Below are 57671 nucleotides of genomic sequence, written 5' to 3' on the forward strand. Positions count from 1 at the left end.
AAATGGCCGCCCAGCGCGAGGATACAAAATATGCTTTGGGCAGTGTGCTGAACCATGTGAAACTGCACCAAACGATTATTGGGCAAGAAGCTATTAAGCAAATGGAAAAGGCAGGTGACATGCCCGACATAGTTATTGCTCCTTTTGGAGGGGGATCGAATTTTGCGGGACTGGCATTTCCGTTTTTGCGATTGAATTTTGAAGAGGGTCGAAATATACGCTGTATTGCCAGTGAGCCTACCTCTTGCCCCAAATTGACACGCGGTGTATTTCGTTATGATTTTGGGGATACTGGTGGTATGACGCCCTTATTGCCAATGTACACCCTAGGGCATGATTTTGTTCCTGCACCAATACATGCAGGCGGATTGCGCTACCATGGGGCTGGGGTCATCGTTAGCCAATTGTTGAAGGATAATTTGATAGAAGCCGTTGCCCACAATAATTTAGAAGTTTTTGAGGCCGGTGTACTCTTTGCTAAGACTGAAGGCATTATTCCTGCTCCCGAAGCTACCCACGGTATTGCAACAGTGATCGCAGAAGCAGAAAAATGTAAAAAAGAAGGAAAGAGCAAAACTATTTTGTTCAATCTATGTGGCCATGGAAATTTTGATATGAAGGCCTATGACGATTATTTTGATGGTAAAATTGTTAAGCATGAACTTTCACAGGAAGAAATCAATGCCTCTATTGCAAAATTGAATACGCCGGAGATACCATCGGATTAGGGATTTGAAGGATATATTTTGAATTTCTGAAGATTTCGGTTAAAAAAACAGCTACTTTAAGTAGCTGTTTTTCAATCGTATTAAGCTTATTAATATGTTTACATAAATGCATCTTCATGCTTATAGGCATCAATGACTGCTTGCTCGCCGGCCTTGCCTCCTTTTGAATTACCATGTTCCATGCCTAAGACACCATCAAAACCTTTTTCGTGAATCCATTTAAAAACATTCTTATAGTTGATCTCTCCGGTAGTGGGTTCTTTACGCCCTGGATTATCGCCGATTTGAATGTATGCTACTTCATCCCAGGTGAGTCCCATATTGTGAATGAGATGCCCTTCGGTTTTTTGCATGTGATAGATATCGAACAATATTTTGCATGATGGGCTATCAACACCTTTACATATCATGTAAGTCTGATCTGAATTCTGCAGATACAAATCGGGAGAATCTGATAACGGCTCAAGTACCATTACCAACCCATGTGGCTCCAAAATCTCGGCACCTCTTTTCAATGCCTCGATGACATTACCGTCCTGAACGCCAATCGGTAGCTTTCTTTCGAATCCACCAGGCACAACGGTCATCCATTTGGCGTTGACGCGTTTAGCGACTTCGACCGCTCTTTTACATCCATCCAAAAATATATCGATATATTCTTGTTTGCCAGCTGCCAGGGTATTTGCCATATTGCCCCCTTTGTCGATTACGAATACACCCATGGTCATGCCTCGCTTTGCCAAGGTTTCACCCATTTTGGTCTGCAAAGCGACGTCGCGCTTCATCATGCCGTTATCTTCAAAGGCTGTAAAACCTTGGTCGGCCATGAAATTTATCTGGTCAATGGGGTCATCCCCGGCAAGATTCTTGAACATGCCCAAATGAGGGGCATATTTTAAATTGAATTGATGTTTTTGTGCATTGATGCTTACAGGGCTAGATGCAGCCAAGCTTATTCCTCCGAGGGAAAGTGCACCCCCGGTAATGGCTGTTTTTTGTATAAAATTTCTTCTCTTCAAAATTGTTTATTTAGTTATAGCGACCAAGCTTTACCTTCGGTCAGTTCATTTAAATCGGTACACCCTATGTATTCTCCAGGAATTGGCAAATAGGCCATTAAATTTTCGCCCACGTATTCTGAAGTTTTGTATCCCATAATGGTCAACCCTCTTAAGTTATTGGCAAATGCAAAACGCGATATCCCTTCATCCAAGGTTGCGGGTTCACCATTGGCTACTGCCTTTTGGTACGCATTGATTAGTTTAAAATATTTTGCTTCATCTTCTTTGGTCACCCTTAATGAGCTGGCCAACACCGGCTCTAGGTCTTCCGTTGAAAGATCTGCTATTTTTTCCTTGCCTGCGTCTTTTTGTGCCTTGCTTAAAAAGTTGCCCATCGACATTTTAACAAAGTCTTGCTGCTCTTTATCCATAACCTGGTCTGCAAATCGATCTATAAATAGATTTACTTGGACTTCGGAAGCGGATGGGGTGTCGGTCTTGGGTAATATAATGTCAACTAACTTAGTCAGGGCGGCTCCTTCGTCTTTAGAAAAGAAATCCGGGGTCCATTCGAGAACAGTTTCACTTTTGCAGCTCTGAACTATGCTGATCAAGGTAGGGGTGGCGACCGTGTATCCGAGCGCCAAACCCATATTTTTGAGTGCTTTTCTTCTATCCATTATATATTTCCTTTTTTTAGTTCTTTGACCGCATGGTCGGCGGCCCTGGCCGTAAATGCCATATAGGTCAATGAAGGGTTCACACAACTGGCAGAGGTCATAAATGCTCCGTCAGTGACATAAACATTTGGTACGTCGTGCAGTTGGTTGTTTCCATTCAGCACAGAGGTTTTTCTGCTGCGTCCCATTCTAGCGGTACCCATTTCGTGAATGCCAAGACCCAAACCGGTAGGTCCATCATGTCCTTTGACATCGCGCAAGCCTGCTTTTTCGAGCATTTCTACTGCAGATTCCTGCATATCTTTACGCATGCTGAATTCGTTTTCCTGTAAATCGGCATCAAAGGTGACCGTGGGTAACCCCCAGCCATCTAGTTTATCGTAATCCAAGGTCATTCGGTTATCTTCATAAGGGAGCACTTCGCCAAAACCACCAATGCCCATTCTCCAACCTCCTGGCTTAAGTATGCTCTCTTTGAGGTCTTTTCCGTAAGAGAGTTCTGCAACCGTTTCTTCCCAATTGCCTCGGCTGGCTCCGCCTTGATATCCAAACCCACGTTTGTAGTCCTTTCTATCTGAAGCGCCTCCTAAATTCCTAAATCTGGGAATATATACGCCATTAGGTCTTCTCCCTTTGTAATATTTGTCTTCGAAGCCATCGAATTTCCCTGATGCCCCCACACCAAGGTGGTGGTCCATAATATTTCGGCCCAACTGATCGGAGTCGTTGCCCATACCGTTGGGAAAACGATCGGATTTTGATTGCATTAAAATGGAAGTCGATGCAATGGCCGATGCGCAAAGAAAAATAACTTTCGCCTTGAATTCATGGGTTTCCTTTGTGACACGATCGATAACTTTTACACCCGTAGCTCTTTTGGTGTCGGGATCGTACATTACTTCATGAACAATGGAGTCGGGCCGCAAGGTCATATTTCCTGTTGCTTCTGCTGCCGGTAGGGTCGATGATAAGCTGCTGAAATAACCTCCAAAAGGACATCCCCTGATACACCTGTTCCTGAATTGACATTTGGTGCGTCCGTCGAATTCTTTGCTGCCCGTAATGTGTGCTACCCTACCGATGGTGACGGCACGATCGTCAAAGCCTTCCATTACTTTGTTCTTGAAATGGTCTTCGACGCAATTCATTTCCATAGGCGGCAAAAAATTACTATCAGGTAATTGGGGCAAGTTAAGCGCTTCACCGCTAACGCCAATGTAATCTTCTACTTTTGCGTACCACGGTGCAATATCTTTATACCGAACGGGCCAATCTACCCCAATACCGTCTTTTTGGTTGGCGGTAAAATCAATATCGCTCCAGCGATAACTCTGGCGTCCCCATTGCAGCGAACGACCACCTACGTGGTAACCACGCATCCAATCGAAACGCCTAATTTCGTTGTATGGGTGTTCCAAGTCGTTTACGAACCACATTTTACTCGCAGCGTTCGTAGTGTAACCTGTTCTATTCTGTTTCTTCTGTTTTGCGATATCTTCTTGGGTGGGTTTCCCGGCATTGGGGAAATCCCAGGGATCCATATTGGCCGTTTCATAGTCTTCGATGTGTTTGACCATTCTGCCGCGTTCAAGTACCAAAGTTTTCAATCCTTTTTCACAGAGCTCTTTAGCGGCCCAGCCTCCACTGATGCCCGTTCCAACGACAATTGCGTCATAGGAACCTTGCTCTTGGTTATAATAAAATTTACTCATTTGTAATATTGTTTATTCGCTAAATTTATTAAATATAAAATTAATTCTTTACATTTAAACGCCCTATTTTCTTAGGAAGTCACGCCTATGGGCGTTAAAAATCTATTTAATTTAAATTCAATCAACTAATACGTAAAATGAAGAGAAGAAATTTTATCCGAAATAGTTCACGTGCAGGTATAGCAGTTTCCCTTTTGGGTGTATATGCCTGCAAAGAAGCAAAAAAAGAGAATGCAAAAGAGCAGACAGGAGAGGGTCTCGATACTCAATCTAACATGGAAGATGCATCACCGTTTTTTGAACTCTCTTTGGCGCAATGGTCTATACATAAGATGATTAAAAACGATGGGGTAGACCCCTACACTTTTGCTGAAAAGGCAAAAAAATGGGGTTTTACAGGTTTGGAATATGTAAGTCAATTATATAACCCTGAACTATCAGATGCGGGGTATTCGGAGGAAGCGATGGCTGCTTTTGTCGAAAAATCCAATGCAGAGGCTAAAAAACATGGTTTAAAGAACGTGCTTATTATGATCGATGGCCAAGGTAATTTGGCGGTCGACGATGCACAGGAAAGAAAGGAGGCCATTGAAAAACATCATAAATGGGTCGACGCCGCCGCTGCTATGGGATGTCATTCTATTCGAGTTAATCTGGCGGGAACCAACGATCCAGTCAAGTGGAAAAATAATTCAGTAGCATCGCTTAAGGAACTAGGTGCCTACGCCAAGGGTAAAAATATCAATATTATCGTGGAAAATCATGGTGGACTCTCCTCCAACGGAGCTATGTTGGCAGACGTAATGGCTACCGCGAATATGGATAATTGCGGCACTTTACCAGATTTCGGAAACTTCTGTATTAAAAGAAAGAAAGGTAGTTACGAATGCGAAGAGCAATATGATTTTTACAAGGGTGTCGAAGAATTGATGCCTTATGCAAAAGGGGTAAGTGCCAAATCACATGACTTCGATGCTTCGGGAGATGAAACTGAAATTGATTATGTTAAAATGCTTCAAATTGTAAAAGAAGCTGGTTATACCGGCTTTGTAGGTGTTGAGTATGAAGGAAGCGAGTTAGGTGAAGAGGCCGGTATCTTGGCTACAAAGGACTTACTTCTCAAAGCGGCCAAAGAATTAAGCTGATTTTGTTTTAGTAATAAATTTGACTCAGGAAGGCATTTTTCGACGAACTCTTTGATTACTATATGTAATAAAGAATCATTGACGAATGTTTAAAAATCGATGAGAATTCAAAAGGTATGTCGTTCACAAATACGATGGGCGACATACTTTCTCATGTTATTGACCGTGCTATATGCCGTAGGAATCAATTGTATATAGGTACTCAGGCCCTTGGCCCTTTCTTTTAATTATTTTTACGAACAATAAATACGATAGAGGATGAATACAAAGGTACGGACGCAATTGTCGGTGATGATGTTCCTGGAATTTTTTATATGGGGCAGTTGGTTCGTTACTATGGGAACTTTTCTGGGCAACAATATAGGGGCTAGTTCTGGACAAACAGCGATGGCCTTTTCTACTCAATCCTGGGGAGCAATTTTGGCCCCCTTTATTATAGGGCTTATTGCGGATCGTTATTTTAATGCGGAACGAATTTTAGGAATATTACATTTACTAGGTGCTGTCTTACTCTATTTAATGTACTGTAGCACAAGTTTTGATGGTTTTTATCCGTATGTTTTGGGCTATATGATTTTATTTATGCCAACACTGGCATTGGTAAATTCCGTTTCTTTCAATCAAATGAAAGATCCGGCAAAAGAGTTTTCGTTCGTTAGGGTTTTTGGTACCTTGGGCTGGATCGTTGCCGGATTGATTATTAGTTATGCTTTTCATTGGGATTCGCCGTCGGGAATTTCTGAAGGAATGCTGAAGAACACCTATTTAATGGCGGCCATTTCATCGGCAATTCTAGGTGCTTTCTGTTTTACATTGCCAAAGAATCCGCCGAAAGCTGATATTTCAAAAAAAGTATCCTTCTCGCAAATGTTGGGTTTAGATGCCCTAAAATTATTGGGTGATAAGAACTTTCTTATCTTTTTTCTTTCCTCTATTCTAATTTGTATTCCATTGGCTTTTTATTACCAGAATGCAAATCCTTTCTTGGTAGAGGTCGGACTAAAAAACCCAACGGGAATGATGACAATTGGCCAGATTTCCGAAATTCTATTTATGCTCTTATTGCCATACTTCTTTAAAAAGTTCGGCTTTAAGAATACCATCTTGATTGCTATGTTGGCTTGGACCCTGCGATATCTACTCTTTGCCTATGGCAACGCCGGCGAGCTCACCTTTCTGTTGATTTTAGGAATAGGATTACACGGTATTTGTTATGATTTTTTCTTTGTTTCCGGTCAAATCTATACCGACTCGAAAGCAGGGGAAACGTACAAGAGTGCCGCTCAAGGTCTTATTACGCTCGCAACATATGGTATAGGTATGTTGATTGGTTTCTGGGTTGCCGGAAGAATCACCGATATGTATTTGAATACCGATGGTTCCCATGGTTGGGACACCATTTGGATTTATCCTGCAGGATTTGCATTTTTGGTTTTTCTACTCTTTGCGGTTTTATTCAAAAACGAGAAAATTGCCTATAAATCTTAGAAAATTTTATAAATTGACAACCTTAAAATATAAATCGATCTTTAAAGAATAAATTAAATAGGATATGCCAAAAAAAATTAGATTAGGAATATTAGGCGGTGGTGGTGACTCCCTCATAGGGGTGCTTCATCGAGTAGCTTCACACATCAACGACAACTATCAAATTACGGGTGCGGTGTTTAATCCCGATTTTAAGGAGAACATCGGATTTGCTGAGGAAATCGATGTGCCGACCAATAGAATCTATAAAGACTTCGATACTTTTATTGAGGAAGAAATGAAGCTTCCGGAGGAAGAAAGAATTCAGGTCTGTTCTGTGCTAACTCCCAATTTTTTGCATTTTCCAATGGCCAAAAAATTGTTGGACAATGGGTTTCATGTCATTTGCGAAAAGCCTATGACCACCTCTTTGGAAGAGGCTAAAATTCTTCAAGAGGCTCATCAAAAGGCCGGAACTATATTTGCGCTTACCCATACCTATACGGGCTATCCCATGGTGCGTCAAATGCGTGAAATGATTAAAGCGGGAGCCTTGGGGAAAATTCATAAAATTGATGCACGGTATTATCAAGGATGGATCAATCCTATTATTCACGATAAGGCACAGCGCTCCACGGTTTGGCGTTTAGACCCCAAAAAGGCTGGTATTAGCTCATGCATGGGCGATATCGGGGTGCATGCTTTTAATCTTGTTGAATATACTACCGGACTTGAAGTAGAATCATTGTTATGCGATTTCAATTACTTGTATGAAGACAACCAAATGGATGTCGACGGCACTGTACTTATTCGTATGAGCGATTATGTAAAAGGAGTTATTCGCGGAAGCCAAGTTGCCACCGGCGAAGAAAATGGCCTGGCCATCTCGATTTATGGGGAAAAGGCGGCCTTCCGTTGGGAGCAGGAACGCCCTAATTTTCTTTATAAAATGAGCGATACCGAACCAACACAAATTTATAAGCCAGGACATGCCTATAACAGTGAACTTTCATTGGATGGCACCAAATTGCCGGCAGGCCACCCAGAAGGAATTTTCGATTCTATGGCCAATATTTATTTGGGAGTTGCCAAAGCCATACGGGGTGAAGCCTATAACGATGGCGAATACCCTACCATGCATGATGGCGTTCGAGGTATGAACTTTATCGAAGCCACGGTAGCATCACATAAAGGCGGTAATGTCTGGGTAGACATGGAATAGTATTAAAAAAATAAATAATGAAAAACCCGACAGTTTAAGAAGTTGTCGGGTTTTTTCTTATCTAAAAAGTGTGTCTTGAATATTTCGTAATGGCTTTAACGTTCAAAAACTTTCACGAATTCTTGACAGACAACAATCATACTTTCACGGGGCATACGCCCAAAAGGTTTGAGTTCCCGCTCATAGTAATCCCAGTGCACACGTTTCCAATATTCAAGACTTTGGTCTCCTTCCCCTTCAAGTCGGGCATAAGCCGCATCGATACTAAAATAGGGTTTGAGTCTTGCCGATGTTGTTCTGACGATACATTGTGCCATACCGTCCCAATCGGTAATTACCATAAAATCACCGATTTTTGGTAAGGGCTCATTGCGGTACTGCAATCCAAGCAGTGATGGTGTAGTGGCCTTTTTGATGCCTTTTTTAACAAGTTTTACGCAATCATTGGCATCCTTCTCATTATCACAAAAGTGAATCACTTTGGGTGCATCTACAAAAGCATACTCAAGATGGGCATCTAAAAAATCGCCCCACATATTTCTGGCCGAAGCGTTCTCCATTATTAGTTTTCTAATCTATTACTTTTGCCTAATTTTTTCTTTGATTTATTCAAAGCAATGGTAAATTAGGCTATAACCCTTAAATTAAAGCGAATGATCGATTAATACCATCAACTTGACGTTCTCTAGCTTCTTTTTATGAAAATTTGCCGGCTTTAAATTGTTTCGCCGCATGGCTTGCGGCTCTTGCTGTGAATGCCATATAGGTTAATGAGGGGTTTACACAGCTCGAAGAAGACATAAAAGCGCCATCTGTGACATATACGTTCGGTACCAAATGAATTTGATTGTTTTTGTTTACAATCGAAGTTTTCGAATTATGGCCCATTCTGGCCCCTCCCATTTCGTGTATTCCCAATCCCGGTCCAGTGGCATTGTCATAAACCGATATGTCTTTGAAACCTGCCGCCTTGAATGTAGCAGCTATTTCTTTTTTTATGTCTTCACGCATGTTGTATTCATTCTCTTTGAATTCCACATCAAAGTCCAATTGAGGTAAACCCCATTGGTCTTTTTCTGTAGTGCTCAAAGTCACTCTATTGTCATCATAGGGTAGAAATTCCCCAAAACCTGTTGCCCCGATACTCCAATTTCCAGGTTTTAAAATTTCCTTTTTCAAATCCGCTCCATAACCCAGTTCTGCAACCGACTCTGACCAATCGCCTCTGCTCGCACCTCCCTGAAACCCAAAACCACGGATGTAATCTTTGCGTTTGGTTTTTTCGTCAAGATTGACAAAACGGGGAATATAGAAGCCGTTGGGCCTTCTGCCTTTGTAATACTTGTCTAAATGACCAGCTACTTTTGCACTCGCTCCCAATTGGTAGTGGTGGTCCATGATACCTCTTCCCAAGGCATCGGAATCATTACCTAATCCGTTGGGGAATCGTTTCGATTTTGATTGTAATAAAATGCCGACCGAGGCCATCGAGGAGGCACATAAAAAAATGACTTTGGCTTTAAATTCAAGTTTTTCATGTGTTTCGGCATCTATTACCCGAACCCCGGTGGCTTTTTTAGTAGTATCATCATAAATGACTTCATGTACGATGGAGTTCGGTCTAAGTGTCATATTTCCGGTGCGTTCGGCAGCTGGTAGCGTAGAAGAGTTGCTGCTGAAGTATCCGCCGAAGGGGCAACCTCTTGAACATCTATTTCTGTACTGGCAGGGCTGTCGGCCTTCAAAATCTGCTTTCCGGTCTGTAATATGGGCAACCCGGCCGATGGTTAGTAATCTTCCATCGTCAAATTGCTTTTCCATTGAAGATTGCAGGTCTTTCTCCACACAGTTTAGGTCCATCGGTGGTTGGAATTTTCCATCAGGAAGATGTTTTAACCCCAGGTTTTGACCGCTTACCCCAATGTATTCTTCTACTTTGTCATACCATGGTGCGATATCATTGTAACGTACGGGCCAATCAACGCCAACCCCGTCTTTTTTATTTGCTTCAAAATCTACGTCGCTCCATCTATAGCATTGTTTCCCCCAAGTAAGTGATCGACCGCCAACATGATATCCCCTTATCCAATCAAAACGCTTCGTTTCTACATATGGGTGGTCGAGGTCATTAACAAAAAAATGCTTGTTATCTTCTTTTGGAGCCCAGCCGATTCGGGCTTGTACATGTTGTTTTCTCTTGTCTTCCTTTGAAAGTTCCCCTTTGAGCTCATAATCCCAAGGGTCATCGTTCATGGTCTTGTAATCTTTGATATGTTCTACCATCGGCCCCCGTTCCAAGACCAAGGTTTTTAGTCCTTGTTCGCAGAGTTCTTTAGCCGCCCAGCCCCCACTAATTCCAGTACCCACAACGATGGCATCATATTCTACTTCTTGATTCATATTGTTTTTTTTTGTTTTAATTCTGATGGTTTTCCTATATTTATGACTTCCCGAGGAAAAAGGTAGAAAGGGCATTTTTCAAGAAATAAATATAGGATTTATTCTTAATAACACCTCATTTTTAAAAAACATAGAAACATAATAGAACACTATATAAATGAAAACAATTAAAGGACCAGCCGTTTTTTTGGCACAATTTGTAGATAGCAAGGCACCGTTCAATTCTTTGGACGGTATGTGTAAATGGGCATCTGATCTGGGATACAAAGGAATTCAAATACCTACTTGGGAAAGTTTTTTGATCGATATCGATAAGGCTGCCGAGAGTCAAACATATTGTGATGAGCTCAAAGGAAAAGTGAATTCATACGGTCTGGAAATCACAGAGCTGTCAACACATTTGCAAGGGCAGTTAGTTGCCGTAAACCCGGCCTATGACCTTATGTTCGATAATTTTGCGCCCGATAAGGTCAAGAATAACCCAAAGGCCCGCACGGAATGGGCAGTTGATGTGGTTAAAAAGGCTGCAACCGCTAGCCGAAGATTAGGACTAAAGGCCCACGCTACTTTTTCAGGGGCATTATTGTGGCATACTTGGCACCCTTGGCCACAGCGGCCAGCGGGATTGGTGGAAATGGGGTTTGAAGAGCTGGCTAAGCGATGGATGCCTATTTTAAATCATTTTGATGAAGAAGGCGTTGATGTTTGTTATGAGATACACCCTGGCGAAGACCTTCATGATGGTGATACTTTTGAACGCTTTCTCAAGGCAACGGGTAATCACAAAAGGGTGAATATACTGTACGATCCAAGTCATTTTGTATTACAGCAACTCGATTATGTCGAGTACATCGACCACTATCACGAATTCATACGTTCGTTTCATGTGAAAGATTCAGAGTTTAACCCTACAGGAAAGAAAGGGGCTTTTGGAGGATACAATGATTGGGGCGACCGGGCAGGCAGGTACCGTTCTTTGGGAGATGGTCAGATTGATTTTAAAACTATTTTCTCAAAGCTAACACAATATGGTTGTGATGTTTGGGCGGTTATGGAATGGGAATGCTGTATTAAAAGTCCGGAGCAGGGTGCACGGGAAGGTGCAATTTTTATTCAAGACCACATTATTGAAGCGACCGAGAAGACTTTTGATGATTTTGCGGGAGCAGCAATCGACAAATCTGTTTTGAAGAAAATACTAGGAATTTAAAAATTATAAACTGAAAGAAATGAGAAAACTAGGAATGGTTTTACTAATGGCGATATGTATTGCTAGTTGTAAAGACAAGGCGGAAAAAGAATCAGGCGATGTTTCAACAGAGCCGGCTACGGAGTCTTTGAGCCAAACGAATTCAACGGATGAATGGGTTACACTTTTCGATGGAACCTCTTTAGATGCGTGGGAACTTTACCAAGGGGGCGATCCGGGAGCTTACTGGAAAATTGAAGATGGCGCTCTCGTCTTTAATCCACCCACAAAGAAGGAAAAAGGTCAGATTTTAGATATCGTGAGCAAGAAAGAGTATACCAACTTTGTCCTGTCGCTGGAATGGAAGATTTCAGAAGGAGGGAATAGTGGTATTTTCTGGGGCATCAACGATGATGAAAAGTTTGTAAAACCGTATCACACAGGAATGGAAATTCAAGTGCTTGACAATGAAAAGCATCCCGATGCTAAAAACGGAACTACCCATCAGGCCGGTGCGCTTTACGATTTGGTCGAACCATCAAAAGATGCGACAAAGCCAGTCGGGGAATGGAACACTTGTGTTATTACCATCGATCATAATACCAATAAAGGGAGCTCTGTACTCAATGGGGTAGAAGTAGCTGCTTTTCCAGTTGGAGGCGAAGAATTGGAAGCCTTGTTGAAGGGAAGTAAATTTGAGAAATGGGAAGGCTTTGCAAAGTTTAAGACGGGAAAAGTTGGGCTTCAAGATCACGGTGATGTGGTTGCTTTTCGAAATATAAAAATAAAGGAGCTGTAAAAAAATTAGGCAGCCGGTGATTAAGGGTATAAGTGCCACCTTTAAATGCCGGCGGTCTCTTTTTATTAAGGGCGCTTATTTCTTTAACACAGGATACTCTAAAAATGAAAAATTTCTTTTTGTTCGCAATATGTTCAATGTTCGTAACGATTTCTTGCCAAGAAAAAGTAAAGATAGATCCACTGGAGCCCAAAGAAAAGGAAGATCAAGTTATTGTACACGAAGAATATACCGGAACCGAACCAACGAAACCGGAAGAAACAGAGTTTTACGAACCTACCGTGCCAAGGGTAGAGCCTTCTCGCGAAGGTAGCCCGCCCAGTGATGCCATAGTTCTCTTTGATGGCACCAGTCTAGACGGATGGGTAAGTTCAAAAGATGATTCGGCTGCTGATTGGATTTTAAACGATGATGGCAGTATGACGGTGAAAGATAAGGCCGGTGATATAGAAACCAAACAGCATTTTGGTGATATTCAATTACATATTGAATGGCGCTCTCCTAAGGAAGTGAATGACGAAGGACAACATAGGGGAAATAGCGGTATTTTTTTAAACGGCCTTTATGAGTTACAGGTATTGGATCAAAATAACAACCCCACCTATGTAAACGGACAAGTAGGGTCAATTTATAAACAACACGTTCCTTTGGCAATGGCTTCAGTGCAAAGTGGGGAATGGAATACCTACGATGTTATTTACCACGCCCCGGCATTCAATGCAGATGGGGCAAAGATAAAATCTGGCACTATAACCGTTTTGCATAATGGGGTTTTAATTCAAGACCATGTGGAAATTAAGGGTACGACGCCTTACATCGGCTGGCCTAAGAACCCTTCGCATGGCAAGGGCCCCCTTAAACTTCAAGATCACGGAGACAATAGTCGGGTTAGCTACCGAAATATTTGGGTAAGAGAATTGTGATATTATGGATTGGGTGCCGTTGCTTGAAATCATCGTTTATGGTGCAATTTTTATTGCGACAGGATTACTGATGAAATGGTATCCTCCAAAAAAGATAAATAGCTTTTACGGTTATCGCATCAAGCGGAGCATGTCAAGCCTTCAAGCATGGGTATTTGCTAATAAAACGAGTGCCTCCATATTTTTAAATTCAGGGGTCTTACTATTGGTTTTTGGAATTTTGGTCTATGTCGTTTTTCCAGAAAAGGCACATCTTATTACCCTTATTGTCATGCTGCTATGCGCAGGTGGCGGGATATATTTTTGTGAAAGATTGCTCAAAAAGCGATTCGATAAGAACGGGAAGCCAAAAAACTAACAATCTCAGTATCTTTGCCAAAATTTAAAGTCAATTTATGATTCAATCCATGACCGGTTTCGGGAAGCATGTAATACAACTTCCTTCCAAAAAAATCACCGTAGAATTAAAATCACTGAACAGTAAAAGTCTGGATTTGAATGCGCGAATGCCATCGGCCTATCGCGAAAAAGAGCTTGATTTGCGTAAAATTATTGCAAGTTCGTTGGTGCGGGGCAAGGTTGATTTTGGTTTGTATGTAGAGTTTACCGGTGATGAGACCTCTGCCGAGGTAAATGAGGCCGCTATTCGTAATTATATGAAACAATTTGGGAGTATTGCCGATGGCGATGATCTGCGTTTGTTGGAAATGGCCTTGCGTATGCCCGATGCCATGAAAACAGAACGGGAAGATATTGATGAGGAGGAATACAAAGCGATACAATTGGCACTTAAAGAGGCCTTGACGGAAATCAATATCTTCCGGTCTGAGGAGGGCAATGTTCTTGAGAAAGATTTTTTAGATCGTATTGCAAACTTGAAGGTCTTGCTTGAAAAAGTAACGGAAATGGATCCTGAGCGACAAGCAGATGTACGGGCCCGATTGGAGAAGGCCGTTGCAGATCTAAAAACGGATGTCGACGCGAATCGTTTCGAGCAGGAGCTGATATACTATTTGGAAAAATATGATATAACCGAGGAAAAGGTACGACTCAATAATCACTTAGAATATTTTGGAACAACCCTACGATCAGACGATTCAAACGGAAAGAAATTGGGTTTTATTTCACAGGAAATCGGTAGGGAAATCAATACGATCGGGTCTAAGGCCAATTATGCCCCTATGCAACAATTGGTCGTTCAGATGAAAGATGAACTAGAAAAGATCAAAGAACAAATGTTGAATGTACTATGAGCAAAGGAGGAAAACTTATTATATTTTCAGCACCATCGGGCAGTGGTAAAACGACTATAGTGCGTCACCTTTTGGAACAGCCCGATCTGAATCTGGCCTTCTCGGTCTCGGCCACTTCGCGACCTCGAAGAATGAAGGAGAAAAACGGTGAACACTATTATTTTATGTCCGTTTCGGAATTCAAGAATCATATTAAAAATGATGATTTTTTAGAATGGGAAGAGGTTTATCGCGATAATTTTTATGGAACGCTGAAGAGTGAGGTTGAGCGTCTTTGGGCAGAAGGAAAAAATGTGATTTTTGATATTGATGTTGTGGGTGGCCTTCGAATCAAGAAAAAATTCCCTGAAGAAACCTTGGCAGTTTTCGTAAAGCCGCCGAGTGTCGATGAACTGAAAATACGATTAAAGAAACGTAGTACTGAGAGTGAAGATAAGATAAACATGCGTGTCGCCAAAGCCTCAGTTGAAATGGCGACCGCACCGCAGTTCGATACTATTATTAAAAATTATGATTTAGACACAGCACTGAAAGAGGCCCATCAGCTTGTTGCAAAATTTGTTGGTGTCGAAGTAAATGTAAAGTAGTAGTGAAGCAAGTAGGACTCTATTTCGGTACTTTTAATCCTATTCATGTTGGGCATCTGATTATTGCGAACCATATGGTCGAATTTTCCGATTTAGACGAAGTTTGGTTTGTAATTACACCCCAGAGCCCCTTTAAGACCAAACAATCTTTGTTACATAATAATCATCGCTATCAAATGGTCTATGAAGCTACTGCCGCTTACGCTAAATTGAAGCCATCTAAGATAGAATTTGACTTGCCGCAGCCCAATTACACGGCTCACACTTTGGTGCATCTGACCGAGCAATATGGAACGGAATATAGGTTTTGCCTTATTATGGGGGAAGACAACTTAAAAGGCTTTCACAAATGGAAGAATTACGAAGTTATCTTGGAGAATCATGATCTTTATGTCTATCCCCGAATTTCAAAAGGTGAGGTAGAACATCGTTTTAACGGTCACCCGAAAATTCATAGGGTTGATGCACCCATTATGGAAATTTCTTCTACGTTCATCCGTAAAAGCCATGAGGAAGGCAAAAATATTAGACCATTATTGCCTGATGCCGTTTGGAAATATATGGACGAAATGAATTTTTATCGGTGATTATAGAAATTTTTTTATATCATGGAAAGGGGTATTAAAGTATGCTCAAAACTTTAAACATACGGGCATGGAAAGCGATGTTTGTTGCCCCGTATAACTGGGTATTCCGGTTTTAGTATCGATTTTGAATACCGTTATGTTATTTGATTTTTGGTTGGCCACTAGCATGTATTCTCCATTAGGAGATAAGGCGAAGTTACGGGGCCAGTCACCTTCAACCGAGACGGTATCTATTAAGTCGAGTTTACCTTCATCGGAAACGGAAAAAACGGCAATACTATTATGTCCACGATTAGAGCCATAAAGAAATTTACCATCCGCGCTTAGATGTATATCGGCGCAGAAACTGGGTTCGGTAAAATTTTCGGGGAGGGTGCTCTTTTTGTCAATACGTGTAAACGTGCCGGTTTCATGGTTTGGGGAGACCGATACCACGCTATTGGAGTGCTCGTTGATAATAAATGCTAAATCTTTTGAAGGATGAAAGGCCATATGACGAGGACCATCTCCAGGATCCATTTGTAATGCGGTTTTTTCATTCCCGAATTCACCTTTAGCGTTAATAGGGTACGAGAGCACTTTATCGATTCCTAAATCTACCACATATACATATTTGTCATTGGCGTCAAAAGCGGCATAATGTGCATGAGCCGATTTTTGTGCGGGTAATACGGGGCCGCTGCCTTTGTGATTTCTGACTTGTGCTTCACCAAGGAAATGACCTTCTTCATTTATTTGTAAGAGAGAAAATGTGCCTGATCCGTAATTGGCAATGGCCACAGAGGTCTGGGCTTTGTTAAGGGTAATGTGGCAAGGTCCACTACCTCCCGTAAGTTTTTCAGATACGGGAGTAAGCTTTGTGCGGTCTTCATTCCAATTGAACGAAATGGCTTTGCCTTCTTTTACCTCATTGACAGCAAAGACTCTTTTTTTATCTTGACTTTGATATAGAAAAGTCGGGTTTTCGGTTTCGACGAGCAGCTGTGGCTTAGACAAAGTTCCCGTGTTCTCATCAAAATACGCTTTGTAAATTCCTTGGCTTTCTTCTTTAGTGTATGTTCCTATCAATACTTCAAGACCCATTGGTTTTTCTGTTTTTATCTCGGTTGTTTCCGTTTTAGCTTCTTTTTTTTCTTTACAGCCCACAATGGCAAAAAGAAAAATTGACAGAATAGAAATATGTTTAAAAGTAGTGCGGTAAGTCATAGTAATTATAGATTAAGTGGTATTCTTTTGAACCGTATTTTTTTATAGTCGTCAGTTTCATAAATAACGCCCAAAGTTTTTTTATCGAGACGTACCATATCGGAATATGCCGAAAATCCGTTATGAACTTTAAAAAGTGTGTGCCAGGTTTTTGAGGCATCAGTACTGACCATAATGATAAGATTTTCTCTTTTGTTCGGTGTAGAAGGCGTAGAAAACAAAAGTTTAGTTCCACTTTTTAAATCCCAACGTAAAAGAGCAGATTGTACTATAGGACTGGGAAATTTATCAGATTCAATGATGGGTTCTGAGAAGGTCAGGCCGCCATCGAGACTATAGACTTCGCCACGGTTTTTTTCCTTTGAGCCACCATTTTGATCTCTGGTATTGACATAAATCCGTCCATCGTCGAGTTCAGCAATGGTCGTTTCATTTGAAAGCACACTATCTGAAAGGTTTTCATCTACGGCACCGATTTTCCAATGCTCCCCGGAATCATCTGAATAAATTAGGGCCATACAATAAGACTTGCTTCCTTTTTCGATACTAATGGCTATGGGTACGACCAGTCGTCCTCTGTGGCTGCCGTGTTTGAGTTCAATTCCATGTACAGGGCCCAAGGCGTGCCAGCGCCAGCTTTTTCGCTTTACATCTCGTGTGATATCTCTTGGGGCCTTCCAAGACTTCCCATCATCTGTAGAGGAGGTCAATAATGCTTTTCGCTCTTGCGCCAGTCCGTAATTTTTATTCAAAAGATCATGCTCGCTTAATGAAGTCGTATTGAATAATACGACAATCTTATTTTTGTTTTTCACATAAACCGGTACGGGGTTTTGAACAGCCATGGTGTCTAAATTATACAAAATATTTAACGGTTCCCACGATTTTCCATCGTCATATGACCTTCGAAAGACCACGTCGATGTCTCCAAAATCGCTAGTGGAATTTTTTCTTCCCTCGGCAAATACGACAAGCACTTTTTTTGTTTTTATTACTGTAGGAATTCGAAATGCATGATATCCGTTGAGCCCTGAATAAAATGGAATGGAAACAGTAGTGGTATCGGAAGATAGGTCGAGAAAGTTCGAGCCTTTAACATGTTGTGCATGGCATATTGAAAAAGGAAAAACAAGGGCGGTGGTCAGATAAAGTATGCTCCAATATTGTCTATAGCTCATGAATGGGGCTTCAAAACGGTTATGCCGAATTCGATTTATTTCCTTAAATATAGTATATTTTCTATTTTAAAATTTTTTTGGCGTTACTGCTATATATCTTTTTCAGCGTCAGGTCGTTGAGGTCTAGCCCATTTAGTGGCCAATGGTAAGAGAAGTGCTCCCTAACATAGAAATGTTCGTCGGCAGATTCTAGAATTCTAAAAGTAGTTTCATAAACGGATGGATCCAGACCCATATCTGTACCGTACACCAATCTATCCTGGTATTTTTCAAAAAAGGCCTTGGTGCGTCGGGGTACTGGAGCAAATTCGGCATAGCGGGCGGCTATGTCGGCGTATAAATTACCATACAAATCTAGAAGTCTTCCTAAGATGTCGAGATTGTGACTACTGTTTGCAAGATGACAAGCGATAAAAGTGGTCTTTGGGTTGTTCTTGACTGCATTTTCGAGCGTTTCGATCAATTCTTTGTGGGATAATAGGTCTTTTTGCGAAGTGTCTATTCTCCATTTGGCGGCATTCATGAGTCCGTCGTTATGTTTATCAATCGGCAAATACATCCAATATGGGTCTGCAACGTGAATGCTTATGGGCATCCCAAGTTCTCCACAGCGTTTGAGCAGGGGTTGTATGCGTTGGTCATCGATGTGCATTCCGTAGCCAGGTGATGGCTGGGAATAAAAAAGCCCTTTGCCTTTATCACCAAGTTCACCCACACCTTTTGCACCCGTCCGAAAACAGCGTTCAAGCTCTTTTATAGCCTTTTTCGACCAACCTTTTTCAGTGTGGCCCGAGTAATCAAAGCCACACCATAATTCAAATTGGTCTCCGTATTTCGAATAGATTTTGTAGATACTATCAAAACTCTTGCCGGTAGCATAGGTAAGAATGATGCTTTTTTCAACTCCGAATTTTTGCATATTTCGAACCCATTCATCGAGTTCTTCATTCGTCTTGGCATACGGATGTGCATGAAAGTCGACCACAGCATATTTTGCCTTTTCTATTTTGGTCTTGGCAACATTGTAAATCGATACGGGCTCAAAATCCTTTAATAACAAGTCGTCCTGTGATTGAACCAGAAACACTGACATGAAAAAAAACGAAAATAATATTGAAACAATGTTTCGCATTCAAATTTATATTGAATAGCTGCACCGTGCAAGGCCTTCGACCTAAAGATAGTAAGAAATGTAGATTTAAAATCAATCTTCAGGATTGAAAAGTGTGACGTGGTATTCGTAGTCATGTGTTTGTTCATTTAGCACCACGTTTTTTAAAGTGACTACATAAGAAAAGTCACTGCTTGCATTGGTGTCAATACCTTTAGGAACCCATACGATGGTCGGATCGGCATATGCCAAACTCAGTTCCTCCAAACTCAAATCGATTATCTTCCCATTTTCGTCAATCATCGAGACCGTGGTTTGACTAAAATCAGCTTTGGGAATAGAAAATGACCATCTAGGGAAAACGACTTCTCCTGGCACATAGCCAGCCGGAGGCCAGGCAATGAATTCCGGTATATTTGAGGGTTCTTCCCCCGAGTTACCTACGACCCAAATAGCATTGGAGCTGTCAGTGTTGCCAATGCCCATTGCCGCTAACCTTGGATACAAAAGCCATCTTCTATGCCCCACGGGGCCGTTATTATCACCGGGTTCGCTGATATATGAGTCAATAGCTTCGGCGTTTTTAGCCATGGTAAGGTTTGATTTTCCTGCGGCTTCACGACCCTCTTCGGTATAACAAGACCAACTTTCAGGTGGAAAGTGGTCTAATTTATTGTTCGATTTCATCATCAGGGCTGCCTTTTGGGCCTTTGCACTCTGATTGACGTTTTCGGTAATCGTATTTTCTAAACCTGCCGCCTTTCGGTAATACTGTAATCTTAAAAATATTTTATCCCTTACATCTGAGGGTACCGTACCTGGGTCGCAATTCGAAGCATTGCCATTCCATGGCGTTTCAGAACCGGTTGTTTTCGACGCCTCGTAGTACTCAAGATACAGCTCTTTTGCGGCAAGGCGTGAGACATCGTCAATTTCTATTTCAGGCGGGGTAGTTGATGAGGTGCTATCAGAACTGCATGACGTAAAGAGGATTAAACTGAGTAACGAAAAACCAAGGTAGAAATATAGGTGGCGTAACATAAAGATATTGGGGTTTGCTTAGAGTTTAACGGTAAAAGTGTAGAAAAGGTATAATCTCTCGACAAATGGCAAGTCTATACACCCCAAAGAAGCAAATTGGGGTGGTTTTAGCACCTGTTCTTAAGATTAGCTCGCGATAATGACCTGAAGAGATGGGTATATTTGGTGCGTGTCTATTGGCCTTACCTAAATTATGGTATTACGTTAAACGTAAACGGAAATGTATGGAATATTGTTGGATTAGGAGATTTCCTGTTCCTCTAATCGGGCTGGTTTTACACGGCTATCATGTTCACTGTAATACATTTCGAGCAAATCCATAATCGCGGTCATCAAGTCTTTAGTTTCCAACAATAATGAAAAATACAAAGTCGTGTTTTTCGGGCTAGATTCTTCGACGCGTGTTCTGACAACCTGTTTTTCTATTTTTTGTGATACAAGGCTGAATAGCTCGTTGCGCTCGTTTAGGATAATGCCAATCTGTTCAAAGGAACGGTCATCAAAGGCCCTTCTTGTCTTTTCAAGAATTTCTTCCAATTTCAGATCTATTTCCTTTAGTTCCTTGATTTGGTTGTATTTTAATTTCTTATGGTTGTTGTGCACATGCTTATGACTGACCTTTCCTATATATTCTAGTGATTGGCTCATGTCTTGCAAAGAACTTAGAATATTGATGTAGAAATTGCTAGCGCCAACACTGCTCTCGTCAAGGTTCTTTATAAAGTAGAAAATATTGTCGCGAAGGTCTTCTATTTCCGCTGCAAGTTTGGCTCCTTGCTTTTTGTTCTTTTTCAATAGATCAAGATCATGTTTTGCCAAGCCATTAATACTGTTCGTATAAAGCTTGTTTGTTCTTTTTACCACGTTGGCAATATTGTTGGCACTTTCTTCGATAACTCCTTGAATAGAGCTGCTTTCAGCTCTTTGAAGTCTATCTTCTGCCTTTATTTCCTTAGCTTTTTTATTATAGGAAATATAATTTCTTGCCAACAGCAATACGGCGGCAAACAGCAGAACGGCAATTGACGCACCTTTCCCAAAGCTGATAATAGCCAATATGCTTCCGGCGGCAATGAATGCTATAATGGCGGTTCCAAACCACCCGCCGATAACATTAAGAACACCGGCAACTCGGTATACGGCACTTTCTGCCCCCCATGCCCTGTCTGCCAAAGAGGTGCCCATGGCAACCATAAAAGTTACATAAGTAGTTGATAATGGCAATTTGTAGGAAGTGGCAATTGAAATTAAAATACCTGCTACCATTAGATTCACTGCGGCTCGCACCATATCAAAGGCTGGTAGTTCATGCACCCTTTCTTTTGAAAGAGGAATAACAGGTTTCTCAAATTGCTTTTCAATTCTTTTTTGAAAAGACTCTGGGAATAATGAAGAAGTCATTTGCGAAAGACTGATTGCAAAGCGGACTAAACTTCGTGATAAAAAATTGGGTTGAAATCGTTCTTCGGTATCGCCTTGGCTAGAAAGGTCTATGGAGGTTTTTACGACCCCCTTGGCTTTACTCGAAAACCACAGTGTCAAGACCATGATCATTCCTGCAATGAAGAGCATGAGCGTTGGGGTCGGTACTTTTTCGGCCAATATCTCCATGCTAAAATCTGAAGCCGCAACTCCTGAGGCAACCCAGGCCTCATACGATTGCCATGCTGCAATGGGTACACCGATAAAGTTTACCAAATCGTTGCCTGCGAAAGCCAAAGCCAGGGCAAATGTGCCCACACCGATAATCAGTTTATAAATATTAACCTTCGCAAAGGTCATTAGAATATAGGAAAGCAACGACCAAAACGCAAAGTTGGCGATACTGATAGCCCATACGTTTTTTTCTAGAAAATCAGCAATTGTCATTCCTCCTATGATACTCAAGTTTTCTCCCGAGAAAGCGGTACCCTTAATACCTTTCATTAAAATAAAGTAGGTTATCGCCGCAAGTGCGATACCGCTGAAAAGAGCACTTACCCAACTCGGTTTTTTCTCAAACCTGAAGGAGAGTAATAGTCTTGAGAACCATTGAACTAAAGCACCAATGGAGAAGGCAATGATAACGGACAATAGAATGCCAAGGATAATTTCGGTTGCTTTCGAGGTGTTGATGTAGTTGATAACTTCATTAAAATTACCACCTTCGGCGGCTATTTTGATTAGAGCCATGGCAACGGCTGCACCCAAGAGTTCAAAAACAATGGAAACAGTGGTTGATGTCGGCATTCCTAATGTATTGAAGAAATCAAGTAGCAAAATGTCGGTAATCATCACCGCCATAAAGATGAACATTATATCTTCAAAATTAAACATGCTTGGATTGAAAATGCCCTTTCGGGCAACTTCCATCATTCCACTGGAAAAAACTGCTCCCAGGGCAATCCCGATACTGGCAACAATCATAATGGACCTAAACGAAATGGCCTTGGAACCTATCGCAGAATTTAAAAAGTTTACGGCGTCATTACTAACGCCAACAACTAAATCTGCAATGGCCAATGCAACCAACGCAATAATCATTAATAAATAAATATTATCCATAATATTCCTTGAAAATCAATTTGCAAATATCCATAGTAGGCTTGTTAGCAATGTTATGTAAAGGTTATATTTTTATTTTGTATACCGGGGTTCTTCTTCTAAAAATGTAACTCGACCTGAAGGCGACCCATAAATTGGCCTTGATTATTTTTTATTGAAAGATAGCTTAGGTCGGTCTGTACTTTTAGTTTATGACCGACTATGTATTTTGAAAGCCCTAGGGTATATTGGTTTTCAAGGTCTCTTCCCGTAATTATTTTATCAAGATCAATGCAGGTATACCTTCCGGAAATCTCCCAGTTGTTGGTAAAAAGAAAGCCAGACTGTAGATTCAATCCATTTCCGACCCATACAACATCACCAGTTTCCGTGCCATCAGAATTTTTGGCAATCGGGTCGTTAGCGCTTCTGTAGGCATACTCGCCCATAAACGAAAACCCCTTGTATTTGAACATGGCATCTATAAAAACCGTATTGATATTGCTCTCATAGAATCCCGCGTCGTTGACCATATATGTGCCTTGATTGCTTCTGGTTTTTACGGCATTTTGGTTGATGTCATAACTTCCTGCCAGCATTAACTTGGGCTTTTGTTCCTGTATCAGGTCACTACCGCTGTACTCCCCATTATTTTCGAATTTACCAAAAGGAAAGAGTTCTAGCCTTGCTGTATAATGGTGGCCACCTAGGTTTTCAGACGTGACATTTCTCCCTTCGCCATTAGCGATGGATAACTTCTCGCGTACCATGAAAGTATCGCTTAGGTTGAAATGATGCCACAACTGAACGCCCATTTCACGGTCTATTGTAAATCGCTGGTTTAATAAAGAGCGGTCTACTTGTTGTAGATTTCCAGAAGAAATAATCCGTTCCATATTGCCCGGTAATTTGGTTTGGCCAAACCAAACTTCGAAGTTTTTGTAAAAATTCCACATTACCACTGCATCTAAAATGTACCTAGGTGCATTGCTGGTGAATTCTGAACCTCCTGAAAGATCACGATTAGAAAGGCCAAGTTCTATTTTGTATGTGAGTTTTGGAGAATAGGCAAAACCATCAAATTTTAATCTAGCCCTTCGTATCAGGGCATTCGATGTTGAATTTGTAAGTCCACCATTGGGATCTTCGTCCCAAGTGGTGGTAGACAACAATTGCATGCGGGCCCCTATTTTCATACTCCAAGTACTATCTTGCCCCATTAAGTTTAAAATTCCGTTACCGAATTTAGGTGCTGGGGTTTCTTGAGAACTGGAAACCAAGCAAGAAAAAAGAAGAAACGAAAAAAAAACGGATTTCATTTCTATCAAGGTCATCGTTTTGTGAACGTTCATGGGCAATCCAATGTTAATTTAACGTTTATAAAATGTTAAGCCAAAAGTAACAATATCGAACATAATGAATGGATTTGAAGTATTTTGTTTTTCGCTTTATCGGTTTCTTTTGTGAAATTGGGTAATGATGTATCTTGCGGCAAATGAAATTCGATGATGAACTGGGAACAGCTTCTATCGCTCAAACGACATGGCGATACCCACAAACGATTGCGAAAAGAACAAGACGAAACCCGATTGGGGTTTGACGTTGACTATGATCGCATCATATTTTCTTCGGCTTTTAGAAGCCTTCAAGATAAGACTCAGGTTATTCCTTTGTCAAAGACCGATTTTGTACATACTCGATTGACCCATAGTCTTGAGGTTTCTGTTGTAGGGCGCAGTTTAGGGAGGATTGCAGGTAAAAAGATATTAGAAAAGCATCCCTACTTAAAGGAGATGCATGGATATCAATTTAACGATTTTGGGGCGATTGTGGCTGCCGCCGCACTTGCACATGATATTGGCAACCCGCCTTTTGGTCATAGTGGTGAGAAGGCCATTGGGGAGTATTTTAAGAATGGAAGCGGACAACAATTCAAATCAAGATTAACTGAAAAGGAGTATCAAGACCTTGTTGATTTTGAAGGAAACGCCAACGGTTTTAAATTAATGGCCGAATCGAGGGAAGGGGTTTCCGGCGGGTTACGGTTGAGTCATGCCACTTTGGGAGCCTTTATGAAGTATCCGAAGGAATCACTGCCTAAGAAACCGACCGACCATATTGCGGATAAGAAATTCGGATTCTTTCAGTCGGAAAAAACATCTTTTCAATCCATTGCAGAAGATTTGGGATTATTGCAGCGGGGATCGGGAGAAGCAATCGCTTATTGTAGACACCCATTAACCTATTTGGTCGAAGCGGCAGATGATATTTGTTATACGATTATAGATTTTGAAGATGGTATCAATCTCGGTTTGATTTCGGAAGATTTTGCCCTTGAATATCTTATAAAACTGGTCAAAGATACCATTAACACTAAAAAATATAATGCCCTTGCATACAAAGAAGACCGGTTGAGTTATTTACGGGCACTCGCGATCAATACCTTGATTAATGATGCTGTTCGGGTATTCATGGAAAACGAAGATAAAATACTCAACGGTATGTTCGCGGTTTCTTTACTTGATAAGAGTATATATACCGCACAAATAGATGATATTATTGCCTTGAGTGTAGACAAGGTCTACCAATCGCAAGAAGTTATAGAAAAGGAGATTGCGGGCTATAAGGTTATTTCCGATATTTTAGATGTATATACTGAGGCTTTGGTGCGTGAGAAAAATTCCGATGCTTCGAACTACAATAAACTGATGCTTCGAACCTTACCTGAATTTTACCGGAGGACTAACGTGTCGCTTTATCAAATTCTTTTGAATACGTGTTGTTACGTGGCCAGTCTTTCCGATGGTGCCGCCATTTTGTTACATAAAAAAATCAAGGGAATAGAGATTTAACCATAAGCAACCTTGTGGTCGTCTAACCTATTTTTAAGATTTAAAGTACGCTCTTTATTGTTCGGTTTTAAAAATCATAGGTCACCCCGACACCTAATAATTGTTTGAATTGTAGGCGTGGCCGACCTGGGTTGGTGACAATACCATTGGCGTCGACCTGTTCGTCGAATAGAATATCATCATCGTAAATAAAGTGGGTACCAATTGTGGTAAGAATATTTTTATTGACCCTGAGACTAACATCTAACTCCCAGTCTACATCAATATTTCCAAAGTCTATCAAATAATCGGTGTATAGATTAATTCTGTGCTTTAATCCTACATTTTCGTATAGTTTGGTCTCCCAGGTATTGGTTACAAGAAAACCAAAACCTAAAAGCACATTCTGCCCTGGTGTTATTATGTTGCCATCGGCATCGAGAACAGCTTTTTCTACACCAAAAGACCCTTTGTCAGCTAAATCTTGGTCTAAAACAAAGGTGGCTCTTTGGGTGATGGGAGAAATATAAAGGTTAAATTTTTGATCCTTTGTGATATAGGAGGTACCGGCACCTAGAAAAGAATAACCTGGTGCCATAAAACGTGATTTGGGAGTGGTACGGTCAGGATATTTATACCCGTTCGAGAATTGTGTATTGAAATTAGCCTTTACCGAATAATACCAATTACTGATTGTATCTCTTTGGTAGCCAAACGTAGAACTAAAGCGAACCGCATCATCGGTCTTTCTTAGTTTCTGGTTTTCCTGGAGGTTCAATCCATACCGCATTTCCATATTATTATCCCACTGTATATAACGGAATTTGTAATTTCTTTCAAAACGTACATTGCCTAAAGCTGTTACAGAATTGTTTCCCCCGGCATTCCAATTTACAAAGGCCACTTCGCTAAAATTTATACCAAACTTGTTGATGTTAGTCCAAAATGAAGGGACCCTAAATCTTTTATAAGGCTTGTTCAATGCTTTGGTTTGCTTAAACGAAATCACCGGATTGGTAAGGTTGGCCCCTCTTGGGATATGTTTTATCTTTTCTTGGGTCTTACGTATCACAATCGTATCAATGGCGATTGTATCTACCTGGGTTTCGGTAGGAATGGTGTCTTGTGCTGAAATTGTTGAAAACCAAAAAATGAAAAGAAAAGAAAAAAAAGCTTTTGTGAGAAGACTATTTTGCATTTAAAATGGTGTTGATGTGGTTCTTGATTGAAATGGCGTCGATTTTGGCGATATGTTGTAGTTCTGTTGTGGTTCCGTGTTCCAGAAAATTATCTGCAATGCCCAAAACGGATATTTTGTTGGTATATGCTCTAGAATTGGCAAACTCGAGTATGGCACTTCCAAACCCCCCGGTTTTACAACCATCTTCAATGGTAATGATTTGTTGATAATTGTTGAAAATGTAATTAAGCATTTTTTGGTCTAGTGGTTTTATAAAGCGCATATTGTAATGCCCAATGCAATCCTTTTCTGGTAGACTGGCAATTACCTCACGAGCGATATTACCAATATGTCCGATGGAGAGCACAGCAATTTTCGTTCCTTTTTTTAATTCTTGAGAAATTCCTATAGATATTTTTTTGAACGGAAGTTGCCAGTTTGTGAGAACTCCAGATCCTCTCGGATAACGAATAGCTATTGGGTGGGGTAGGTCTAGTTGGGCCGTATACATTATATTACGTAATTCTTCTTCGTTCATCGGGGCAAAAATAATGAGGTTCGGAATACAACGCAAATACGCCATATCGAATACGCCATGATGGGTAGGTCCATCTTGTCCGACAATACCCGCACGGTCGAGACAAAAAATAACGGGAATATTCTGTAATGCCACATCATGAATCACTTGGTCATAGGCCCGCTGTAAGAAAGTGGAATAAATATTGCAAAATGGAATAAGTCCTTCAGCTGCCATCCCTGCCGCCAAAGTTACGGCATGTTGTTCTGCAATGCCTACGTCAAAAGCCCTATCGGGCATTTGTTCCATCATAATTTTTAGGGAGCTTCCTGTTGGCATCGCCGGTGTGATACCAACGATTTTGTCATTTTGTTTTGCCAGTTCTACAATGGTGTGCCCAAAAACGTCTTGATATTTTGGAGGTTGTTTTACTGGTGGTTTTTTGTGGATTTCCCCGGTAAGACGATTAAATTTCCCTGGTGCATGATAGACCACCTGATTTTCTTCGGCCTTTTTTAAGCCTTTACCTTTGGTGGTGATTATATGTAAAATTTTGGGACCCTTAATATTTTTTAGCCGTTTCAGTTGATGCAGCAATGCATTTAGATCGTGGCCGTCAATGGGGCCTGTATAATCAAAATTTAGGCATTCAAAGATATTTTCGTCTTTGGCAATACCTTTTTTCACATTGGTAAGATACCTCTTTAGTGCCCCTACGCTCGGGTCGATACCAATAGCGTTGTCGTTAAGAACGATAAGTAGGTCAGTGTCTGCTACACCTGCATGATTAAGGCCCTCGAACGCCATACCGCTGGCAATGGAAGCATCGCCGATAATAGCAATATGTTTTTTACGATCTTCTTTTTTTAGTTTAGAAGCCATGGCCATACCCAATAATGCGGAAATGGATGTGGAGCTGTGACCTGTACCGAAAGCATCATAAATGCTTTCGGTACGTTTGGGAAAACCGCTGATGCCTCCCAATTGTCTGTTGGTTTCAAAAATTTCTTTACGGCCGGTCAATATCTTATGCCCATAGGCTTGATGGCCTACATCCCAAATTAACTTATCGGAGGGTGTGTCGAAAACGTAGTGAATGGCGATGGTAAGTTCCACCACACCCAGGCTAGCGCCCAAATGACCTTCTTTGGTAGCTACGATATCAATGATGAATTCTCGAAGTTCTAGGGCGAGTTCTGGCAGTTCGTCTTGTGACAACTTGCGAAGATCTTTTGGTGAATGGATGTTAGACAACAAGCTCATAGTTCAAGGGCAAATTTAAGACCAATTCACAATTAAGTAGTCACCTTGTCCGATAATTATGAATTTTATCTTTTTTAGATTAGCACCATTTTGATAATGATTTAATTTTCATGAACTTGTAGGGAATCATATTAACCTAATCAATACATGATTCCCCGTATACGAAGGCCAACCCTTTTTTTTGATAAAGGTCTCACCACTGTAATGATGGACATCGGAGTAAATAATATTTCGTCAAAGCTATATGTCCGGTAGAACGTACTTATTGGGGTTCGAAATGTATCGAAGTCACCAATGGGTACGACGTGTTCTCAATAACAATGAGTTTTAATTTTATATCATTGCATGAAAGATGGTCATTCGAGCCCATGTACAAACCTTCATGAACGATTAAGTGGATAGTGGGTTGATAATTGGGTATTTGTTGTTTTGTAAACGGGAATTGTCTATTTGTGATTGGATTCAAAATGAACAAAGGTTTTAGATTAATTTAGGTATTTTGTATTAACAAAACGAGGTAATAAGCTAAGAGTATGAATCTAGAATCATATGAAAGAACATTCAGTACCAATGATAAAATAGATCATACGGCGGTGAAAAAACATATTGAGAAACTGAGAGAACTCGATCAGTATCTTCCAAAGTTGCAATCCTTTATTCTCGTTCAGAATACTGTTAGTCAACGATACGAATATATTTGCGAAAATTATGAGCCGTTGCTGGGCTATTCAAAAGAAGAAGCCCTTAAGAACGGAATGTCGTTTCATTTTTCTAAAATACATGCAAAAGATGTACCTAATTGGCTGAAGATTCTTGACGATTTGATGATTTTCACTATGAATAACGTATCTCCGCTAGATAGGGGCAAATGCGTGTATTATTGGAACTACAGGTTAAAGAACGCTAAGGGGCGTTACGTTAATATTCAAGTGCACCAGACTCCCTTGTACTTCGATAAAAAGAGTAAGCCTATTTTGGGCTTTTCGCAAAATACCATTATCGGAAATACTAAGAGACAACCCATGATTGGGGTGTGCAAACAACTGAATTCAAGTAATGAGTATGAGACTCTTTTTTATAAAAATTATTCAGAATCACTATTAATCGATAACCTAAGTAATCGCGAACTCGACATTGTACGCCTTTTAGCCAAGGGCAACACCACAAAAGAAATATCTTCCAAATTAAATATAAGTATTCATACGACTGCAACACATCGAAAGAACATCTTATCGAAATTGCAGTTTAACTCATCTATGGAGATTGTAAATTACTGTAATGAGAATCATTTGTTTTAAAAGGGAATGCGTAAGAGGGCAGTTTTTCTATCTTCTAGGATCGATTTGTTGGGCTTACGGTGAAACACGATGGCATTGATTTTTAGGAAATGCACCTGATGTTTTACTATTAAGATAAGAATATAAAAATACCCACTGTTGGGTATTTTTTTTTGAGGTTTGACCCTTTAGATTTGTCTTTATGGCTTGTCATAGACTTAAAATTTGGCCATTGTCCGTTTTGATGACACTTTATTTATGAACCAATACAGGGCTATCTCTATAGAAGTCCGCATCATATAATAACGCACAAGAAGAAATGTCTGTAGTCATTGATGGCGAATTTTTGTTGGCAAAATGGCTTTAAAATTTAATAATTGTTGACGGATGACCCGTTTTGGTCATCTGTTGAACCGCGTCTTTTCGGGGGAACTAGACGCGGTTCTTTTATTTAAACAGAGCTGAATTTTGAAACATTTAGCATTCGGCAGTTGGTTTAAAACCAATATTCTGCCAGTTTTATTTCAATTAATTTTTTATTCTTATTAAAACCTAGATATTGATGCGCACAAAATCATAGTGTAACACTTAGTTTGTTATAGTTGCCCTTTAATGACTACCGAAATATTCTTTGATGACGAGGACTTTTTTGTGACGAAAAACAATGAACATGGGTAGTTTGTCTAAAAAAACTTCCAGTGAGGGAATTTTCTTGTTTTCCCCAATCCAGAGGTGCATATTGTTGAATGTTTCCCCTAAATCATTTTTTTAACCAAATTGTTTTTTAATCTATTTGATCGGTATCTGTTAACAGAATTATGATTGAAATAAGGCCAATAGTTTCACTGTAAGTTACTTAATTCATAAGGGATAAAATAATGAAAAACAGGCACTGTCTAAGGTCTAAGAATAGAAATAGACTATCTAGTATTACACCTTTGGAACTTCGTATAATAGAATTAATGGAAATTCATGACCAGAACAATGAAGTAGCCGAGCATCTCGGTTTCTCTGAACAAAAATTGAATGCCATGACAAAAGACCTTTATAGAAAAACGGGTTGTATGGGTATTGAAGATCTTAAACTGTATAAAGAAGTTTATCTAATGTCAAAAAAAAACCAATCACGTAAGTTAAGGGAAACGTGATTGTTTCTAGCCAAGCAAGGTTTCTTGTGTTGGCATACGATTTAAACTATTGTTTTTTTTTGGTTCGAAAACAATATTTACTACTATTGCCAAAAAAAATATGCTATGGTTCTGCCTTTCGATGATGCCTACTTTATGAAAAAAGCACTGCAAGAAGCAGAGATAGCCTATGAAAAAGGAGAAGTGCCGATTGGAGCCGTTATTGTGGTTCAGGAAAGAATAGTTGCACGAGCTCACAATCTTACCGAGCAATTAAATGACGTTACCGCCCATGCCGAAATGCAGGCCATAACCGCCGCTGCCAATTTTCTTGGAGGTAAATATTTAAAGGACTGTACTTTGTATGTTACTCTCGAGCCTTGTCAGATGTGTGGAGGAGCCTTATACTGGAGTCAAATTTCGAAAGTTGTATATGCAGCTAAAGATGCACAACGCGGCTATGGGGTAATGGGTACGAAACTGCACCCTAAGACCGAGGTCGTTGGCGGAATACTCGAAAATGAGGCGGCAGATCTTCTCAAGCGTTTTTTTATTCAAAAACGAAATTTGAACTGACTTTGCCTGAGGGTAAAGTACAATTTCTCAAATCTAGAAATCTGTTCAGAAAATCCATTCGTATTTTAGGATACCGCTTTAGTTTTAATATTACCGGGTATGAAGGCAAAACATTTAATACTGTTTTTCAGTTTTATGTTCATTTCTTGGGGATGCTACAATGAGAAAACTGAAGAAGAAGTAAGCGACGATCCCATACACGGTATTTGGAACTTAATTAATGTCAGTGGTGGTTTTGTGGGTATAGATAGTGATTATAATAAAGGAGAAATCATTTGGGAGTTTGACGCGGCGAATAAAACCTTGAAAGTTCAAAATAACGATACTTCGAATAGCATTTTCAGCGGATTGAAATCGGGCCATTATGGCTATTCGATTGTTCAAAATGATGGGGGCAGGGCATACATGTTCGTAGGGACAATTGAAATGGGTGGAATTACCATTGCCCAAAATGAGATGACAATCAATCAAAATGATATGTCAATTGGTACTGGTGCAGATAGATTCGTTTTTAAACTGATACGTTAAGTTTAAGTCACGAATCAAAAAAACCGCGATGTGCCCGTCGAAGTTACTTATTAATTTAGGCTTTAATACTTTTAGGCGATTACCTTCACTTGTGCGGCAACCCTGCCTTTTTTTCCTTCTTCCTCTATATATTCTACTTTGTCACCCTCGTTCAGGGCCGTTCCCTTTAATGCCGTCGCATGAACGAAAATATCGCTTCGAGTTTCGTCGTTGGTAATGAACCCATATCCTTTGGATTCATTGAAAAATTTTACGGTGCCAATCATTTCAATACAAATTAGTTTATCATACTAATTTATATTTTTTTTGTAAATACTCTGAAAATCAAGGGTTAAATCTTATTGAAATTATTGTTTTTTTGATTTTTCCTTAGTTTTTGACTGCATTTTTTTAATGTTTTCTTCCGTTAACATATAATCTTTCATCTTCTTTCCCTTGCTAACGGATATCAAAAAAAGTGGCATAGCCAACAGAAATAAACCTACGGTTCCGAAGCCGATATATTTATTGGCCAGAACAAGATTGTCTTCCTGAATGGTGAAGCCATAAACTATAGCTGTGAACGATGCTAGAACAACGAATATGGTGATATATTTCATTTGTGTATTTGTTTCCGAGCATTAATGCTCTTGACCCTTTCCTAATTATATATGGAATTATTTCGTAAAATTAATCAACTCTCTGCGATAGGCGGTCAATAGTTTTGATTTTGACACAAAACCGACATATGTACCATTTTTGATAACTGGTAAATTCCAAGCACCACTATCTTGAAACTTTCGCATTACTTTTTGCATTGAATCTTTTTCATAGAAAATATGTTCAGGTGCGGCGTGCATAAAATCGGAAACTGCAGATGTGGTGTACATGGTGGTATTGAACATACATTCTCTGATGTCGTCTAAAAGAACAATGCCTACCAAAGCCTTTTTTTCATCGACCACAGGAAATATATTTCTAGTTGATTTGGCTACCGATTCGTGAAGCATTGCCCCTAGGGTCATTTCTGGGTGAACCACTTTGAAGTTTGTTTCTATGACATCGTCTAACTGCATCAACGTCAAAACGGTTTGATCTTTGTCGTGCGTCAATAGTTCTCCACTTTCTGCTAGTTCCCTCGTGTAAATGGTATAATCCAACGCATTTTTTGCAATTAAATAAGAAATAGACGCTGTAATCATTAAGGGTACGAAAAGCGCGTAACCTCCCGTTATTTCAGCAATTAAAAAAATAGCCGTGAGAGGCGCATGTAGTACGCCGGCAATAAGTCCGGCCATACCAATAAGAGTGAAATTACTTTCGGAAACCGCGAAACCCAATCCGGAATTGTTGATGATTTTGGCAAGTACGTTGCCTAAAGCACTACCCATAACCATGGTAGGGATAAAAGTTCCACCAGCACCTCCGGCAGCTAAAGTAGTAGTCATGGCCACCGCTTTAAAAATAGTTATACCTACTAGAAGTGCAATAACTACCCAAATATTATCCATATAGTGGTCAAACGGGGTCTTACCTAACGCCTGAACATGGTTGTCCTGTAAAAGGTTGTTGATGAATCCGAAACCTTCCCCATAAAGTGGGGGAATAAAATAAAGCATGATGCCTATGGCCAAACCACCGACCAATAATTTATATTTCGGACTTTTTAAGAACTTGAACAGGTTCATGATTCCAAAATACATTTTGGTAAAATATATAGAAGCAAAAGCGGTGCCTACTCCTAAAATGATATAGAATAGGGTGTCTTTTACTTCAAAATTTTCGGTAATCGTAAAGCTGAAAAGCACCTCATTCCCTAAAAAGAAATAAGAGGTGAGTACGCCAGATATGGAAGCCAATAACAATGGCAACATCGATAACATGGTCAAATCTAAACTAAAGACTTCTACGGCAAAGATAATGGCGGCAATGGGCGATTGAAATATAGATGCTATTGCGCCTGCCGAAGCACAAGCTATTAGGAGGGATTGGGTCTTACTGTTCATATGAAATAACCGACCTAAAGACGAGCTTATGGCCGCTCCTGAAGCAACTGCCGGACCTAAAAGCCCTGTAGACCCTCCGAAGCCAACAGTTAACGGAGCAGTAATTAGTCTCGAGTATATTTGTTTAGAATCAATGGCACCTTTCTTTTTCGATAAAGAAAACAGAATAGAAGATACGGCGAGCTGCAGTTTTTCCTTATGTACGAACTTTACATAAAGATAGACTAGCGTTAGTCCGATAATTGGTAGAATGAAGTAGAGACCGTTATCGGAGAATAAGATGCCTTTCTCCAATAAAGCTTCAATAAAATAGGTGAGGTTTTTTAGGGTAACAGCGGCCAGTCCTGCCAGCAAACCTACAACTACGCTCATTATATGCACGAAAGTCTTGCTGGAAATATTTTTATACTTCCAGATAAGCAACCTTTTGAAAAGCGTTTTTTTTTGAGTGGGCATTTGGCTGTTTACTTCCTTAAAAGTATTAAAAAATCCCACCGTTAAGTGGGATATTTTATTTAAGACTCGGTATCTAGTGACAAATGCAGTTCCTTTAACTGCCCATCGTCGATCGGGGCAGGTGCGTCTATCATTACATCACGTCCGCTATTGTTCTTTGGAAAGGCAATAAAGTCACGAATGGTTTCTTGGCCTCCCAAAATAGAGACTAATCGGTCAAGCCCAAAAGCAATACCACCATGTGGCGGGGCACCATATTGAAAGGCGTCCATCAAAAAGCCAAATTGTGCTTTTGCTTCTTCAGGGGTAAAGCCCAAATGTTTGAACATGGTACGCTGCATGTCTTTGTCGTGAATTCGAATGGAGCCTCCCCCAATTTCATTGCCATTCAATACCAGATCATAGGCATTTGCCCTTACCGCTCCAGGATCAGTTTCCAAAAGTTCCATTTGTCCAGGTTTGGGTGAGGTGAAAGGGTGGTGCATGGCATGGTAGTTTCCGGTTTCTTCATCCAGTTCCAACAATGGGAAGTCAGTTACCCAAAGTGGGGCGAATTCCTTTGGATTCCTTAATTCCAAACGTTCGGCCATTTCCATACGAAGTGCACTCAATTGCGTTCTTGTGGTATTGGCATCACCCGAAAGCACACAAATCAAATCACCTGCTTGCGCTCTTGTAATCGCTGCCCATTGTGCCAAATCTTCTTGATCGTAAAATTTATCGACCGAAGATTTGAAAGTTCCATCTTCGTTGCATTTGACATAGACCATACCTTTGGCGCCAACTTGTGGTCGGCGTACCCAATCGACAAGCGCATCGATTTGCTTGCGGGTATAGGTCGCCGCTCCAGGAATAGCAATTGCTACCACCAATTCAGCTGAATTGAAGACATCAAATTCTTTATGTTGGGCGACGGCATTTAGTTCACCGAATTCCATTCCAAAGCGGATATCAGGTTTGTCATTGCCAAATCTTCTCATGGCCTCATCAAATGTAATTCTAGGAAAAGTGTCGATCTCAATTCCGTTAATTTCCTTTAAAAGGTATTTGGTCAACCCTTCAAAGACATTTAAAATATCTTCTTGCTCGACAAAGGCCATCTCGCAGTCGATCTGGGTGAACTCAGGTTGCCTATCTGCTCGAAGATCTTCATCTCTAAAGCACTTTACAATCTGGAAGTATTTGTCCATTCCTCCGACCATAAGCAATTGCTTAAAAGTTTGGGGAGATTGAGGTAGAGCATAGAATTGTCCCTCGTTCATACGACTGGGTACCACGAAATCGCGTGCACCTTCAGGAGTCGATTTTATGAGATAAGGCGTTTCTACTTCAATAAAATCCTGTTCCGAAAGGTATTTTCGAACTTCCATGGTCACCTTACTTCGAAAAATGAGATTGTTTTTAACGGGATTTCTTCGGATATCCAAATACCGATATTTCATGCGTAGGTCTTCACCACCATCCGTATCATTTTCAATAGTAAAAGGAGGTGTTTTTGATTTATTCAAAACGGTCAGCTCTTTTACCAGAACTTCGATGTTTCCCGTAGGTATCTTGGGGTTTTTGGATGCCCTTTCAATAACGGTTCCTGTTATTTGAATAACATATTCACGACCCAAATCACGTGCCTGTACGATAAGCTCGCTGGGGGTTCTGTCTTCATCGAAAACTAATTGGGTGATGCCGTAGCGGTCCCTGATATCGACCCAAGTAACAAATCCCTTATCCCGAACTTTTTGCACCCATCCTGATAGCGTTACCGACTTGTCGATATCCGATTCCCTTAATTCTCCGCAATTATGATCTCTGTACATTTTTAAACTTTATTGGTGCCGCAAATGTAAGAAGATATGATGGCATCGATAAAAATTTAAACTGCTGATTTTGTAGTCTTATTAAATATTTTGAATTGTTATAAATATCCTAAAAAAAATCACAAAAAAGCTAATAATCCTTAAATTCTTCTTTATATTGGTATTAATATAACTAATTCTTAACATCATGAAAATGAGACAAACCTTATTTAAGAGTGTGTTTTTGTTGTTGTTTTTTGCGATACCAATAGTCGTTTTCTCGCAGGGAACGATTACGGGAAACGTAACTGAAGCAGGTAATGGGCTACCGTTACCGGCGGCCAATATTGTGGTTAAAGGTACGACCAACGGAACCACTACCGATTTCGATGGTAATTTTGAGATTGAAGTCAGTAATTTTCCGGCTGTTTTGGTTTTTTCTTCTTTGGGATATGCCTCTTTGGAATCAGAGGTCAATGGTCCTACAACACTGAACGTTTCTCTCCAAGAATCGGCTACGGGTTTGGAAGAGGTTGTTGTGACGGGCTTGGCAACCTCGGTGAAACGAAGCAATGCGGCTAATGCCGTAGCCTCGGTATCGGCGGAGGAGCTAGCAGGGGTGACGCCTCCTCAAACGCTCGACGGTGCCCTACAAGGGAAGTTTGCCGGAGCAATAATCACCAAAAGTTCAGGTGCACCTGGGGGTGGAATTTCAGTTAAATTAAGAGGTGTCACCTCGGTCAATGGTAATGCACAACCCCTATACATTGTAGATGGGGTGTATATGAACAACAGTAGTATTTTTGCGCCGGGACTAAACGATGTTTCAGGGGCTGCTTCCGGTGGTGCAAGACCTTCGAGCAACGAGACACAAGATAACCCTTCGAACCGCATTGCAGACCTTAATCCTGACGATATAGAAAAGGTCGAAATTTTGAAGGGAGCTTCGGCCGCTGCAATTTACGGCGCTAGGGCAGCTGCTGGGGTAGTGCTTATTACTACGAAAAAAGGAAAAGCCGGTAGAACAAAAATTTCCTTTACTCAAGATGTAGGCTTTAATGAAATCATCAAGTTCAGGGGTCAACGAAATTATACGGCCGCAATTGCTGAGAGTGGTTTCGGTGCCGGTCAAGGAGCACTTTTTACCGCAGCTCAGAATAGTGGTGAATTGATTGATTATGAAGAAGAGATTTTTGGGGAAGAAGGGTTTATCAACAATACCAGCGTAAACGTTTCGGGCGGATCTGATAGCACCCTTTTTTATGCGGGTTTTTCGAACAATGAAGAAGAGGGTATCGTCAAGAATTCGGGGTATAATAAAAAATCGATTCGGTTAAATGTAGATCACCGGTTTTTTAAAGATAAGGCCAAGCTTTCATTGACCACAAATTATATCAACTCTTCTTCGAACCGAGGTTTTTTTAACAACGACAACACTGGAGCGACAATAGGTGTGTCCCTTACCTCCACACCCCCTTGGGCACGACTATACCCTGATGACAACGGGAATTACCCTGATAACCCTTACGGTGCATCTAATCCGTTACAGACAAGAGACCTGATTACTAATAATGAAAGTGTTAACAGGTTTTTGATAGGCGCTACTTTAGACTTGAGTTTATTGCAACGGGAAAGGTCTAGTCTCAAACTTATTTTACGTGGGGGGGTTGACTACTTCGATTTGGTTACGACTGCCATTTTTCCTAAAGAATTGCAATTTCAAAAGCTCTCCAATGGAGGATTAAACGGTTTGACCGCCCAAGGTGCTACCCAGAATAAAGATGCCAATTATTCTGCTTTTTTAGTGCATAACCTTTATTTGGAAAACAACCTAAGTTTTACAACACAGGCGGGTATAACAAAACAAAGTTTTTCCCAAAACACGGTTCGGAACACATCGTCAAATCTTATTGGTACCGAAACCAATGTTGATCAAGCGGCCAATGTGGCGGTCAGTCAATATAGATTGGAACAAGAAGACACTGGTTTTTTTGTGCAGGAAGAAGTTAACTTTCAAGACAAGCTTATTGGAACAATTGGCGTGAGGGGCGATAAATCAAGTAATAATGGAGATGCCAATAAGATTTTCTATTATCCGAAAGCATCAGCCGCAGCAAACTTTCATAATTTTTGGGATCTGGGCGCTTTCTCTCAACTTAAACTACGCGGAGCGTATGGCGAAGCTGGAAACTTTGCTCCCTTCGGGGCACTCTTTACCGGGTATGTTAATTCGCTAATCGATGGTCAGGTAGGTATCGTGGTGCCGACCACTTTGGGCGACCCCAGTATAAAACCCGAACGACAAAAAGAATTAGAAATTGGATTTGATGCCGGACTTTTGGAAAATAGACTGTCGTTAGAGTTCTCGTATTACATCAAATCGGTTGATGATTTAGTCTTAGAAGCTGACAACGCACAATCTAGCGGCTATACCTTGCGCTGGTCAAATGCAGGTAATTTGCAGAACAAAGGTGTTGAACTTTCGTTGAATGCCAATGTTTTTGAGAACCCTAGCTTTAGTTGGGATACTGGAGTGATATTTTATAGGAACAAATCTGAAATCACAAAGCTGAATATAAACCCCTTTGATGTAGGTGGCTTCGGTACAGGTTTGGGGACCTTTCGAATAGAAGAAGGGAAGAGTGTTACTCAAATTGTGGGTAACGATGCCGATGGTAATTTGGTTGTGCTTGGCGATGCCGAACCTGATTTTCAAATGACTTTTACCAATAACCTCAGGTATAAAGATTTTAACTTGTCTTTTCTTTGGCATTGGAAAAAAGGAGGTGATAACATCAATTTATCGAACCTTTTATTCGATTTCGGACAAACATCCCATGATTATGACGATGTAACATTGGACCCCGCAGGGGTATTGTCTAACGGAGATTATAGAATATCTGCGTTTAGAGGGGGATTTGCAGCGCCATTTGTTGAAGATGCTAGTTATTTACGTCTGAGAGAGATAGGGCTGTTTTATACGGTTCCTTCCAATTGTTTAGAGAAAACATTCGGGGGTCACGTCTCAAACATCAAGGTGGGTATATCGGGAAATAATTTGATTAATATTTTTGATTACAACAGTTATGATCCTGAAGTCTCGAATTTTGGATCTAATGCACTTTCGACCGGAGTTGAGGTTACGCCATTCCCTTCTTCGAAGCGTTATATGTTTCACCTATCAGTTGACTTTTAAACAATAAAAATCGGAAAAATGAAAATTTTAGATAAATTTTGGATGCTACTTCTCTTTTCTGTTGCTTTTATATCATGTGAGGTTCAGGATGGAGAAAATTTAAATGGAGCTGATACCATTTCAATATCAGAGGATATTTCGAAAGGGGAGTTGGCAAATGCCGTTGCAGGAGTTTTTGCCGATATGCGTGTACGCTTAGGAACACAGATTGATGCCATGTCAGTGGTAGGAAGGGAATATTGGAGGATACAGTCTTCTGACCCTCGATGGACAGCCGATCTCTTGACAGGAACTTTAGACGATAATTCATTTTATTCCAATAACCCGTATGCGGCACGATATGCCACAGTAAGAGATTGCAATTTGATTTTAGAGGGTCTTGTAAATACCACAGCCGATTTCACGGAGGCTGAAATAGCTGCATCAAGAGGTTTGGTCAATACGCTAAAGGCCCATGAGCTTTTAATGGTGTTGAATATGTTGTATGAAAATGGAATACGAACTAATGTCGAAGATCCTGATAATTTGGGAGCTTTCACTGGCTACAGTGAAACACTGGCATTGTTGACAGATATGTTGACTACTGCGGTTACCGATTTATCCGCTGGCGGTTCAACCTTTCCTTTTGCGATTCCAAGTGGTTTTTCAGGTATGGATACTCCTTCCACCTTTATACAGTTCAATAAGGCCCTTGCGGCTCGAATAGCTACGTATCAAGGAGATTATCCAAGAACATTGACTTTGTTGGCAGATTCATTTATGGATTTGGATGGAGATCTTGATGCCGGAGCCTATTTTACGTTTTCACTGACTGGTGCCGATATTGCAAACCCCCTTTTCTTTGCAGCTAATTCAACTGTAGCCAATGCAAGAATTACACATCCCTCTTTTATTGCAGACGCAGAAGCTGGAGATGCCAGACTTGATAAAGCCCCGCTTAGAGATGCTGCCCTAACGGCTGATAACTTAACTGGTAATAACGATGTGCTAGTCTATAAGAGTAATATTGATCCTGTCGGAATCATAAGAAATGAAGAATTGATTTTGTTGTACGCCGAAGCCAATATGACCATCGACCCTGGCGAAGCAGAGACTGCAATAAATGTGATTAGAAATGCCGCAGGTCTAGGGGATATTGCCCCCGGATCCGTAGATATTGACAGAATCTTGTATGAAAGAAGGTATTCTTTATTTGCCGAAGGAGGACACCGCTGGATAGATTTAAGGAGGTTTGATAGAATTGGGGATTTACCCCTTGACAGGGCTGGTGACGGAACAGTAACCCAGTTTCCAATTCCACAAAATGAGAACCCTTAATTGATAGCTATTATATAAAAGAACTGTTTTAAACCCGTCATCTGCACGGGTTTTTATTTTTGTAATAATCTTATTTTCAATAAATTAAAACTCTAATGTAAAGTTAATGTAAACTAAACGTTACATTAACATTTATTTTTGGTAAAATAATTGTATCTTTGGTTACGTTAGCGTTATGTATATCAATTTAAATCCCAAATAGAATGAAAGCATTAGTAATAGTTTTAGCACTTATATTTTCTGTGGCCATGACCGCTCAGGAGATTCAACCAAAATTTGAAAAAGAAGGCAATACTTTAAAAGGTACTTATTTCCATGAAAATGGGAACGTAGCTCAAACCGGTTTCTTTCGTGATGGAAAACTTCACGGAGAATGGAAAATGTTCGACGAAAGCGGTAAAAAAATTGCAATGGGCGAATACGTTAACGGCAAGAAAGCAGGAAAATGGTTTTTTTGGGAAGGTGAAGCTCTGAAAGAGGTAGATTATACCAACAACAAAATTGCCAATGTTACCACATGGAACAATGAAAAAACCGTTGCCCTAAATAATAAATAAGCCCACAATATTCAAAAAGAAAAAATCCCGTCTTGGCAGCCAAGACGGGATTTTTTATGCGTTTCATTTTGATAATTCTATGCAGCAACATCAAGCTGTTTCTTCTTCTTTTCCTCTCTTCTTTTCGTCCCTTCGCGTAGTCGAATTTTTATTCGATAGGTAATGCTAAATAATACAGGAACAATAATCAAGGTTAAGAAAGTGGCAACGATTAGTCCGAAGATTACAGTCCATGCAAGAGGTCCCCAGAAAACCACATTATCTCCTCCGACATAAATTTTGGGGTCAAAGTCTGAAAAGAGCGAGAAGAAATCGATATTCAATCCTATAGCTAGGGGGATAAGACCTAAAACCGTGGTAATCGCTGTCAATATTACGGGGCGAAGTCTTGCTTTTCCTCCACGAACTATAACTTCGGTTACCTCGTCACGGTTCAAAAGATCCTTGTCATCCATCCCCAAATTCACTTTTTTCCGGTCAATAAGAATCTGTGTATAATCTAATAACACGACCCCATTGTTTACTACAATACCTGCCAATGATATGATACCCATCATAGTCATCATGATTACAAAAGACCATCCGGTAATCATCAATCCTCCGAAAACCCCGATAAAACTTAAGAAAATGGCTATCATAATAATCAAGGGCTTCGATATTCCCCCAAATTGAAAAATCAATATCAACATGATAAGTCCGAGACCCGTAAAAAAGGCACCGACCAAGAATAGCATTTGTTTGTTCTGCTCCTCTATTTGTCCCGTATAGTCTATTTTGATATCGTTCGGAAGTCCTTTAAATTCTTCCATCTCTTTCTGAATCTCGGCGACAATGGCCGCTGCATCAGTGAAACCGGGCTGTAAACCTGAATATACGGTCACTACACGCTTGTTGTCCCGATGTTTAATGGCACTAAAGGCAGACGTGTTTCTTTCACTTGCTACGGCCGAAACAGGGATTTCCTTAATTTGCCCGGTGGCGGGATCTCTAAAGATGATATTTTGATTAAATAAAGCATTTCGATTATAGCGCAAATCTTCGTTAAAGCGAACATTGATGTCATAGTCATCGCCATCTTCTTTATATACGCCAGCCTTCTCTCCAAACAAGGCCCTACGCAATTGATTGCCTACTTGGCCTACCGATACCCCAAGTTCTCCAGCTTTTTCACGATCGACAACGACCTGCATAGAGGGTTTACTCTTGTTTACATCAATTTTGATTTCTTCGATGCCCGCAATATTCTTAGTATTGATAAAGTTTCGAATGTTTTCGGCCGTATTGATGAGTTCATCATAATCTTTTCCTTCCAACTCAATGTTAATAGGGTAACCGGCCGGAGGGCCATTGGCATCTTTTTCCACTGATATGGCAACACCAGGATAAATACCACTCAGAGCTTCTTGTACTTTGGCCCGTATGTCTTCAGTATTCTTTCCTTTTCGATATTTAAACTCGCTAAAGTTGACCGTCATCTTTCCTCTGTGCGGCATTTCTGCAGCCGAACCTCCATCTGTCAATGGATTCCCGGCACCCTCACCGACTTGAGAAACCGCTGATGCCATCATAAAGTTCTCACCATTGTCCATATATTCCTCATTATTGAGAACGGCGTAGACTCTTTTTTCAACATCTTTGGTAATCTGGTTGGTTTTCTCGATGGCCGTGCCTTCGGGGTATTCAATATAGACGTAAATTTCGTTGGGCTTATTATCTGGAAAGAACTCAATTTTCGTTCTACCGCTTCCGATCGATTGTCCGAAAAGCATAAAAACGATAATCAAGAGCATAAAGGTAGTGCCGAAATACCAATATACATTTCTCCCTCTCAGTGCATGAATGATTCGTTTTTCATACCAATTTTCGAACCGTACCATGGTATTCATCTGAAAACCAATGGCCCATTTTTTGAGAAAATACTTGTAGACCCAAAACATGGCCGCTGTCAGAATCATGACTGTTCCTAGGCCACGCATAGCTCCTCCAAAAATTAGTATAAGTAATCCGGTTCCCCCTAAAATAATGCTTAGCCGTATTAATTGCTTTACTTTAAGCTCTTTCTCCCCCGTCTCCATAAAACTGGAAACCAACATAGAGTTCATGAAAATGGCAACAAAGAGTGATGAGCCCAATACAACGGATAATGTAATCGGGAAAAATATCATAAACTGTCCGAAAATACCAGGCCAAAGCCCGAGGGGCACAAAGGCTGCAACCGTTGTTGCGGTAGAGATAATGATGGGGAAAGCAATTTCGCCGATTCCCTTTTTCGCCGCTTCGATGCGGGGCATACCCTCATCCATTAATCGATAGACGTTTTCAACCACCACAATACCATTGTCTACCAACATACCAAGCCCCATGATCATTCCAAAGAGGATCATGGTATTGAGTGTATAGCCCAACCACGATAGGATCATAAACGACATGAACATTGACATGGGAATTGCGAAGCCAACAAAAAGTGCATTTCTAAAACCCAAAAAGAACATGAGTACGGTAACTACTAGAATAATACCGAAAATAATATTGTTGACCAGGTCATCGACCTGGTTCAATGTTCGGGTAGATGAATCGTTGGCTATAGAGATGTGAAGATCCGTCGGATAGTAGTTTTCCTTTAAATCCTTTACAATTTCCTTTATTTGGTCTGCCGCCGAAATGGCGTTTCTACCAGCTCGTTTTTTAACGTCGAGCATCACCACGCTTTCACCGAATTCGCGGGCGTACGTGGTTTTGTCTTTTTCGTCAAAACGTACATTGGCGATGTCTTTTAGATATACCGCTCCGTTTTCTGATTTTACTACAAAGTTGTTGAGTTCGTCAGGGTTCTCAACTTCGCCTAATATACGGATGGTACGCCTTTGCCCGCTGGTCTTCAAGTTTCCAGCCGACATGGTCATATTCCCATTGCGAACGGTCTGAAGAACATCATCGAAACTGACTTTTGCAGCCATCATTCGATAAACGTCGACGGCAATTTCTACCTCTTTTTCTTGTGCCCCTCGAATATCTGCCTTCTTAATCTCCGAGAGGTTTTCTACCTCATCCTGTAAATATTCTGCAAACTCCTTCAGCTTCTCAACCGGATAGTCTCCTGTGAAGTTGATGTTCATAATCGGGACTTCCTCGGAGAAGTTGAGGTCAAAAACATTTGGTTCTACTTTGGCACCATTAAAAGTTGGCCAGTCTTCACTTGCCTTTTCGGCATCTACTTCATCTTTAACTTTTTGTTTTGCAGACTCGACGGTTATCTCTTCGTCAAACTCTACGGTTATAATGGCGTAGTCTTCTTGGGATGTTGAAACGATTTCAACAACATTGCTAATGTTCTTTAGCTTGTCTTCCAAGGGGTCGGTAATCAATCGTTCAATATCTTCGGCCGTGTTGCCAGGATATGGTGTGCTTATATAAATCTTGGTCTCGATAATCTCGGGGAAATCTTCCCGAGGCATGGCTTGATAGGCAGAAAATCCAATCCACAAGAAAATTCCGATCATTACATAGATTACCGAGGGGTTATCTATAGCCCATGATGAGAGGCTAAATTCTTTATCTGCGTTTTTTTGTAGTTTGTTCATGGACGAGTTAGTTTAGGATTTTAACTTTTTGACCGTCTTTGACACTTCTGGCCCCTTCTTTTATAATATGATTGCCCGCTACTATTCCGGACAGAACCTCTACAAAGCCATTTTGCGTTTTTCCAGTGGTGATGATACTCCTTTTTACGACGGCCTCATTTTCCGAATTTGGTGTTTCTGCCACGTAGGCATATTGTTCGCCATCAGCATTTTCGGATATAATACTTAGCGGAATCAAAATCGCCTGATCATTGGAATAATCATTAATTTTTACTCTGGCAGTAAGATTTGGCTTTATGGCACCGTCTTTATTGGGTACGGGAATTTCGATGGTAAACGACCTGTTGCTCGGATTGATAAAATTGCCCGTCTGACGAACTTTGGTAGTGATAGAATCTCCTAAAACGGGGAAATATACTTTCGCTTCCTTACCGTTGTTTATACTGCCTAAATAGGTTTCAGGAACTTCAACATCGATATACATATCTGAAAGATTTACAATACGAAATACTTCAGAACCTGGTCCGCCAGGAGAGACAACAGTACCTTGGTCTTTTATGACATCATCAATAATTCCAGAAAAAGGAGCTTTTATAGTAGATTTTCCCAGTTGACTCTGTAACTGTTTAACCGCATTTTCTTGTGCTTCATAATTGGCTTTGGCCTGTAAATATTGAATTTCGGAACCAATTTTCTGCTCCCACAATTTACTTTGACGCTCGAACGTAGTTTTTGATAAAGCGGCCTGTGTTTCTAATTGGGCCAATTGACTGCTCATACCGCCGTCATCGATAGTGGCCAATAGTTGACCTTTAGTTACGCGTTGCCCTTCTTTTACATAAACACGATCTAAAGTTCCGGCCATTTCGGGGTAAATAAGTACGTTTTGTTTGGTCTGTACATTGCCCTGAAGCTCTAAAAAGTGATCGAATTTCTCAGAATTTGCAACGACCGTTGTTACTAAAGGAAGTTTTTCATTACCTGATTTAGTGGCAATAGCAGAGTCTAAAAGCTTTATTTGGCTTTCCAACGCCTTTGATTGTTGTGATAGCTCCGACTTTTTGGCTCTAAGAGCTTCTAAATTTCCACCTGAAATGATGCTATCCAATGTCTGTTGGTTGCCGCCACCACAAGAAGCTAATGCTATCGTTAGTATTAAAGTGTAGAATATTCTTTTCATTGTAATGGTTTTATTAGTTGTTTAAAATCGTTTCCAGTTCGGTTTTCTTGTTGATGACATCTACCATTGATTGCAAGTATTCTTGCTGGGTAGTATATAGCTGGGTTTGGGCCTGTCGTAGCTCAAAACTAGTGGCAAGCCCTTCGGCATACTTGATTTGGTTTTTTCGTTCTATACGCTCGGCCAATCCTAGGTTTTCTTTTGCTGTTTTATATTGTTCAATCGTAAACTCATATTCGCTTTTAGCATTTTCTAGTTGTAGGCGGATTTGTTCTTCGGCTTCCGTCAATTGTGTTTTAGCTTTTTCAAGGGCAATTTTGGCCCTTTGCGTACTGGCATCCCTTTTGAATGAACTGAAAATTGGGATGTTCAGGTCAAAACCTAGAATTGATGAATCATACCATTCGGCTTCCCCTCCTATAAAATCGAATTTATCACTGAATGCCGAAGAGCCATAGTTGACAAAGGCGTTTAAGGTTGGCAAGGCACGACTTTTGGCTAGTTTATGTTCAAAATAACGCTGTTCATTGAGGTTCAAGGCCAATTTGTAATCTACATTATTTTCAAGATTAAAATCGGCGGTCAGTAATTCCGGGTTTATTTTTTGCGTTGTCAATTGGTCGAGGTTTTCGTTCAATGCTGTGGGGTTTTCAATTGGTAGTCCCATTACGAGATTGAGCATTTGCACGGTAATATTTTCAAGTCGTCTTGAATTCTTGAGCTGATTTTCAACTGATGATAAAGTGATTTGCAGTTGTTCTACACTTTCTTCATCGCCCAAGCCGTTGTCGTAGAGTTTTTGAGTCTCGAAAAGGTTTTTGTCCAAGGTGGCGATGTTCTTTTCGAGTATGGCGACGCTTTCACGGGCGAGTAATACATTGCCATAAGCTTCAACCACACTTTTACGAACTTCCAGCTCCGTTTTTTCTTTATTGTTCTGGCTATAGCTTAAGAACGATTTTGTCGCTTGCACACCCACAATATAGGAACCGTCAAAAATCTGCTGCTTTAGCGTTGCAGTAGCCGTTACTTGTTGAGGCTGACCGAAAGTGATGGGTTGAAAAGTGCCGGGTTCACCTCCAAAAAACTCTGCCGGAATCAAAGAGATGGGTTGTTTTAACTGATTTTGGTAACTAATGTTTCCGTCGACTTGAGGTAGGCCGCCAGCAATGGTTTCCCATTTTTGTTTTTGGGCGTCTAGCAAATCTCTATCGGCATTAATAGCACTATAGTTATTTTTAAGGGCAAAAGCAATAGCTTCGTCCAAGGTATAACCTACAGGCTTTTCTTGGGGAAATACCGTATAGGTAGTTAACAGTATTACGATTATTATAAAATGGTTTCGCATGCTATTCGTAGTTTGAATTAATCAGGTTGTTTAATTTTTTTCTTCCTTTTGGGGTTACAATTCCCCTGAGGTGGTATTCTAGGTATTCATCTATCAGTTGTTTTTTCGGGAAGTTTTCAGATGGGAAAAGTGTACTGTCCTTAATACTTGTAACCCCAGAAAAATAAATTCTCGCGATAAAATCAATATTAAGGTTTTCCCTATAAAAGCCCAGTTTTATTCCCCTTTTGATATTGTCAACAACACATTGTTTCATGGTATCGAATTGTTTCGATTTCAAGCTTGCATATATAGTTGGGTAGTATTTTTGAAGTTGGTACTGAGGGCTCGATTGCTCATCTTTTAAATACACAGTTACCAAACGTTTGATTTCATAAAGTTCCTCAATAGGATTTTTCTCCATGGAACAAATGTTATTGATTCCCGAAGATATATTGATGAATAATTGTGAGGTACATTCTTTGACCAATTCCGTTTTATTGGTGAAGTGGGTGTAAATCGTTTTCTTGGAAATACCCATTTCATTGGCTAAATCGTCCATGGTAACACTCTTGAAGCCAAGGTTCAAGAACATATCGATTGCTTTTGATAGAATTTTCTGTTTCATAAAGTGCGCAAATATAAATCAGGAAACTTTAAAAACATTTAAAGTTTCCTAAGTTTTACATTAATTTAACACTTTGTTATGATGATAATCATTAGTTGTCTTCCTTTATGCGCTCTACATATTTACTATAGGCTTCCTGCCCTTCTTCTTCCCAGAACTTTTCATAGTGTTTCCATTTCGAAAAATTGCTTTTTAAACTATTTTGTTTTGTTGTGCGACAACGACCACTTTTTTTTCCTTTACTTTTTTTCGAGCTATGATTTCCTAGACCTCCAAAAAGAATTTTTGCCAGTACCAACATTCCGACGGCTTGCCAATAATCAATTGTTTTTAAACCGAAAATACCGGGCATCAACCAGTTCCATAACCACATAATGCCATATCCGAGGAGTAGGGCAAAAATTATTACGGCAACAATCGCAAAGAGTATCTTAAAAGCTGCCTTTACAAATTTCTCAACTTTGGTCTTGACCTTATGTTCTAGATAGTCTGTCATTTCTGATGTTTTTTAGTTAATTGTTTCTTTTTTCTTGTCTAGCATTGAAAGCAATATTGATATGGCCCTGTGTCTTCTAGACATCAAGGTGCCTTTCGGGATACCTGTTTCTATGGAAATTTGATTATAGGTGTACCCTTCAAAATCGATTGCAACAATAATTTCTCGATAATGGGGCTTTAAATTTTCAATAGCTTTTTTTAGTTCGTCTTTCATGGCTTCGGAATATATATCTTCAGGGTTGTCATAAATTAGTTCACTAAATACTGCCAAACGGTTTTCCTTTTCGACATACACTTGGCGCTTATTTGTTCGCATGAGATCGATAATTTTATTTCTTACGGCGTTATATACAAACCCGGCAATATTGTTAATGGGAGTAATGTCGTCGGCCCGAGAGAATAATTTTAATGCCACCTCTTGAACAATATCTTCAGCGTCACGGTCGGCCGTATCATCAATTCTTGATTTGGCATAAGTTCTAAGCGAATTATATTCCTCGTTGAAAAAGGTTTTAAGGTTTTTATAATTTTCCGTATCCGAAGTCATTCAAACGCTTTTATAATCGAGTCTTCTATCTTAAAGACGAAATATTTCAAAGCTATTGCATTTTTTGTAGATTTTTTTTTTGCTCGGCATTGTTGTACATGCGTTGCGGGCTATTTGTTAAAATGGATGTATTTTTGACCAAAATCATTCGCATGCATTCTATAGCGCAGTATCGAACGAAGTTTATTTCGTATCTAGAGTCTCGAACAAAAACAAAGGAACCTAAAAACCTTTATGAGCCAATTACCTACATTCTTGGTTTGGGAGGGAAACGTTTGCGACCTGTGTTGACCTTAATGGCTGCTGAAATTTTTGATAAGAATTACAGCGAGGCTTTAGATGCGGCCTTGGCTATTGAAGTTTTTCACAACTTTTCGTTGGTGCATGACGATATCATGGATGCTGCACCGCTAAGAAGAGGCAAATCTACGGTTCACGAAAAATGGGATGTGAACACGGCAATTCTTTCGGGAGACGCGATGCTTATTACAGCGTATCAATTGTTCGAGAATTATGAGGTCAATATTTTTCGTGATTTGGCGCGATTGTTCGGTACCACGGCGCTTCAGGTTTGTGAGGGACAACAGTACGATGTCGATTTTGAAACTCGGGAAGATGTGACCGTTCCTGAATATTTGAAAATGATCGAATACAAAACGGCGGTCTTGGTCGGAGCGGCGTTGAAAATGGGAGGTATTGTTGCCGGGGCTTCCGAGGCCGATCAAAACCATATCTATCAATTTGGAAGAAACTTGGGTATCGCATTTCAGTTACAGGACGATTACCTAGATGCATTCGGAGATCCAAAGACCTTTGGCAAGCAAGTCGGTGGCGATATTATAGCTAATAAAAAGACGTTTTTATATTTGACAGCTTGTGAGTTGGCTTCGGAAGAGCAAAAAAGAGCGTTGGAGCATCTCTTTTCGATTTATCCGAAAGATGTGACAGATAAGGTAAATACGGTGAAGGAAATATTTGAACAATCCACTGCTGTAGAAAAAACCCAAGAGGCGATTAAAGAGTATACCCATGGGGCTTTTGAAGTTTTGGATAAATTGAAAATATCCGCTGAAAAACGAGCACTTCTCGAAACTTTTGGAAAACAGTTGATGCACCGCGAAGCTTAATCGCACTTGCCTTTACAAGCTACCGCTAGTTTATTTTATAACGCATGCCAAAGAATGCACGCATACCTTGATTGGGCCCGTAAACATAAGAGGGGTCGAAAGTAAGCGCGTAGGGGTTATTGGCGGTGGCCACAACATCGCCATTATTGTCGAAAGTTACATTTTTATCAAAAGGGTCATTGGCCCTTGCGATGATGAATGGATTTCCCCGATTTGGTGTCCAGTTCAAAAGGTTTTTGATACCGGCGTATATTTCAAAATTTTGAAGACCTTTGTACGTAAATTGAATATTTTGAACACTCCAGGTTGGCGAGAATTCTTGTCGGGGATCTGATTCGCCCAATAGGGGCAAACGCATAGGGCCATATACATTTCCGGTATAGTCAATATTTAATTTGAGATTTCTCAATTCGTATGAGACATTCCAAGTGCCTGAAATTTTTTCCGTTAAAATTTGTTGTTTCTTGATTCCATTTTCGGTACTGCTCACATCTTGGTATGTTGCACCGATCAATATTTTAATGCCGTTGGGAAAAACTGCATCTACATTAGCACTTATACCTTGGGAGATTGATTTTCCGTCAAGATTGTCATAAATAATCTGGTTGGGGTCTGTATCGTAATCAGGAAGTATAATGTTGCTGAAATGGGTATAGAAAGCCGAAGCATCGAGACTTACGAATGTGCCATTATCCGCATAGATTTTTTTTAAATAGTTTAAATTTATGTTGATAGAACGTTCAGGCTTTAATGCCTCGGTTATAATTACCGTTCTTGCACCTGTCAAGGCGGCATGCTCTTCTGTGAATAGGTTTACCACCCGAAAGCCTGTTCCTGCATTCAGACGAAGAATATCGTTATCGGAGACTTTCCACCTGTAGGCCGTTCGTGGAGTATAAATTGACCCGTGCCGTTGGTCATAATCATACCTTAACCCTAGAAGTAGCGAATGTTTTTTTGCCAAACTGATTTCATTCTGGGCAAACAAACTTGGTATTATGGTTTCATTAGCCTGGTTTCTTTGAATAGTTGCGGTAGCCGGTGTATTGTCGTCATAATAGTTGTAACGTAACGAACTTCCGAACAGCAAATCGTGAGCGCCCAACGATTTGTCCCAGGTCAATTGAGTAAAACCAATACGCTGATCGGCAAGATACGATACATTACCATAAACCGAATTTTGGCTGTGGTCGTTGTACGAAAATGAGAGCAGCATTTTTTCTTTTAATGGGAGTTGATATTTTCCTAATATCTCCCACCTTCGGGTGTAAATACTTTCTCCGTATATCTCATCACCACCCCGATACTCTGGTGTCCATTGAAGTTCGCCTCCCCATCTATCCTCATAAAAAAAACGCCCGGCTATCGAAAATATGCGTGACTTGTTTCGTTGAAAATTCCATTTTTGAAATATAGAAACACGATTCTGCAAGGTGACATCGGTGAAATTGTCATCGTTATTATCGACTGGTGTATCGTAGTTAAAATAATTGATGCCCAACAGCATGTCTGCCTTTTTTCCGACGTGGAGTTTGGTGCCGATATCAAGATTGTATTCGCCCCATCCTGTGGCAAAGGCATCGGCAAAAAAATCGGGGATTTCCAACGTATTCTTGGTTATGATGTTTATTAGACCACCCACTGCCTCGCTACCATAAAGGCTCGAAGCAGGGCCTTTAACGATTTCTATTTGCTGGATCAAAGAATTAGGGATGCCTGACAGACCATAGACGGTTCCAAGACCGCTAACAATAGGCATTCCATCAATGAGCACTAAGGTGTACGGACCCTCTAGGCCATTGATATGTATGTCACCCGTGTTGCATACGTTACAATTAATCTGCGGGCGTACCCCATTGACATTTTGCAGTGCCTCAAAAATACTGGCCGTTGGGTTTTTCTTTAAAAAAGTTGGACTATATACCTCCACAGGAACGGGACTTTCCAATCGATTTACCGATTTTAGGGTCCCCGTAACTACGGTTTCCTCAAGTTGCTCCGAAGATTCGCTTAACCTAATAGGGTAGGATTTTTTTTCATATTCGACAAGTGTAATTTTTTTCGAAAATGGCAAATACCCTAAAGCGGTTGCACTCAATTTATAATCGCCTGCCGGAATATCATTCAAAACATACTTCCCATTTTCATCGGTGGCCGTTCCCAAAGTAGAACCTTCCAAGTAAATGTTGACAAAAGGGACTGGCGCTCCATTGGCGGTGACAATACCGTTAATCTGAACATGTTGTCCAAATGAATTAAAGAGTGGGGCACAACATACGAACAGAACCAATCGAAAATTTATTCTTATAAAGGCTTTACTTTTTTTTGTCATTTTTAAAATAAAATTTTAATATGTTCTAAATAAATATTTAGACAAAACTAAAAATATGTTTTTAGATATAAAAATGTATTTTTGTTTAAATTTTATAAATGACACTTTCCGAAGAAGATTATATAAAGGCGATTTACCATTTGGGCAAAGGTGAAAACAATACGGTCACTACGAACGCTATCGCCAATGGTATGGATACCAAGCCGTCTTCCGTGACCGATATGGTAAAAAAGCTCTCGGACAAAGGATTGGTGAATTACAAGAAGTACCAAGGTGTTACGCTTACGGTTTTAGGTAAAAATGTTGCGCTTTCCATTGTGCGAAAACATCGGTTGTGGGAAGTTTTTTTGGTAGACAAGCTTAATTTCTCATGGGATGAGGTTCATGAGGTTGCAGAACAGCTTGAGCATATTAAAAGCGAAAAAATGATCGACCAGCTCGATGCCTATCTTGGTTTTCCAAAAATTGACCCCCATGGTGATCCAATTCCTTCTAAAGATGGCGAGTTCAAAAAATCAATTAAAAAGTTACTTAACGAAGCTTCTATTGGTGTAGAGGGTATTTGCGTTGGCGTAAAGGATTCATCCGTCGCCTTTTTAAAATTTTTGGATAAAAATAATATTGCCCTGGGTGATACGGTGACCGTAATTGATAAAGAGGAATTTGATGGTTCGTTACACATTAAAATAAATGGACGAAATATGCATATTTCAAATCAAATTGCGTCCAATCTGTATTTGCAAATAAATGAGTAGCAATGAATTTTTTCGAAATCAATTAAGTATGATTAACCATAAACCAGCGTGCCGTATACCAAGGTTCACCGGGCGTCGGACCGAATAGAAAATATAAACTAAAAGAAACCATGCAACAAATAATCTATTATTTTGAATCTATTGACCCAATTCTGGCCGCACTCTATGCTACTTTGTTTACATGGGGTTTGACTGCTGCGGGGGCAGCCTTGGTGTTTTTCTTTAAGAGTATGAACCGCGCGGTCTTAGATGGTATGTTAGGCTTTACCGGGGGGGTGATGGTAGCCGCAAGCTTTTGGAGTTTACTGGCTCCGGGTATTGAAATGAGTCCGGGTGAGGGTTTTGTCAAAGTGATTCCTGCCGCCATTGGATTTCTTATGGGTTCACTCTTTATTTTCGGATTGGACAAAATTCTTCCGCACTTGCACATTAATTTTAAAGAGAGTGAAAAAGAAGGTATAAAAACCCCCTGGCATAGAACGACCTTGTTGACCTTGGCCATCACCTTGCATAATATTCCGGAGGGTTTAGCGGTAGGGGTTTTGTTCGGTGGTGTAGCTGCGGGGTTCGATGGTGCTAGTATTGGTGGGGCAGTGGCTTTGGCCTTAGGTATAGGCTTACAGAATTTTCCTGAGGGGTTTGCCGTAGCCATGCCCTTGCGACGACAAGGGTTAAGTCGATATAAAAGTTTTATGTTCGGTCAGGCATCTGCTATTGTAGAACCGATTGCGGCAGTTTTGGGGGCCTGGGCAGTGCTCACCTTTCAGCCTATCTTACCTTATGCACTTTCTTTTGCTGCGGGAGCAATGATTTTTGTTGTTGTCGAAGAGGTGATACCTGAAACGCAACAAGATAAATACACCGATATAGCTACAATGGGCTTTATAGGTGGTTTTATCATTATGATGACCTTGGATGTGGGCTTAGGTTGATGAATTTTTTAAGTTCAAGACAAAACTAAAATCGCTCAAAAAATTTAAACCTTGAAGAGAATTGAGATGTCCCTCATCTTAGTATTTTCACTTCCTATTTAAATCTGAAATTCGATATATGATACGTATCAGGCAAACTATTCTTCTAATCGTAATCGCATTTTGCGTTGTACAATGTGGAGCTGATTCAAAGGCAAAAAAACCTAAAATTGGAGATGTGGAGAAAAAGGTTGTTTTTGTAATCATCGATGGTATAGCAGCCGATATGTTGAAAAATGTGAATACACCGAATCTTGACGATATTGCAGAAGTGGGTGGCTTTGCCGAAGCTTATGTAGGTGGCGAAAGAGATGGCTACTCCGAGACCCCTACGATTTCCGCTGTAGGCTATAACAGTTTGTTGACGGGTGTTTGGGCAAATAAGCATAACGTTTTTGGTAATGAAATCAAAGCCCCCAATTATCGTTATCCAACGATTTTCCGAGTTTTTAAGGATAACTTCCCAATGAAAAAGACCGCCATATTTTCAACATGGCTTGATAACCGTACAAAATTGATCGGCGAAGGCCTCCCGGAAACAAAAAAGATAAAAATGAATTATGCTTTCGATGGTTTTGAGTTGGATACGATTAATTTCCCTCACGATTCTGAGCGAACGTATATTAAGAAAATTGACGAAAAAGTGGCTATCGAGGCGGCTCGGTATATTGAATCGGAAGGTCCTGATATGTCGTGGGTTTATCTTGAGTTCTCCGATGATATGGGGCATAAATTTGGCGATAGTCCTGAACTTAATGCAGCTATTGAATTCGAAGATCGATTGATGGGTAAAATATGGGATGCGGTACAAGAACGGGAGCGTTCATTTAATGAAGATTGGTTGGTCGTTGTTACTACAGACCATGGTAGAAGTGCCAAAGACGGTAAAGGTCACGGAGGGCAATCTGATCGGGAACGCAGTACTTGGATTATTACCAATGCCATGAATACAAATACGTATTTCAAGGAAGAAAAACCAGCAATCGTTGACATAACGCCAACGATTCTTCGATTTATGAACCTGGAAATGGACGACAATGTACTTTTTGAGCTTGATGGTGTACCACTTTTTGGAGAAGTTGACGCCATAGGCCTAAAGGCAAAATTGATTGACGACGGCTTAGAAATTTCCTGGAAAAATAGAGCCCCTAAAAGCGAGCAGGCAACCCTCTATTTGACCAGTACAAACGATTTTGCCAAGGGCGGGCAAGATCAGTATGAAATAATTGGAGAAGTTTTGCTCGAGAAAGAACGGTTGGTAGTTCCTCTCGATGACCCATCCGGGTTTTATAAAATTGTGCTAAAAACTCCGAACACTATTTTAAATACTTGGCATAAAACAGAGGAATAAGGATAAGTTCGGATAACAATCGACACTAAAGGGGGTACCGCAAATGGGCTCCTATAAAGTTTAATGTGGAATGGACCGATGGGAAGTTGTGAAAGCCAATTGCCGGAAGATTACAATATAAATAGGATAATTGGGTTACTTTAAATAAGGAACTAAATCATCTTACTTTTTCATAGTTTTACGCGATGAAAGTATGATATGATTTCCAGAATTTTGAAAGAAGTGCATTGACTTTATTACGAATAAAATCTTAAATAAATAGAATTGGCCCGAGACCTGTGGTCAGAAGATAATAGCTATTTTATGGGAAGAAGCAAAAGATCTTGGTTGTGGAACATTTTAATTGTTGTGACGATTATAGTTTGTTTGGTCGCTTTTGTAGCACATTATAAGAACTGGACCAAGGTAAGTGCAAAAGATATTCAGATACTTTCCGGGGCGTATTATCGGCAGATACAATTCGCTGATTTAGATAGTGTACTCTTGGTAGAGAAAATTCCACCTATGGAACGGTTAAACGGCTTTTCGGCCATGGCTAAGGAAAAAGGACTTTTTAGGGAGTTCAAAGATTCGCTTACCGATAAGAAGGTATATGTCTATCTCGATAATTTTGATCAACAGAAAATTAAAATAGTATATAAAGATTCATTAAAGCTTTTTCTAAATCTCTCCGATTCTTTGGAGACCGATCAGCTCTACCGCTTTTTACTTGATAAAAAGGATGCAACTACGGCATTAAGCATAAAAAAATGATATTATGGTTTTACTAGCACAATGTATAGGTGCCTTATTCGGGCTTTTGACCGTTATTTTTGGTGCGTTTGGTGCACATGCTCTAAAAAAGGCATTTACCGAAGATCAACTGAAAAGCTTTGAAACCGGGGTTAAATATCAAATGTATCATGCTATTTTATTGGTTATTCTAGGCTTTAATTTTAATTTGGAAACGGCCTTGGAACGTTATATGATTTACTGTTTTATCATTGGTACTTTTCTATTCTCTTTTAGTATTTACGGTCTGTGTCTTTCTGCTTCCAAAGGCAAAAAGCTAAAATTTTTGGGTCCCGTTACTCCAATGGGAGGTCTTCTTTTGGTTACTGGTTGGGCATTATTACTGTATGCCTTTATTAAAAATTGGGTGTAAGTCTGCTTCTTTTTAGAGCCAACCTGTTACTTCAAGGGTACTTCAGTAGCTGTGAATTCTTCAATGGCCTTATTCGGTTCTATAATGGTATGGCCTTGCCAAAATTCCGGATTATAGGTGGGCATGTAAGTCGGCAATACCTTGTTATTCTCTTTAAAAGCGTCAAAATCAGTTTTGCTGATGCTTTCGGAATCAAATATGACCACTTCATTTTTATCGATATTGGCGAAAGAGAGGTCAACCTTGGCCGAGAGTTCATTTTGCTTGTTACGACCTTTTACACGTTTGTTTTTCTCTATAATCTTTAAGGGGCGTTTGACACCCATTCGGTTACCTCGCTCTGATTCGTAGTAGCTCAAGCTGTACTTCTGTTGTCCTCTATCTTTTGAGAAAATCACTTTGCCTTTAAAAAGGTAGTTATTAAGGGAAATACCCAATAAATTAAAGGTTTTCAGCGATTTTACATTTTCGAAATCTGCCCTGATCAATGCAAAATCATCTGAGTTTATATATAGGGTTCCTTTAAAGTCGGCCGAACGTCTTGGTTTGAAATCGATAACGTAAACGGCATCGCTCCCGAGGTATGTAAAATCTTTAAGTGTGAAATCGTACTTTCTTGATTTCCAAATAAAATTCAAATCAGAATCTTCTAAAATAGGTAAGCTGCTGAACATTTTGCCTAAGGCGTTTCTTCTAGAGTTGGCGAAATTCTTCTTTCTTTCCGCTTCTTCCTCTTTAGTCTTTTTAAGTTCTTTGTTCAAAGCCGAAATATCTGTGGAGTCAATTTCCTCCTCGAAAAGCTCATCTACATCGACTTTCGTTCCGAAAAAGCCAGACTTGATCTTGAAGTAAGAATCGGTTTTTACATTTTCTTT

Annotated in this window: 50 protein-coding genes (2 of these 50 only partly in view); 25 read left to right on the top strand and 25 right to left on the bottom strand. The window is 40.2% G+C overall.

What is annotated here, in order from left to right; translation table 11 throughout:
- On the top strand, window positions 1-728 hold the 3' portion of the coding sequence (locus AACZ88_RS13805) for a TrpB-like pyridoxal phosphate-dependent enzyme (protein WP_339711387.1). The gene continues 643 nt to the left of window position 1, outside the view; only the last 728 of its 1371 coding nucleotides appear in the window; its start codon lies beyond the left edge, outside the window; it ends in the stop codon at window positions 726-728.
- Window positions 729-826: 98 nt separating this feature from the next.
- Here the strand turns inward: AACZ88_RS13805 and AACZ88_RS13810 are convergent, their stop codons facing one another.
- The 3 genes from AACZ88_RS13810 to AACZ88_RS13820 are packed head-to-tail and all read right to left on the bottom strand — an operon-like array spanning window position 827 to window position 4121.
- Window positions 827-1747: a TIM barrel protein gene (locus tag AACZ88_RS13810; RefSeq protein WP_339711390.1), complete on the bottom strand. Its 921-nt coding sequence runs from the start codon at window positions 1745-1747 to the stop codon at window positions 827-829.
- Window positions 1748-1761: 14 nt separating this feature from the next.
- Entirely contained in the window at window positions 1762-2409 is a 648-nt protein-coding gene (locus AACZ88_RS13815) for a gluconate 2-dehydrogenase subunit 3 family protein (protein WP_339711393.1), read from the bottom strand.
- Window positions 2409-4121, bottom strand: coding sequence for a GMC family oxidoreductase (locus AACZ88_RS13820; RefSeq protein ID WP_339711395.1), 1713 nt, complete (start codon window positions 4119-4121; stop codon window positions 2409-2411). Before AACZ88_RS13820 ends, AACZ88_RS13815 begins: the two co-directional genes overlap by 1 nt.
- 137 nt (window positions 4122-4258) lie before the next feature.
- Between AACZ88_RS13820 and AACZ88_RS13825 the strand changes: the two genes are divergently transcribed.
- From AACZ88_RS13825 to AACZ88_RS13835, 3 genes are all read left to right on the top strand, one after another.
- Window positions 4259-5266, top strand: coding sequence for a sugar phosphate isomerase/epimerase family protein (locus AACZ88_RS13825; RefSeq protein ID WP_339711397.1), 1008 nt, complete (start codon window positions 4259-4261; stop codon window positions 5264-5266).
- A 258-nt stretch (window positions 5267-5524) separates the two neighbouring features.
- A complete protein-coding gene (locus AACZ88_RS13830) occupies window positions 5525-6754 on the top strand; it encodes a nucleoside permease (RefSeq protein WP_339711400.1) in 1230 nt (409 codons plus the stop codon).
- A gap of 64 nt (window positions 6755-6818) precedes the next feature.
- Window positions 6819-7955 carry a Gfo/Idh/MocA family oxidoreductase gene (locus AACZ88_RS13835; protein ID WP_339711402.1) on the top strand — a complete coding sequence of 379 codons (1137 nt, stop codon included), beginning with the start codon at window positions 6819-6821 and terminating at the stop codon, window positions 7953-7955.
- A gap of 95 nt (window positions 7956-8050) precedes the next feature.
- On the opposite strand, the gene AACZ88_RS13840 is transcribed toward AACZ88_RS13835, so the two are convergent.
- Window positions 8051-8515, bottom strand: a complete 465-nt coding sequence (locus AACZ88_RS13840) for an ASCH domain-containing protein (RefSeq protein WP_339711405.1) — start codon at window positions 8513-8515, stop codon at window positions 8051-8053.
- A 136-nt stretch (window positions 8516-8651) separates the two neighbouring features.
- Window positions 8652-10355 carry a GMC family oxidoreductase gene (locus AACZ88_RS13845; protein WP_339711408.1) on the bottom strand — a complete coding sequence of 568 codons (1704 nt, stop codon included), beginning with the start codon at window positions 10353-10355 and terminating at the stop codon, window positions 8652-8654.
- 157 nt (window positions 10356-10512) lie between these two features.
- Between AACZ88_RS13845 and AACZ88_RS13850 the strand changes: the two genes are divergently transcribed.
- The 7 genes from AACZ88_RS13850 to nadD all read left to right on the top strand — a co-directional run bounded on the left by AACZ88_RS13850 (window position 10513) and on the right by nadD (window position 15693).
- Complete coding sequence (locus tag AACZ88_RS13850; RefSeq protein WP_339711411.1) at window positions 10513-11565, top strand: sugar phosphate isomerase/epimerase; 1053 nt, start codon at window positions 10513-10515, stop codon at window positions 11563-11565.
- Window positions 11566-11584: 19 nt separating this feature from the next.
- Window positions 11585-12343: a DUF1080 domain-containing protein gene (locus tag AACZ88_RS13855; RefSeq protein ID WP_339711414.1), complete on the top strand. Its 759-nt coding sequence runs from the start codon at window positions 11585-11587 to the stop codon at window positions 12341-12343.
- Between the two features lie 104 nt (window positions 12344-12447).
- Entirely contained in the window at window positions 12448-13266 is an 819-nt protein-coding gene (locus AACZ88_RS13860; RefSeq protein WP_339711415.1) for a DUF1080 domain-containing protein, read from the top strand.
- A gap of 4 nt (window positions 13267-13270) precedes the next feature.
- Entirely contained in the window at window positions 13271-13624 is a 354-nt protein-coding gene (locus AACZ88_RS13865; protein ID WP_339711416.1) for an SdpI family protein, read from the top strand.
- 37 nt (window positions 13625-13661) lie between these two features.
- The gene (locus tag AACZ88_RS13870; protein WP_339711418.1) at window positions 13662-14519 is read left to right on the top strand and encodes a YicC/YloC family endoribonuclease; all 858 of its coding nucleotides are present in this window, start codon (window positions 13662-13664) and stop codon (window positions 14517-14519) included.
- The gene (gmk, locus tag AACZ88_RS13875; RefSeq protein ID WP_339711420.1) at window positions 14516-15106 is read left to right on the top strand and encodes a guanylate kinase; all 591 of its coding nucleotides are present in this window, start codon (window positions 14516-14518) and stop codon (window positions 15104-15106) included. The genes AACZ88_RS13870 and gmk overlap by 4 nt, the downstream gene beginning before the upstream one ends.
- Window positions 15107-15108: 2 nt before the next feature.
- On the top strand, window positions 15109-15693 hold the full coding sequence (nadD, locus tag AACZ88_RS13880; RefSeq protein ID WP_339711422.1) for a nicotinate (nicotinamide) nucleotide adenylyltransferase: 585 nt from the start codon (window positions 15109-15111) through the stop codon (window positions 15691-15693).
- A 45-nt stretch (window positions 15694-15738) separates the two neighbouring features.
- Here nadD and AACZ88_RS13885 read toward each other — a convergent pair whose 3' ends face one another.
- The 6 genes from AACZ88_RS13885 to AACZ88_RS13910 form a co-directional block, all read right to left on the bottom strand.
- The gene (locus AACZ88_RS13885) at window positions 15739-16899 is read right to left on the bottom strand and encodes a lactonase family protein (protein WP_339711424.1); all 1161 of its coding nucleotides are present in this window, start codon (window positions 16897-16899) and stop codon (window positions 15739-15741) included.
- Window positions 16900-16904: 5 nt separating this feature from the next.
- Window positions 16905-18077, bottom strand: a complete 1173-nt coding sequence (locus tag AACZ88_RS13890) for a sialidase family protein (protein ID WP_339711426.1) — start codon at window positions 18075-18077, stop codon at window positions 16905-16907.
- A 61-nt stretch (window positions 18078-18138) separates the two neighbouring features.
- On the bottom strand, window positions 18139-19170 hold the full coding sequence (locus AACZ88_RS13895) for an amidohydrolase family protein (RefSeq protein ID WP_339711428.1): 1032 nt from the start codon (window positions 19168-19170) through the stop codon (window positions 18139-18141).
- Between the two features lie 111 nt (window positions 19171-19281).
- A complete protein-coding gene (locus AACZ88_RS13900) occupies window positions 19282-20229 on the bottom strand; it encodes a CAP domain-containing protein (RefSeq protein ID WP_339711430.1) in 948 nt (315 codons plus the stop codon).
- A gap of 240 nt (window positions 20230-20469) precedes the next feature.
- A complete protein-coding gene (locus AACZ88_RS13905; protein ID WP_339711432.1) occupies window positions 20470-22773 on the bottom strand; it encodes an inorganic phosphate transporter in 2304 nt (767 codons plus the stop codon).
- 98 nt (window positions 22774-22871) lie between these two features.
- Window positions 22872-24086: a porin gene (locus AACZ88_RS13910; RefSeq protein ID WP_339711507.1), complete on the bottom strand. Its 1215-nt coding sequence runs from the start codon at window positions 24084-24086 to the stop codon at window positions 22872-22874.
- Window positions 24087-24260: 174 nt separating this feature from the next.
- On the opposite strand from AACZ88_RS13910, the gene dgt reads away from it, so the two are divergent.
- The gene (dgt, locus tag AACZ88_RS13915; RefSeq protein ID WP_339711509.1) at window positions 24261-25604 is read left to right on the top strand and encodes a dGTP triphosphohydrolase; all 1344 of its coding nucleotides are present in this window, start codon (window positions 24261-24263) and stop codon (window positions 25602-25604) included.
- Window positions 25605-25671: 67 nt separating this feature from the next.
- Here the strand turns inward: dgt and AACZ88_RS13920 are convergent, their stop codons facing one another.
- Both AACZ88_RS13920 and dxs read right to left on the bottom strand, forming a co-directional pair.
- On the bottom strand, window positions 25672-26781 hold the full coding sequence (locus tag AACZ88_RS13920) for a DUF3078 domain-containing protein (protein ID WP_339711434.1): 1110 nt from the start codon (window positions 26779-26781) through the stop codon (window positions 25672-25674).
- Window positions 26771-28543, bottom strand: coding sequence for a 1-deoxy-D-xylulose-5-phosphate synthase (gene dxs, locus AACZ88_RS13925; protein ID WP_339711436.1), 1773 nt, complete (start codon window positions 28541-28543; stop codon window positions 26771-26773). Before dxs ends, AACZ88_RS13920 begins: the two co-directional genes overlap by 11 nt.
- 533 nt (window positions 28544-29076) lie before the next feature.
- On the opposite strand from dxs, the gene AACZ88_RS13930 reads away from it, so the two are divergent.
- The 4 genes from AACZ88_RS13930 (at window position 29077) to AACZ88_RS13945 (ending at window position 32051) form a co-directional block, all read left to right on the top strand.
- Entirely contained in the window at window positions 29077-29841 is a 765-nt protein-coding gene (locus tag AACZ88_RS13930; RefSeq protein ID WP_339711438.1) for a LuxR C-terminal-related transcriptional regulator, read from the top strand.
- A gap of 857 nt (window positions 29842-30698) precedes the next feature.
- The gene (locus AACZ88_RS13935; RefSeq protein WP_339711440.1) at window positions 30699-30968 is read left to right on the top strand and encodes a hypothetical protein; all 270 of its coding nucleotides are present in this window, start codon (window positions 30699-30701) and stop codon (window positions 30966-30968) included.
- A 105-nt stretch (window positions 30969-31073) separates the two neighbouring features.
- The gene (locus AACZ88_RS13940; protein WP_339711441.1) at window positions 31074-31523 is read left to right on the top strand and encodes a nucleoside deaminase; all 450 of its coding nucleotides are present in this window, start codon (window positions 31074-31076) and stop codon (window positions 31521-31523) included.
- 99 nt (window positions 31524-31622) lie between these two features.
- The gene (locus AACZ88_RS13945) at window positions 31623-32051 is read left to right on the top strand and encodes a hypothetical protein (protein ID WP_339711442.1); all 429 of its coding nucleotides are present in this window, start codon (window positions 31623-31625) and stop codon (window positions 32049-32051) included.
- A 71-nt stretch (window positions 32052-32122) separates the two neighbouring features.
- Here the strand turns inward: AACZ88_RS13945 and AACZ88_RS13950 are convergent, their stop codons facing one another.
- From AACZ88_RS13950 to aspS, 4 genes are all read right to left on the bottom strand, one after another.
- On the bottom strand, window positions 32123-32317 hold the full coding sequence (locus tag AACZ88_RS13950) for a cold shock domain-containing protein (protein WP_339711444.1): 195 nt from the start codon (window positions 32315-32317) through the stop codon (window positions 32123-32125).
- 81 nt (window positions 32318-32398) lie between these two features.
- Window positions 32399-32650: a hypothetical protein gene (locus AACZ88_RS13955; RefSeq protein WP_339711446.1), complete on the bottom strand. Its 252-nt coding sequence runs from the start codon at window positions 32648-32650 to the stop codon at window positions 32399-32401.
- A gap of 57 nt (window positions 32651-32707) precedes the next feature.
- Complete coding sequence (locus AACZ88_RS13960; protein WP_339711448.1) at window positions 32708-34492, bottom strand: chloride channel protein; 1785 nt, start codon at window positions 34490-34492, stop codon at window positions 32708-32710.
- Window positions 34493-34551: 59 nt separating this feature from the next.
- The gene (gene aspS / locus AACZ88_RS13965) at window positions 34552-36306 is read right to left on the bottom strand and encodes an aspartate--tRNA ligase (RefSeq protein WP_339711450.1); all 1755 of its coding nucleotides are present in this window, start codon (window positions 36304-36306) and stop codon (window positions 34552-34554) included.
- A gap of 193 nt (window positions 36307-36499) precedes the next feature.
- Between aspS and AACZ88_RS13970 the strand changes: the two genes are divergently transcribed.
- From AACZ88_RS13970 to AACZ88_RS13980, 3 genes are all read left to right on the top strand, one after another.
- Entirely contained in the window at window positions 36500-39481 is a 2982-nt protein-coding gene (locus AACZ88_RS13970; RefSeq protein ID WP_339711451.1) for a SusC/RagA family TonB-linked outer membrane protein, read from the top strand.
- A gap of 18 nt (window positions 39482-39499) precedes the next feature.
- A complete protein-coding gene (locus tag AACZ88_RS13975; protein ID WP_339711453.1) occupies window positions 39500-40798 on the top strand; it encodes a RagB/SusD family nutrient uptake outer membrane protein in 1299 nt (432 codons plus the stop codon).
- Between the two features lie 203 nt (window positions 40799-41001).
- Window positions 41002-41355 carry a nicotinic acid mononucleotide adenyltransferase gene (locus AACZ88_RS13980; protein WP_339711455.1) on the top strand — a complete coding sequence of 118 codons (354 nt, stop codon included), beginning with the start codon at window positions 41002-41004 and terminating at the stop codon, window positions 41353-41355.
- A gap of 77 nt (window positions 41356-41432) precedes the next feature.
- On the opposite strand, the gene AACZ88_RS13985 is transcribed toward AACZ88_RS13980, so the two are convergent.
- The 6 genes from AACZ88_RS13985 to AACZ88_RS14010 form a co-directional block, all read right to left on the bottom strand.
- Window positions 41433-44936, bottom strand: coding sequence for an efflux RND transporter permease subunit (locus AACZ88_RS13985; RefSeq protein WP_339711456.1), 3504 nt, complete (start codon window positions 44934-44936; stop codon window positions 41433-41435).
- A gap of 7 nt (window positions 44937-44943) precedes the next feature.
- Window positions 44944-46116 (bottom strand): efflux RND transporter periplasmic adaptor subunit, encoded by a 1173-nt coding sequence (locus AACZ88_RS13990; RefSeq protein WP_339711458.1) that lies wholly within the window; start codon window positions 46114-46116, stop codon window positions 44944-44946.
- 13 nt (window positions 46117-46129) lie between these two features.
- Window positions 46130-47464, bottom strand: coding sequence for a TolC family protein (locus AACZ88_RS13995; protein ID WP_339711460.1), 1335 nt, complete (start codon window positions 47462-47464; stop codon window positions 46130-46132).
- A 1-nt stretch (window position 47465) separates the two neighbouring features.
- Window positions 47466-48071 (bottom strand): TetR/AcrR family transcriptional regulator, encoded by a 606-nt coding sequence (locus AACZ88_RS14000; RefSeq protein ID WP_339711461.1) that lies wholly within the window; start codon window positions 48069-48071, stop codon window positions 47466-47468.
- A gap of 91 nt (window positions 48072-48162) precedes the next feature.
- Window positions 48163-48567: a hypothetical protein gene (locus AACZ88_RS14005; protein ID WP_339711462.1), complete on the bottom strand. Its 405-nt coding sequence runs from the start codon at window positions 48565-48567 to the stop codon at window positions 48163-48165.
- A 12-nt stretch (window positions 48568-48579) separates the two neighbouring features.
- The gene (locus AACZ88_RS14010; protein ID WP_339711463.1) at window positions 48580-49116 is read right to left on the bottom strand and encodes an RNA polymerase sigma factor; all 537 of its coding nucleotides are present in this window, start codon (window positions 49114-49116) and stop codon (window positions 48580-48582) included.
- A gap of 152 nt (window positions 49117-49268) precedes the next feature.
- On the opposite strand from AACZ88_RS14010, the gene AACZ88_RS14015 reads away from it, so the two are divergent.
- A complete protein-coding gene (locus AACZ88_RS14015) occupies window positions 49269-50243 on the top strand; it encodes a polyprenyl synthetase family protein (protein WP_339711464.1) in 975 nt (324 codons plus the stop codon).
- Between the two features lie 25 nt (window positions 50244-50268).
- Here the strand turns inward: AACZ88_RS14015 and AACZ88_RS14020 are convergent, their stop codons facing one another.
- Window positions 50269-52575 (bottom strand): TonB-dependent receptor, encoded by a 2307-nt coding sequence (locus AACZ88_RS14020; protein ID WP_339711465.1) that lies wholly within the window; start codon window positions 52573-52575, stop codon window positions 50269-50271.
- 98 nt (window positions 52576-52673) lie between these two features.
- On the opposite strand from AACZ88_RS14020, the gene AACZ88_RS14025 reads away from it, so the two are divergent.
- The 5 genes from AACZ88_RS14025 (at window position 52674) to AACZ88_RS14045 (ending at window position 56796) form a co-directional block, all read left to right on the top strand.
- Window positions 52674-53330 carry a metal-dependent transcriptional regulator gene (locus tag AACZ88_RS14025; protein WP_339711467.1) on the top strand — a complete coding sequence of 219 codons (657 nt, stop codon included), beginning with the start codon at window positions 52674-52676 and terminating at the stop codon, window positions 53328-53330.
- Window positions 53331-53440: 110 nt separating this feature from the next.
- Complete coding sequence (locus tag AACZ88_RS14030) at window positions 53441-54262, top strand: ZIP family metal transporter (protein WP_339711469.1); 822 nt, start codon at window positions 53441-53443, stop codon at window positions 54260-54262.
- A 118-nt stretch (window positions 54263-54380) separates the two neighbouring features.
- Window positions 54381-55652: an alkaline phosphatase family protein gene (locus AACZ88_RS14035; protein ID WP_339711471.1), complete on the top strand. Its 1272-nt coding sequence runs from the start codon at window positions 54381-54383 to the stop codon at window positions 55650-55652.
- A 264-nt stretch (window positions 55653-55916) separates the two neighbouring features.
- Window positions 55917-56405: a hypothetical protein gene (locus AACZ88_RS14040; RefSeq protein WP_339711472.1), complete on the top strand. Its 489-nt coding sequence runs from the start codon at window positions 55917-55919 to the stop codon at window positions 56403-56405.
- A 4-nt stretch (window positions 56406-56409) separates the two neighbouring features.
- Window positions 56410-56796 carry a DUF423 domain-containing protein gene (locus AACZ88_RS14045; protein WP_339711474.1) on the top strand — a complete coding sequence of 129 codons (387 nt, stop codon included), beginning with the start codon at window positions 56410-56412 and terminating at the stop codon, window positions 56794-56796.
- Between the two features lie 26 nt (window positions 56797-56822).
- Here AACZ88_RS14045 and AACZ88_RS14050 read toward each other — a convergent pair whose 3' ends face one another.
- Window positions 56823-57671: the 3' portion of a carboxypeptidase-like regulatory domain-containing protein gene (locus tag AACZ88_RS14050; protein ID WP_339711475.1), read on the bottom strand. Its footprint extends 690 nt past the window's final position; the window shows 849 of its 1539 coding nt (coding positions 691-1539); its start codon lies beyond the right edge, outside the window — the gene reads right to left on this strand; it ends in the stop codon at window positions 56823-56825.

This window comes from uncultured Kriegella sp., from assembly GCF_963975415.1.
In the GTDB taxonomy this organism is placed as follows: domain Bacteria; phylum Bacteroidota; class Bacteroidia; order Flavobacteriales; family Flavobacteriaceae; genus Kriegella.

Bases quoted from the DNA above. Each gene is read 5' to 3' on its own strand.
- AACZ88_RS13815 (WP_339711393.1), bottom strand. From the start codon at position 2,409: ATGGATAGAAGAAAAGCACTCAAAAATATGGGTTTGGCGCTCGGATAC.
- AACZ88_RS13820 (WP_339711395.1), bottom strand. From the start codon at position 4,121: ATGAGTAAATTTTATTATAACCAAGAGCAAGGTTCCTATGACGCAATT.
- AACZ88_RS13825 (WP_339711397.1), top strand. From the start codon at position 4,259: ATGAAGAGAAGAAATTTTATCCGAAATAGTTCACGTGCAGGTATAGCA.
- AACZ88_RS13830 (WP_339711400.1), top strand. From the start codon at position 5,525: ATGAATACAAAGGTACGGACGCAATTGTCGGTGATGATGTTCCTGGAA.
- AACZ88_RS13835 (WP_339711402.1), top strand. From the start codon at position 6,819: ATGCCAAAAAAAATTAGATTAGGAATATTAGGCGGTGGTGGTGACTCC.
- AACZ88_RS13840 (WP_339711405.1), bottom strand. From the start codon at position 8,515: ATGGAGAACGCTTCGGCCAGAAATATGTGGGGCGATTTTTTAGATGCC.
- AACZ88_RS13845 (WP_339711408.1), bottom strand. From the start codon at position 10,355: ATGAATCAAGAAGTAGAATATGATGCCATCGTTGTGGGTACTGGAATT.
- AACZ88_RS13850 (WP_339711411.1), top strand. From the start codon at position 10,513: ATGAAAACAATTAAAGGACCAGCCGTTTTTTTGGCACAATTTGTAGAT.
- AACZ88_RS13855 (WP_339711414.1), top strand. From the start codon at position 11,585: ATGAGAAAACTAGGAATGGTTTTACTAATGGCGATATGTATTGCTAGT.
- AACZ88_RS13860 (WP_339711415.1), top strand. From the start codon at position 12,448: ATGAAAAATTTCTTTTTGTTCGCAATATGTTCAATGTTCGTAACGATT.
- AACZ88_RS13865 (WP_339711416.1), top strand. From the start codon at position 13,271: ATGGATTGGGTGCCGTTGCTTGAAATCATCGTTTATGGTGCAATTTTT.
- AACZ88_RS13870 (WP_339711418.1), top strand. From the start codon at position 13,662: ATGATTCAATCCATGACCGGTTTCGGGAAGCATGTAATACAACTTCCT.
- gmk (WP_339711420.1), top strand. From the start codon at position 14,516: ATGAGCAAAGGAGGAAAACTTATTATATTTTCAGCACCATCGGGCAGT.
- AACZ88_RS13885 (WP_339711424.1), bottom strand. From the start codon at position 16,899: ATGACTTACCGCACTACTTTTAAACATATTTCTATTCTGTCAATTTTT.
- AACZ88_RS13890 (WP_339711426.1), bottom strand. From the start codon at position 18,077: ATGAGCTATAGACAATATTGGAGCATACTTTATCTGACCACCGCCCTT.
- AACZ88_RS13895 (WP_339711428.1), bottom strand. From the start codon at position 19,170: ATGTCAGTGTTTCTGGTTCAATCACAGGACGACTTGTTATTAAAGGAT.
- AACZ88_RS13900 (WP_339711430.1), bottom strand. From the start codon at position 20,229: ATGTTACGCCACCTATATTTCTACCTTGGTTTTTCGTTACTCAGTTTA.
- AACZ88_RS13905 (WP_339711432.1), bottom strand. From the start codon at position 22,773: ATGGATAATATTTATTTATTAATGATTATTGCGTTGGTTGCATTGGCC.
- AACZ88_RS13910 (WP_339711507.1), bottom strand. From the start codon at position 24,086: ATGACCTTGATAGAAATGAAATCCGTTTTTTTTTCGTTTCTTCTTTTT.
- dgt (WP_339711509.1), top strand. From the start codon at position 24,261: ATGAACTGGGAACAGCTTCTATCGCTCAAACGACATGGCGATACCCAC.
- AACZ88_RS13920 (WP_339711434.1), bottom strand. From the start codon at position 26,781: ATGCAAAATAGTCTTCTCACAAAAGCTTTTTTTTCTTTTCTTTTCATT.
- dxs (WP_339711436.1), bottom strand. From the start codon at position 28,543: ATGAGCTTGTTGTCTAACATCCATTCACCAAAAGATCTTCGCAAGTTG.
- AACZ88_RS13930 (WP_339711438.1), top strand. From the start codon at position 29,077: ATGAATCTAGAATCATATGAAAGAACATTCAGTACCAATGATAAAATA.
- AACZ88_RS13935 (WP_339711440.1), top strand. From the start codon at position 30,699: ATGAAAAACAGGCACTGTCTAAGGTCTAAGAATAGAAATAGACTATCT.
- AACZ88_RS13940 (WP_339711441.1), top strand. From the start codon at position 31,074: ATGGTTCTGCCTTTCGATGATGCCTACTTTATGAAAAAAGCACTGCAA.
- AACZ88_RS13945 (WP_339711442.1), top strand. From the start codon at position 31,623: ATGAAGGCAAAACATTTAATACTGTTTTTCAGTTTTATGTTCATTTCT.
- AACZ88_RS13950 (WP_339711444.1), bottom strand. From the start codon at position 32,317: ATGATTGGCACCGTAAAATTTTTCAATGAATCCAAAGGATATGGGTTC.
- AACZ88_RS13955 (WP_339711446.1), bottom strand. From the start codon at position 32,650: ATGAAATATATCACCATATTCGTTGTTCTAGCATCGTTCACAGCTATA.
- AACZ88_RS13960 (WP_339711448.1), bottom strand. From the start codon at position 34,492: ATGCCCACTCAAAAAAAAACGCTTTTCAAAAGGTTGCTTATCTGGAAG.
- aspS (WP_339711450.1), bottom strand. From the start codon at position 36,306: ATGTACAGAGATCATAATTGCGGAGAATTAAGGGAATCGGATATCGAC.
- AACZ88_RS13970 (WP_339711451.1), top strand. From the start codon at position 36,500: ATGAGACAAACCTTATTTAAGAGTGTGTTTTTGTTGTTGTTTTTTGCG.
- AACZ88_RS13975 (WP_339711453.1), top strand. From the start codon at position 39,500: ATGAAAATTTTAGATAAATTTTGGATGCTACTTCTCTTTTCTGTTGCT.
- AACZ88_RS13980 (WP_339711455.1), top strand. From the start codon at position 41,002: ATGAAAGCATTAGTAATAGTTTTAGCACTTATATTTTCTGTGGCCATG.
- AACZ88_RS13985 (WP_339711456.1), bottom strand. From the start codon at position 44,936: ATGAACAAACTACAAAAAAACGCAGATAAAGAATTTAGCCTCTCATCA.
- AACZ88_RS13990 (WP_339711458.1), bottom strand. From the start codon at position 46,116: ATGAAAAGAATATTCTACACTTTAATACTAACGATAGCATTAGCTTCT.
- AACZ88_RS13995 (WP_339711460.1), bottom strand. From the start codon at position 47,464: ATGCGAAACCATTTTATAATAATCGTAATACTGTTAACTACCTATACG.
- AACZ88_RS14000 (WP_339711461.1), bottom strand. From the start codon at position 48,071: ATGAAACAGAAAATTCTATCAAAAGCAATCGATATGTTCTTGAACCTT.
- AACZ88_RS14005 (WP_339711462.1), bottom strand. From the start codon at position 48,567: ATGACAGACTATCTAGAACATAAGGTCAAGACCAAAGTTGAGAAATTT.
- AACZ88_RS14010 (WP_339711463.1), bottom strand. From the start codon at position 49,116: ATGACTTCGGATACGGAAAATTATAAAAACCTTAAAACCTTTTTCAAC.
- AACZ88_RS14015 (WP_339711464.1), top strand. From the start codon at position 49,269: ATGCATTCTATAGCGCAGTATCGAACGAAGTTTATTTCGTATCTAGAG.
- AACZ88_RS14020 (WP_339711465.1), bottom strand. From the start codon at position 52,575: ATGACAAAAAAAAGTAAAGCCTTTATAAGAATAAATTTTCGATTGGTT.
- AACZ88_RS14025 (WP_339711467.1), top strand. From the start codon at position 52,674: ATGACACTTTCCGAAGAAGATTATATAAAGGCGATTTACCATTTGGGC.
- AACZ88_RS14030 (WP_339711469.1), top strand. From the start codon at position 53,441: ATGCAACAAATAATCTATTATTTTGAATCTATTGACCCAATTCTGGCC.
- AACZ88_RS14035 (WP_339711471.1), top strand. From the start codon at position 54,381: ATGATACGTATCAGGCAAACTATTCTTCTAATCGTAATCGCATTTTGC.
- AACZ88_RS14045 (WP_339711474.1), top strand. From the start codon at position 56,410: ATGGTTTTACTAGCACAATGTATAGGTGCCTTATTCGGGCTTTTGACC.